The sequence below is a fragment of the Pseudoalteromonas sp. SCSIO 43201 genome (assembly GCF_023716725.1).
In the GTDB taxonomy this organism is placed as follows: Bacteria; Pseudomonadota; Gammaproteobacteria; order Enterobacterales; family Alteromonadaceae; genus Pseudoalteromonas; species Pseudoalteromonas peptidolytica.
Map to the genome: position 1 here is coordinate 115,344 of NZ_CP072684.1, position 57,671 is coordinate 173,014.

The 57,671-nt window shown below is 41.8% G+C and carries 47 protein-coding genes (2 of these 47 cut by a window edge); 18 read left to right on the top strand and 29 right to left on the bottom strand.

What is annotated here, in order from left to right:
* Positions 1-500: the 3' portion of a PqiC family protein gene (locus J8Z24_RS17360; protein WP_128730703.1), read on the top strand. Its footprint begins 85 nt before the window's first position; 500 of the gene's 585 nt are visible here — the last part of the coding sequence; its start codon lies beyond the left edge, outside the window; the stop codon is at positions 498-500.
* Here the strand turns inward: J8Z24_RS17360 and J8Z24_RS17365 are convergent.
* Both J8Z24_RS17365 and J8Z24_RS17370 read right to left on the bottom strand, forming a co-directional pair.
* Positions 495-1,004: a GNAT family N-acetyltransferase gene (locus tag J8Z24_RS17365; protein WP_252095847.1), complete on the bottom strand. Its 510-nt coding sequence runs from the start codon at positions 1,002-1,004 to the stop codon at positions 495-497. The two genes, J8Z24_RS17360 and J8Z24_RS17365, sit on opposite strands and share 6 nt — an antisense overlap.
* Before the next feature lie 297 nt (positions 1,005-1,301).
* Complete coding sequence (locus tag J8Z24_RS17370) at positions 1,302-4,187, bottom strand: insulinase family protein (protein WP_252095848.1); 2,886 nt, start codon at positions 4,185-4,187, stop codon at positions 1,302-1,304.
* Between the two features lie 117 nt (positions 4,188-4,304).
* Between J8Z24_RS17370 and J8Z24_RS17375 the strand changes: the two genes are divergently transcribed.
* From J8Z24_RS17375 to ushA, 3 genes are all read left to right on the top strand, one after another.
* Positions 4,305-4,727: an MAPEG family protein gene (locus J8Z24_RS17375; protein WP_147390605.1), complete on the top strand. Its 423-nt coding sequence runs from the start codon at positions 4,305-4,307 to the stop codon at positions 4,725-4,727.
* A gap of 102 nt (positions 4,728-4,829) precedes the next feature.
* Complete coding sequence (locus J8Z24_RS17380; RefSeq protein WP_125253479.1) at positions 4,830-5,021, top strand: hypothetical protein; 192 nt, start codon at positions 4,830-4,832, stop codon at positions 5,019-5,021.
* Positions 5,022-5,082: 61 nt separating this feature from the next.
* Complete coding sequence (ushA, locus tag J8Z24_RS17385; protein ID WP_252095849.1) at positions 5,083-6,669, top strand: bifunctional UDP-sugar hydrolase/5'-nucleotidase UshA; 1,587 nt, start codon at positions 5,083-5,085, stop codon at positions 6,667-6,669.
* Between the two features lie 278 nt (positions 6,670-6,947).
* Here the strand turns inward: ushA and J8Z24_RS17390 are convergent, their stop codons facing one another.
* Entirely contained in the window at positions 6,948-7,874 is a 927-nt protein-coding gene (locus tag J8Z24_RS17390; RefSeq protein ID WP_128730699.1) for a hypothetical protein, read from the bottom strand.
* Positions 7,861-8,634 carry a PhnD/SsuA/transferrin family substrate-binding protein gene (locus J8Z24_RS17395; protein WP_252095850.1) on the bottom strand — a complete coding sequence of 258 codons (774 nt, stop codon included), beginning with the start codon at positions 8,632-8,634 and terminating at the stop codon, positions 7,861-7,863. The genes J8Z24_RS17390 and J8Z24_RS17395 overlap by 14 nt, the downstream gene beginning before the upstream one ends.
* 344 nt (positions 8,635-8,978) lie before the next feature.
* Between J8Z24_RS17395 and J8Z24_RS17400 the strand changes: the two genes are divergently transcribed.
* The 3 genes from J8Z24_RS17400 (at position 8,979) to J8Z24_RS17410 (ending at position 17,012) form a co-directional block, all read left to right on the top strand.
* Positions 8,979-9,830 carry a S1/P1 nuclease gene (locus J8Z24_RS17400; protein ID WP_147390608.1) on the top strand — a complete coding sequence of 284 codons (852 nt, stop codon included), beginning with the start codon at positions 8,979-8,981 and terminating at the stop codon, positions 9,828-9,830.
* Between the two features lie 40 nt (positions 9,831-9,870).
* Positions 9,871-13,005: a TonB-dependent receptor gene (locus J8Z24_RS17405; RefSeq protein ID WP_252095851.1), complete on the top strand. Its 3,135-nt coding sequence runs from the start codon at positions 9,871-9,873 to the stop codon at positions 13,003-13,005.
* A 728-nt stretch (positions 13,006-13,733) separates the two neighbouring features.
* Positions 13,734-17,012, top strand: coding sequence for a TonB-dependent receptor (locus J8Z24_RS17410; protein ID WP_176033355.1), 3,279 nt, complete (start codon positions 13,734-13,736; stop codon positions 17,010-17,012).
* A gap of 56 nt (positions 17,013-17,068) precedes the next feature.
* Here the strand turns inward: J8Z24_RS17410 and J8Z24_RS17415 are convergent, their stop codons facing one another.
* Positions 17,069-17,539, bottom strand: coding sequence for a MarR family winged helix-turn-helix transcriptional regulator (locus J8Z24_RS17415; protein ID WP_176033354.1), 471 nt, complete (start codon positions 17,537-17,539; stop codon positions 17,069-17,071).
* A gap of 112 nt (positions 17,540-17,651) precedes the next feature.
* Between J8Z24_RS17415 and hmgA the strand changes: the two genes are divergently transcribed.
* Positions 17,652-18,947, top strand: coding sequence for a homogentisate 1,2-dioxygenase (gene hmgA, locus J8Z24_RS17420; RefSeq protein ID WP_125253472.1), 1,296 nt, complete (start codon positions 17,652-17,654; stop codon positions 18,945-18,947).
* An 8-nt stretch (positions 18,948-18,955) separates the two neighbouring features.
* Positions 18,956-19,582, top strand: a complete 627-nt coding sequence (gene maiA, locus J8Z24_RS17425; RefSeq protein WP_176033376.1) for a maleylacetoacetate isomerase — start codon at positions 18,956-18,958, stop codon at positions 19,580-19,582.
* 69 nt (positions 19,583-19,651) lie between these two features.
* Here maiA and J8Z24_RS17430 read toward each other — a convergent pair whose 3' ends face one another.
* Positions 19,652-19,882 carry a TIGR02647 family protein gene (locus tag J8Z24_RS17430; protein ID WP_125253470.1) on the bottom strand — a complete coding sequence of 77 codons (231 nt, stop codon included), beginning with the start codon at positions 19,880-19,882 and terminating at the stop codon, positions 19,652-19,654.
* 60 nt (positions 19,883-19,942) lie between these two features.
* Here J8Z24_RS17430 and J8Z24_RS17435 point away from each other — a divergent pair, with 60 nt between their 5' ends.
* Together J8Z24_RS17435 and J8Z24_RS17440 are read left to right on the top strand one after the other, a co-directional pair.
* Complete coding sequence (locus tag J8Z24_RS17435) at positions 19,943-20,224, top strand: DUF1496 domain-containing protein (RefSeq protein WP_252095852.1); 282 nt, start codon at positions 19,943-19,945, stop codon at positions 20,222-20,224.
* A gap of 33 nt (positions 20,225-20,257) precedes the next feature.
* Positions 20,258-20,500 (top strand): VF530 family protein, encoded by a 243-nt coding sequence (locus J8Z24_RS17440; protein WP_252095853.1) that lies wholly within the window; start codon positions 20,258-20,260, stop codon positions 20,498-20,500.
* 172 nt (positions 20,501-20,672) lie between these two features.
* Here the strand turns inward: J8Z24_RS17440 and J8Z24_RS17445 are convergent, their stop codons facing one another.
* The 3 genes from J8Z24_RS17445 to J8Z24_RS17455 all read right to left on the bottom strand — a co-directional run bounded on the left by J8Z24_RS17445 (position 20,673) and on the right by J8Z24_RS17455 (position 23,946).
* Complete coding sequence (locus tag J8Z24_RS17445) at positions 20,673-21,383, bottom strand: substrate-binding periplasmic protein (protein WP_176033352.1); 711 nt, start codon at positions 21,381-21,383, stop codon at positions 20,673-20,675.
* 373 nt (positions 21,384-21,756) lie between these two features.
* Positions 21,757-22,869 carry an arginase family protein gene (locus J8Z24_RS17450; protein ID WP_125253466.1) on the bottom strand — a complete coding sequence of 371 codons (1,113 nt, stop codon included), beginning with the start codon at positions 22,867-22,869 and terminating at the stop codon, positions 21,757-21,759.
* Positions 22,870-23,166: 297 nt separating this feature from the next.
* Entirely contained in the window at positions 23,167-23,946 is a 780-nt protein-coding gene (locus J8Z24_RS17455; RefSeq protein WP_125253465.1) for a DUF2189 domain-containing protein, read from the bottom strand.
* Between the two features lie 169 nt (positions 23,947-24,115).
* On the opposite strand from J8Z24_RS17455, the gene udp reads away from it, so the two are divergent.
* A complete protein-coding gene (gene udp, locus J8Z24_RS17460; RefSeq protein ID WP_125253464.1) occupies positions 24,116-24,880 on the top strand; it encodes a uridine phosphorylase in 765 nt (254 codons plus the stop codon).
* Positions 24,881-24,966: 86 nt separating this feature from the next.
* On the opposite strand, the gene cdd is transcribed toward udp, so the two are convergent.
* The 3 genes from cdd to ppc all read right to left on the bottom strand — a co-directional run bounded on the left by cdd (position 24,967) and on the right by ppc (position 29,096).
* On the bottom strand, positions 24,967-25,833 hold the full coding sequence (gene cdd, locus J8Z24_RS17465) for a cytidine deaminase (protein ID WP_147391024.1): 867 nt from the start codon (positions 25,831-25,833) through the stop codon (positions 24,967-24,969).
* A 43-nt stretch (positions 25,834-25,876) separates the two neighbouring features.
* Positions 25,877-26,245, bottom strand: coding sequence for a hypothetical protein (locus tag J8Z24_RS17470; RefSeq protein WP_125253462.1), 369 nt, complete (start codon positions 26,243-26,245; stop codon positions 25,877-25,879).
* Positions 26,246-26,462: 217 nt separating this feature from the next.
* On the bottom strand, positions 26,463-29,096 hold the full coding sequence (ppc, locus tag J8Z24_RS17475; RefSeq protein WP_252095854.1) for a phosphoenolpyruvate carboxylase: 2,634 nt from the start codon (positions 29,094-29,096) through the stop codon (positions 26,463-26,465).
* A 125-nt stretch (positions 29,097-29,221) separates the two neighbouring features.
* Here ppc and J8Z24_RS17480 point away from each other — a divergent pair, with 125 nt between their 5' ends.
* The 3 genes from J8Z24_RS17480 to J8Z24_RS17490 are packed head-to-tail and all read left to right on the top strand — an operon-like array spanning position 29,222 to position 30,978.
* A complete protein-coding gene (locus J8Z24_RS17480) occupies positions 29,222-29,614 on the top strand; it encodes a thiol-disulfide oxidoreductase DCC family protein (protein ID WP_252095855.1) in 393 nt (130 codons plus the stop codon).
* Positions 29,604-30,329: an SDR family NAD(P)-dependent oxidoreductase gene (locus tag J8Z24_RS17485; protein ID WP_147391021.1), complete on the top strand. Its 726-nt coding sequence runs from the start codon at positions 29,604-29,606 to the stop codon at positions 30,327-30,329. Before J8Z24_RS17480 ends, J8Z24_RS17485 begins: the two co-directional genes overlap by 11 nt.
* Positions 30,330-30,336: 7 nt before the next feature.
* A complete protein-coding gene (locus J8Z24_RS17490) occupies positions 30,337-30,978 on the top strand; it encodes a flavin reductase family protein (RefSeq protein ID WP_125253458.1) in 642 nt (213 codons plus the stop codon).
* A 4-nt stretch (positions 30,979-30,982) separates the two neighbouring features.
* Here the strand turns inward: J8Z24_RS17490 and J8Z24_RS17495 are convergent, their stop codons facing one another.
* A complete protein-coding gene (locus J8Z24_RS17495) occupies positions 30,983-31,768 on the bottom strand; it encodes a DUF6279 family lipoprotein (RefSeq protein ID WP_176033348.1) in 786 nt (261 codons plus the stop codon).
* A 137-nt stretch (positions 31,769-31,905) separates the two neighbouring features.
* Here J8Z24_RS17495 and J8Z24_RS17500 point away from each other — a divergent pair, with 137 nt between their 5' ends.
* A complete protein-coding gene (locus J8Z24_RS17500) occupies positions 31,906-32,631 on the top strand; it encodes a tetratricopeptide repeat protein (protein WP_147391025.1) in 726 nt (241 codons plus the stop codon).
* Between the two features lie 94 nt (positions 32,632-32,725).
* Here the strand turns inward: J8Z24_RS17500 and J8Z24_RS17505 are convergent, their stop codons facing one another.
* From J8Z24_RS17505 to J8Z24_RS17535, 7 genes are all read right to left on the bottom strand, one after another.
* Positions 32,726-34,126, bottom strand: a complete 1,401-nt coding sequence (locus J8Z24_RS17505) for an aldehyde dehydrogenase family protein (RefSeq protein WP_147391019.1) — start codon at positions 34,124-34,126, stop codon at positions 32,726-32,728.
* A 420-nt stretch (positions 34,127-34,546) separates the two neighbouring features.
* Complete coding sequence (locus tag J8Z24_RS17510) at positions 34,547-35,995, bottom strand: SLC13 family permease (RefSeq protein WP_176033347.1); 1,449 nt, start codon at positions 35,993-35,995, stop codon at positions 34,547-34,549.
* A gap of 12 nt (positions 35,996-36,007) precedes the next feature.
* Positions 36,008-36,952: a porin gene (locus J8Z24_RS17515; protein ID WP_147391200.1), complete on the bottom strand. Its 945-nt coding sequence runs from the start codon at positions 36,950-36,952 to the stop codon at positions 36,008-36,010.
* Positions 36,953-37,482: 530 nt separating this feature from the next.
* Positions 37,483-38,835 (bottom strand): sigma-54-dependent transcriptional regulator, encoded by a 1,353-nt coding sequence (locus tag J8Z24_RS17520; RefSeq protein WP_125253453.1) that lies wholly within the window; start codon positions 38,833-38,835, stop codon positions 37,483-37,485.
* Positions 38,828-40,549, bottom strand: a complete 1,722-nt coding sequence (locus J8Z24_RS17525; RefSeq protein ID WP_176033346.1) for a sensor histidine kinase — start codon at positions 40,547-40,549, stop codon at positions 38,828-38,830. Before J8Z24_RS17525 ends, J8Z24_RS17520 begins: the two co-directional genes overlap by 8 nt.
* A gap of 272 nt (positions 40,550-40,821) precedes the next feature.
* On the bottom strand, positions 40,822-42,651 hold the full coding sequence (locus J8Z24_RS17530) for a M28 family metallopeptidase (protein ID WP_176033345.1): 1,830 nt from the start codon (positions 42,649-42,651) through the stop codon (positions 40,822-40,824).
* Positions 42,652-43,214: 563 nt separating this feature from the next.
* On the bottom strand, positions 43,215-45,398 hold the full coding sequence (locus J8Z24_RS17535; RefSeq protein ID WP_176033344.1) for a M4 family metallopeptidase: 2,184 nt from the start codon (positions 45,396-45,398) through the stop codon (positions 43,215-43,217).
* Between the two features lie 524 nt (positions 45,399-45,922).
* On the opposite strand from J8Z24_RS17535, the gene J8Z24_RS17540 reads away from it, so the two are divergent.
* A complete protein-coding gene (locus tag J8Z24_RS17540; RefSeq protein ID WP_252095856.1) occupies positions 45,923-46,450 on the top strand; it encodes a hypothetical protein in 528 nt (175 codons plus the stop codon).
* An 18-nt stretch (positions 46,451-46,468) separates the two neighbouring features.
* Entirely contained in the window at positions 46,469-46,903 is a 435-nt protein-coding gene (locus J8Z24_RS17545) for a hemerythrin domain-containing protein (protein ID WP_125253448.1), read from the top strand.
* Between the two features lie 251 nt (positions 46,904-47,154).
* Here the strand turns inward: J8Z24_RS17545 and J8Z24_RS17550 are convergent, their stop codons facing one another.
* The 9 genes from J8Z24_RS17550 to arsJ form a co-directional block, all read right to left on the bottom strand.
* On the bottom strand, positions 47,155-47,922 hold the full coding sequence (locus tag J8Z24_RS17550; RefSeq protein ID WP_176033342.1) for a sulfite exporter TauE/SafE family protein: 768 nt from the start codon (positions 47,920-47,922) through the stop codon (positions 47,155-47,157).
* 35 nt (positions 47,923-47,957) lie between these two features.
* A complete protein-coding gene (locus J8Z24_RS17555; protein ID WP_176033341.1) occupies positions 47,958-48,854 on the bottom strand; it encodes a LysR family transcriptional regulator in 897 nt (298 codons plus the stop codon).
* Positions 48,855-48,865: 11 nt separating this feature from the next.
* Positions 48,866-50,719, bottom strand: a complete 1,854-nt coding sequence (locus J8Z24_RS17560; protein ID WP_252095857.1) for a monovalent cation:proton antiporter-2 (CPA2) family protein — start codon at positions 50,717-50,719, stop codon at positions 48,866-48,868.
* Positions 50,720-51,230: 511 nt separating this feature from the next.
* Positions 51,231-51,650 (bottom strand): GNAT family N-acetyltransferase, encoded by a 420-nt coding sequence (locus J8Z24_RS17565; RefSeq protein WP_125253444.1) that lies wholly within the window; start codon positions 51,648-51,650, stop codon positions 51,231-51,233.
* A gap of 354 nt (positions 51,651-52,004) precedes the next feature.
* Positions 52,005-52,163 carry a hypothetical protein gene (locus J8Z24_RS17570; protein WP_161972751.1) on the bottom strand — a complete coding sequence of 53 codons (159 nt, stop codon included), beginning with the start codon at positions 52,161-52,163 and terminating at the stop codon, positions 52,005-52,007.
* A gap of 572 nt (positions 52,164-52,735) precedes the next feature.
* Positions 52,736-54,820, bottom strand: a complete 2,085-nt coding sequence (feoB, locus tag J8Z24_RS17575; RefSeq protein ID WP_147391431.1) for a ferrous iron transport protein B — start codon at positions 54,818-54,820, stop codon at positions 52,736-52,738.
* A gap of 176 nt (positions 54,821-54,996) precedes the next feature.
* Complete coding sequence (locus J8Z24_RS17580) at positions 54,997-55,230, bottom strand: FeoA family protein (protein WP_128731696.1); 234 nt, start codon at positions 55,228-55,230, stop codon at positions 54,997-54,999.
* A gap of 349 nt (positions 55,231-55,579) precedes the next feature.
* Positions 55,580-56,692: a hypothetical protein gene (locus J8Z24_RS17585; RefSeq protein WP_252095858.1), complete on the bottom strand. Its 1,113-nt coding sequence runs from the start codon at positions 56,690-56,692 to the stop codon at positions 55,580-55,582.
* A 92-nt stretch (positions 56,693-56,784) separates the two neighbouring features.
* A protein-coding gene (gene arsJ / locus J8Z24_RS17590) for an organoarsenical effux MFS transporter ArsJ (protein ID WP_176033339.1) crosses the window boundary here: on the bottom strand, positions 56,785-57,671 show its 3' portion. Its footprint extends 307 nt past the window's final position; 887 of the gene's 1,194 nt are visible here — the last part of the coding sequence; the start codon falls outside the window, past its right edge — the gene reads right to left on this strand; it ends in the stop codon at positions 56,785-56,787.

Genomic DNA, 57,671 nt, shown 5'->3' on the forward strand with positions numbered 1-57,671 from the left:
AGTTGAGCACAACGCAGACTCTCAGTGAAGCCTCTGCACTATCACAATCGAGCAATATTATTATCGTTGACAAGGTGCAGTTAATTGAGTTGTTTAATCAACAAGCCCTCGTGCAGCTTCAGCCCAATAATAAAGTGAATATTGCAAACTTCCATTTTTGGGCACAACCCCCCTCTGATATGCTGACTTGGCATTTAATCAACGGACTAAATACCGCTTCGGATAGCACCGCAATAAAGAGCGATAAATTTTATCGTCATGATGAAAAACATCGGCGTCTCGTTGTTGAAGTGGATGAGTTCGCTGGTCATTTTGAAAAAGGTGCCGTAATGAGTGGCACATGGTACTTGTATACCTACAAAGACAAAAGCTACCAACTTAGCCAAGTGCACCCATTTCACTTTGAAACTGAATTAGCACAAGATGGTTTTAACGCGTTAGTGGCCGCGCACCAGAAAAATGTTAAACAATTGAGTTTACATATAAATCAATCATTATAAATTGCGTTCAAACACAACCACAGGCTTGTGGTCTTGATCAATAATAATTGCGCCACAACTTGTAAAACCCGTCCTCTTCAGTACATTTATGCTCGCTGTATTTGATTCTAGCGTTATTGCACTAAGGCATTGATAGCTTTCGTGCAATTTAACATATTCTATGAGTGCCATTACTGCTTCTGCTGCATACCCTTTGCCGGTGAAGCAATCTAAAAAAGCGTAGCCAACATCAGGGTAGCGGAGAAAATTACGCTGATATAAACCGCATACACCAACACTCTCACCGCTACTCGCTTGTGCAACAATGTAAGGTGCTGGTAAGCCAATTTGATACGGAATGAGATACGCATGCTCAATGTGTTCTTGCGCCTCACGATGGGTTTTAATATTTTTATCTCTAATATTATCTATAAAGCTTTTTTGGTTAAGTAACTGGAGCATAAAACCAGTATCATTTAAGTTGGCCTTTCTCAAATAAACACGCTTTCCTTTTGCTATGACCATAATGCTTCCTGTACAGGTTGTTCGTGATGTTATTGATATTATACCAATTAGACTCAATACTTGCTCAATTTGAAGGAGTAAACCTGACGCTAACAGCGTTAAAAATTTCTTATTTAGAATGACTAAATAGCAAAATTTTTGCCTTGCCTACATTCTATAGGCCAGCCGAGTTTACGCCGTTAGCGCTAACACTCGGCTGATAGAAAGGTATTAATTATCCGTAGCTTAGGTTATTTATAAATAAAAAAGCTGGCAGGACTACCCTAACCAGCTTTTACGAAATTGCCTACTTTTATTTTACGGCTGAAATTTAACTTGCTTTTTAGCCTGCTCTAATGAGTCTAGTTTAATTTGCATGGGCAGATCAGCAAACGGTTCAGATTTGAATTTGCTGCCACGAAGTTGAATATTCAGTCGAGCAGCATCTGGATTCATTACCGTCTTCTGGTAGTAATCTTTTACATCCGCCAGTGTTATCGCTTCAACAGCCGCTATCAATTTAGCTTTAGAGTCAAACTCCATATTTTCTTTAAACCAGTCACCTAACAATGGCTGCAACTCTTCAGACAAGTTTTTAGGCGCTTCGGTCAACGACACCAACACCGCATTTTTAAGCTGCGTAAATGTCTCAGACGTTAACTTGTTCAGTTCCTCAGCATATTCTAGCTTATATTCATCAAAGCGAGCTTGCATACTTTTTGCGTCTTTCACTGGAGTCTGAATGTAAAACCCAAGCGCAGAGTACTCATCAATAGCAACACCTGTCGCGCCTACGGCATAAGCCAACTGCTCTTGTGTCCTCAGGCGCTCAAATGCAGCAGTTCTGAGGTGCCCTTGCAGTATCATCGCCGCCGCTTTTTGCGCGTAGCCTGGCACGGGGTGTACTGCAAAATCAATCACAGCCACATCTGCGACATCTATATCTTGCTGCCACACTAAGGTTTGTTTTTTCTCAGGTTTCCAGTAAGCAGCTCGGGCATATTGGGTAATATTTTTGCGTTTTGCCAAAGTATTGTCGAGCGTTGATTTAAGTACTTCTAAATCCGATTTATCATAATTGCCGTAGGCAAATACTCTTACTTGGTTATTACTCAGCACGTGATCTTGCACTGTTTCTAAATCGCCCACTGTGAGCGATTTTGCGGCCGCAATTAATGCAGCATCGTCATAACTACCAGAACGTACTAGCTTTTGGTAGACGCTAAATGCCTGTCTAAATGGGAATTCTTTAGCTTGGTTTTGAATGCCTCTCACGTAGCGGTCTACTGCTTGCTCAAAAGCCCGCTCACTGACACTGATTTGCAGTCCAGATAATGCGTCTTTTAATAGCAGCGATTGCTTGTCAGTAAAACCTGAAATATCCAGCATTAAACCGTTGCTCGGCGTGAGGCCTAAATACATTCCTGCAACACTTGCTTCTGTCATCAATTTCGCTTTATCTAATCGATATAAATCTGACCAAATCGCCAATGCGACTTCAGTTTTAATATCATCCAATGATTCTGGGTTATTGATATAAATTTTTAAGCTGCCCTTTGGCTGAGCATAAAATCGCTCGCTGGCTGCATGCCAGATTGTTACCCCATCAGCATCAATTACTTTTTGTACGCCTTTTTTTGCATCAGCTGGCACAGTTTTTAAAGCAAAGTGCTCCGGTAAGAGCGTATTTACGCTAGGGAGTGATAAGGTAAAGTTTGCAGCTTTTTTCCAGTGTTCAAAGTCGCTTTCTTTTAGATCTACAATTTTATATTCACCGTCATAAAAATGCAGCTTATCTTCGGTAGGTTCATCTTTACTGATGTACCACACTCGCATGTGCTCTGGAGTTAATTGCTCTAATACAGCGTTTACCGCATCAGCATCGAATTGAGCGTAATAATAACTTGCGTTGATGGCATGGTTTACTGGAAAATGCTGCATGCTATCGGCTAAATTACTGACGTAGCCGAATTCATCTCCTTTTTCCAAAAACCTAAATTGATTGTTTAGCGATGTTTGGATCTCTTTAAAATAGCGGCTATCGACACCTTGCTGCTTAATTAACTCAATGTAATCTAGCACAGTGCCTGTGATTAACTCACGCTGCTTAATACCTTGATCAGTTAACTGAATATCAACTTGGAGCGTGCCATAATTACCATAACTATTTGGCGTAGCATAAGCGGTCAATGAAGAGATAAGCCCCTGCTCTTTTAGCACTTGTGCAGGGCTTCCTGCCATTTCATTGCTTAATAGATAAGTGATGAAGTAGTTGGGCTTAACTGCAAACTCTGCCGCATTATTTTCAATCGTAAAATCAAGTTTCAGCGTCTTTACATCTTCGTTGGGCTTATAATGAACAAGCTTTTGCCCTACTTTGTTATAGTTAAGTTCCTGTGTTACTGAAGGTTTTTCAATATGCTTATTTTTAATTGAAGTAAAATGCTTTTTCGCTTTGGCGACCATTTGCTCAATCGGCTCATTTGAAATCATCGCTAATTTCATAATATTCGCCGAATAATATTTGTTGTAGAAATTGACAGTTTCTTGATGAAGGTTGCTCCCTTCCTTATCCCCTAAGGTTTCAAGATTTCCGATCAAGAATCGGTTTGCAGGGTGCTCGCCCATCATGTTTCTCGCAAGCTTAAACTGGCCAAAAAAATCCATTTCTCTTCGCATTGACCATTCAGCATTTACCGCATTTTTCTCTTTTTCGGTATATTCAGGGTACAATTTAGGTGACTTAAAAAAATCTGAAAAGCGGTCTAGCGCTTCATCATAAGCATCATTATTTACCTTAAACATATAATTGGTGATATCTAGCCATGTATAAGCATTATGGGCACCACCGTTATTGGTCATGAACTCTGAATACCCTTTGCTATCGGGGTACTTTTCTGTCCCGAGAAACAGCATGTGCTCCAAATAGTGCGCCATTCCCTGCTGCGACATAGGATCATGAAGTAAGCCAACACCAACACTCAACGCAGCAGCTGACTTGGACACCGAAGGGTCAGATACCAAGATGACATCTATGCCATTTTCTAAAGTCAGTGTTTGATATTGTCTGTCATCGTTTGGACTGACGATAAGTTTAGGTGAGAGTAAATTTGACTTAACAGACGTGCTATTTAACGAAGAAGTTGTACTGCACCCGGTTATAACTGCTACAGTAAGGGCACTAATTGCGAATAGCTTTTTCATAAAACAATCCATTATGATGATAAATGACTACTAATAGTCACACTATCATGGTCATTGCGTTAGCCTTTTGCAACACTCGATATTTTTGTTTTGTAACACTTCGTAAATTGGAAAATGATGACAACTTCTATTTATATACTACTCGTAGCACTATTTTTACAGACGCTGTTAACTTTTAGTGTGATGCTGGTAATGGGAAAGCGACGCTTTGCTGCAGCAAAGAAAAGCCTAATACACATCGATCAGTTCAAGACTATGCAGCTTAACGACGCTCCAGAAGAAGTCATACTCGCTTCACGTAATTTTAGTAATCAGTTTGAGATCCCCATTCTATTCTTTGTTGTCTCCCTCGCAGCACTTTCTTTAAAACTAGTCACATTATGGTTTAGTCTTTTTGCCTTGTTATTTGTATTTAGTCGTATCGCGCATTCATACGTGCATATTGGTAGCAATCACCTGACTTTACGCTTTAGGCTTTATTTAACCGGCTGCGTATTCGTACTAGCCCAATGGCTCACGCTTATATTAACACTTATATAACCAAAAGGACTAAAAAAACCATCTCTTTTAACTAACTATTCTTTAAAGTCTGAACCAATTTGCTAGCATGTCGATGATTAAAAGAACAACAGGGGCAATCAAATGAAACAGGATAATCTTATTTGCGACTTTGGTCTTCATGCTGGTGAACCGTATTCATCACTACCAGCAAGCTTTTTAAATTGGATGGTTGAAACAGGCCATGACAAACGAGAGTACGCCAAAGTGGAACTTAACAGGCGGGTTTGTGCCGCTGAAAATAGTAATAGAAAATTTAGCGATTTTGAGTGTTAGCACTATTAAAATAATTTTATTGTTCTAAAATACGCGCATAATTTACTAACGATACTGAATTATGCGCAATATTTTGATTTTTTCAACGGCATTGCTGTTATCAGCTTGTCAGTATTCTCCCAATGAGCCGCAATCTACACAGTACCTGACTGTGCTACATACCAACGATAACCATGGTCGCTTCTGGCGAAATGATAAGGGTGAGTATGGTATGGCCGCAAGAAAAACCTTAATCGATAAACTAAAGAGCGAAGCCGAAAATTCAGGTCATGCCGTTATCTTGCTTTCGGGTGGAGATATTAATACCGGTGTTCCAGAATCAGATTTGCAATTTGCAGAGCCCGACTTTAAAGGAATGAAAAAGTTAGGTTATGACGCTATGGCGCTCGGTAATCACGAATTTGATAACAGTCGTGATGTCCTCGCGAAACAAATTGAGTGGGCTGGTTTCCCTATTTTGTCAGCTAATATCATCGACAACACCTCTCAATCCCCAGCTTACACTCCATACACTATTATAAAAAAGGAAGGCTTAACGATTGCCGTGCTTGGTCTGACGACCGTTGATACGGTAAAGATAGCAAACCCTAAGCATATTGATGGATTGACATTTATTGAGCCATTGGCTGCGACACAAGACTGGGCACCTAAGATAAAAGCGAAATATAACCCTGATGTGATGATAGCAGTGACTCATATGGGTCATTATCATGATGCTGCACATGGGATCAATGCACCAGGTGATGTGACGCTAGCACGCCAGCTCGCCCCCGGCACACTCGACTTAATTGTAGGCGGGCACTCTCAAGAGCCTGTTTGCGTAGATAAAAGCGGTAAAGAGAATACGCACTTTTCTCCGGGCAAAACATGTAAACCCGACAACCAAAATGGTACTTGGATAATGCAAGCACATGAATGGGGTAAGTATGTGGGTAAAGCCGTGTTTAAAATCAGCGGAGATACTAAAACCTTGGTCAGTTACAACCTGATCCCAGTCAATCTTAAGGATGACAAAGGTGTGGTAATTGGGGAAAGTATCGAAGAAGATTTACAACTTCTTGCGTTCTTGAAGCCCTTTCAAGATAAAGGGCAAGCGCAAATAGCTGGTGCGGTTGGATCTGTAGATAGTTTTCTTGATGGCCGTCGAAGCACGGTTAGATTTAAACAAAGCAAGCTCGCTGATTTGATTATTAATGCTCAGATGGCCGCTGTGGAAGCGGATTTTGGTATTATCAGTGGCGGCGGGATCAGAGACAGTATTGAACAAGGTGATATAAGCTATAAAGATGTATTAAAGGTACACCCTTTTAGAAACCGCATTACTTACGTCGACTGGCAAGGTAAAGATCTAATCAACTACCTGAACACAGTCGCACAATTTCCACCAGATTCTGGTGCGTATATGCAGTATCACCACATTACTTTTGATTTAAAAGATAATAAAGTGGTTAATGTAAAAATTGCAGGGCAGCCTTTGGCGCTTAATCAACGCTACCGTATGAGTATTAACAGCTATAATGCCGCAGGTGGTGATGGCTACCCTAAAGTTAACCAACTTGCAGAATATACCGCTACAGACTTCACTGATGCTCAAGTACTGAAGGATTACCTGCAAAAGCACAGCCCGATCAAAGCAGTCGATCTGTGATACGGAAACTAGCATTAATATTAGATAGCGCTTTTAGGTGTTATCTATATTAATGCTAGCCTAATAAAAGTGGCAGACAGAGCCTAACGTTGTTACTCGATTAGCGCCTGTAGATAGTAGAAGAGTCGCTCGCTTATTCCAATTATCTCAATTAAGCTTGCTATGTTGAGGCAAAAAACTTTGTCGATAACACCACTTCCCCTAAAACTCTGGTTTGACCCAGAGACAAATTAGAGCACTCCTTATCCAAACCTAAGGTTGTTTGAATGATGCTGGTATCACTTACCTATCACTTCTACTTCTGACTTTTTAACTCCATTAAGCCCATAACTATGAAGCTTAGAGCGTGAGCCTTCCCCATGGGCTTTGGGTGGATAAAACAGCGCTTTTTTCTCTGGAAATGCTTCTAGTGCTTCATCTAAAGCAGCTCTAATTTCACTTAGTGTCTTCTCAAGACTATTAGTAAAATTTGGCCGTTTTCTGATAGTGTGACCAAGCTCAACCAGTCGATAAAAGTATTTATCAGCCAATTCTAGCAATGGCTCTGGCATCGCTTTGTTTTGGTTCAAAATAACATCTGGGTGGACATCACAATATTCTATCAATGCCAAATAAAAGCATAATGGCTTATTTGCAAGCTGTACCCTTACCTGTTTATCACGGTTAGTGGTTACTGTTTTTGAGTGTAAATCAATAATCAGCTTAAATTCAGGTAAATTTTCTGCTAGTTCAACTTTATTAACCTTTGCTGCGATATGCTTCTTTCTATTCCAACTATAAAAAGCGACGCCAATTAAAGCCATGATGAAAGGAAATATAAAAGTAAAAACAGGTTTAGAGTTATCGATAGAAATAGCTACATAAAAATTTCTATGTGGGGCGGTTAATGTCAGTATTTCACTATTTTTACTTTCTCCAGCACCTGAGGTATTAATATCTAAAACAGTAAGTCGAGCACCTTTATTTTGCAAAGATAAATTTAAAGCGTTGATATACTCATTTAATTCAACTTCATTCCCCGCGTAGTGTAAAAATGGGTCTGCTACAGGGAGTTTATTTAAATCGATAGCCACTCTCAATGCAACTGCTTCTTTTTGCTGCTTTAACACATCTGTTACTGTGGTAGTTTGAGATAAGTGGAAAATACAACAAAAAAGCAAAGATAAGCCCATAAATAAAAATATATTACGTTTATTTAGCTCCATTTTTTTCTCCAATAAAGCGGTAAGGAGCCTTCTCACACTGCCAATAGGTATCTACTTTATCAAAATAGCTGGATGTTCTTGACTGAGCTATCTGGTGTACAACCCCCTGCAACGCACACACTAAATCGGTGTTATTGTTGTTCATTTTCAAATACCACTTACTACCGCTGACATTATCCGCAATCGGTGTAATATAATTTTTTGAAAACCTCACCTCATCTTCATCAGACCAGTACGAAGCGATAATATCTACTTCTCCGGATGCAAGTCGTTCACGCAGTGCTTGATGCGAACTCAAATACGTAATGTCGAGCGCGTTAATATCTATATCTAGGTCTTTGAGCGCACTTTTTGGCAGAATATGCCCCGAGCGGCTAGTTGGGTAATCTAGCAAACCGATCTTTTTGTCCAAAAAGTAAGACTTGGATAAAGTCGGTTTTTCGGTGTTTGAAATAAAAAATGCAGAATAAGCAGGATACCCAATAACCGGTTTGTAACTATGTGTAGACTCGGCCATTAATACCGACATAATATTGTCTTTGGTCAAGATTACGTCAGCAATACCTTTGGCCAAAAATTCAATTTGCTCTCCTAGGCTGCCACCCCAATATACCTTTACCTCACCATATTGCCTAGTAACAACGTCATTTTCGCAGGCTCTAACAAGCACTTCCAAAGCTAGACTTTTAATAGGTACATGTACTTTTAGCGTGTTGATATTGGAAACAGAGCGCGTTTTACACGAACTTGAATATTGCACAACTGGTTCGATTGACAAAGGTTTAACAGATACCAGCCTACTACCGAGGAACCAACACAATAATGCACCTGTAAAAAACACGGCGAAGATTGCTGCTTTACTAACCAAAACGTTACTATATATCACATTTACACATAACCTACCATTTCTTGTCGTCTATTAGATCAATTTTCTTTACTTATTGCAATAGGTAATTTTACTAAAAAGACATAAACAATTGATTTAAATACTTTATTGATAAGAAATTATGAATCTTATTGAGTCCTTTTATTTTGTTGAAAAATGCGGACAATTGGCCTCACTTTTTATTGGGAAGATTGTTCCCTTTTCCACAAGAGATAAAAATGTTACGTAAAAGCATTTCATTACTTTTTGCAGTAGGAATGACGTTAACCACTTCAGATGCAGCAGCATGGGGCCAAAATGGGCACAGGATCATTGGCGAATTAGCTGAATTACATTTAACTGACCACACCCGCCTTGCTATTAAGCCTTTACTAGAAGGCGATTCTTTAGCTGAAGTATCCACATGGGCTGACGAGATGCGCTCAGATCCAAGCACCTTTTGGCGCAAACAGTCTTCGAAATGGCATTACATTAATATCGAAGATCCTAAAAACATGCACCAACATGTCCATTCAAATCTAGACGACAAAGAAAAAGTAAAAAATATTCTAGATGGCATTTATTACTCTATCAACACGCTCCAATCCGACTCCAAATCGATAGACGAAAAACGTTTTGCGTTACGCTTCCTTGTCCACCTTGTAGGCGATAGTCACCAACCTTTCCACGCCGGCAGGGGTGAGGATCGTGGGGGCAATATGATTAAAGTAAAGTTTTTCGGTAGCGACTCTAATTTACACAGCACGTGGGATACCAAATTAATTGAGAACGAAAATCTCTCGTTTACTGAGTTTACTCGCTTTATTCAAACCACAAACTCTGAAATAATTGCTGAATATTTAAACAGCGCACCAGCTGATTGGCTACTTGAATCAAATAATATTGCCGAAAATGTATATAACAGCAATGAAACTGAAATAAGTTATGGGTACATTTACAAGCATATGCCAACAGTGAAGTTTAGACTGCAACAAGGCGGTATTAGACTTGCTGGTTTATTAAACCAAATTTTTGATAAGGACTCGCAGCCACTAAAAGAAGCACTAAAGACTTCTGTGACTGCGAAATAATATAATTGTAGCTAGTTCTAAAAATACGGGAAACAACATAATGAACACTATTTTACGCAAAACAGCACTTTCTGTAGCGATAGTTGCAGCTGTAGGTGTTAGTGGCGCAGCCAGTGCAAACTCTTTAACATCGACGATTAAAGGAACTATTGTGGGGCCACAAGGTAACCCAGATACTTCTTCTGTCGTAACAATTATTCACGAACCAACAGGTTCAAAGAAAACCCTCTCTCCCAATGAGAGTGGTGTTTTTAATGCGTCTGGCTTACGCGTAGGTGGTCCATACACTGTTGTAATTGACTCTAAGAAACATAAAGATAAAACACTAACAGATCTATTCCTAACGCTTGGCAAAACTTCGGCACTGGATATAGAACTAACTTCTGATATCGAAACAATCACCATCACAGGTGCATCTCGTCACTCAATTATCAATGCCTCAAAAGACACAATGGGAAGTGTTTATGGTGCAGGCGATATTGAGCGTTCACCTTCATTTGACCGTGACATAAAAGATATCGTGCGTCAAAACCCGCTTGTTAATATCTCTGATGACTCTCGCGGTGAGATGTCAGTAGGTGGTGTAAACCCGCGCTTCAATAGTATTTCTATTGACGGCGTTAAACAAAATGATGACTTTGGCTTAAACGATAATGGTTACCCAACGAATGGTTCACCGATTTCATTATTAGCTATAGACCAAGTGTCAGTAGACATCACACCATTTAATGCAAAAGCATCTGGTTTTACCGGTGCTTCTGTAAATGCAGTGACAAAGTCAGGTACCAATGAGTTATCTGGTGAATTCTTCTATGAGTATGAAGATGACTCTATGGCTGGTACGCCAAAACGTGAAGATGGTACTGATGTAGACTTAGAATATGAGCGTAAAACATTTGGTGCTGCGCTTGGTGGTAAGCTTATCGAAGACAAGCTATTCTTTTTTGTTGCTTATGAAGAATCGACTACTCCATTCGTTACTGAGTGGGGAGTAGACGGCTCTGGCGCGGCAAATGAACTAGATTGGTTAACTGGTGCTCAGCTTGAAGAGATCCAAAGCGTTGCGAGTAGCAAGTACAATGTTAATACTGGTAGCACTCCTAAGGGGCTAGATAACGACAGTGAGAAACTACTCGTAAAGCTTGACTGGAATATTAATGACTACCATCGTGCAGCATTTACTTACCAAGACTCTACCGACAACTCGATTACGCCTCAAAACACTAATAGTAGTCGTTTTTCATTATTGAGTAACTGGTATGATAAAAAGGGAGAAATTACCTCTTATGCAGCACAGTTTTACTCAGACTGGACGGATGAGTTTTCAACACAGGTAAAAGTGTCATACAAAGACACCAAAACAAACCAAGCCCCATTCTCTGACACGCTAAACGATGCGAAAGTTGGTCAAGTACGTATTGATTTTGATGATAACCGTGTGTACTTCGGCACAGATCCTTACCGTCACGCTAATAAGTTAGAGAACACTACAACTACTTTTGACGTTGAGGGTGAGTACCTATTTGATTATCACACCCTAAGCTTTGGTGTGGGTGTTGAAGAAATCGATGTGTTTAACCAGTTTGTTCCTTTCTCTCGAGGTGACTGGAGATTTGCCTCACTTGAGGACTTTAAAGCTGGTAAAGCGAAGAGCGTTTCTTATTCAAATGCTTACACAGGTAACCCAAATGATGCTGCAGCTGACTTTAAAGTAAAAAATCTTCATATGTTCGTAGAAGATCGTTGGGATATTCGCGATGATTTATGGATTAATGCAGGTGTTCGTTATGAGAAAATTTCGACTTCAGGCCTAATCCGTGAGAATTCTACATTCACTGACCTATACAGCTTCTCGAATACCAATAGCTTGGATGGAAAAGATATCTTCCTACCACGCGTAGGCTTTAACTGGACAGCAGCGGATAACTTAACCATCAGTGGTGGTGTTGGCCGTTATTACGGTGGTACACCAAACGTTTGGATTTCAAACTCATACTCAAACGACGGCCAAATCAATGTCCGTGCTAATACTGATGATGTTGACCTTAATAGCCCAGACTTTACACAAGCGCCAGCGGGTGCAACCTTATCTCCAGGTAATGGTGACGTTAACCTAATTGACCCAACCTTCGAGTTACCTTCAGAGTGGCGCTATGGCATCACGGCTAACTATTCAGCTGACTTCTCTGATTTCGGCCTAGGTGATAACTGGGATCTAGAAGCGAGCTTTATGTATGTCGACGAAAAAGATGCTGTCCGCTGGAAAGAGTTATACCGTGAAACACAAGAGGTTGTTACAGGCCCTGATGGTCGTAACATTTACGTAGGTACTGGTGAACGTGACCGTGCAGATATCATGCTAACCAATGGTGAAGGCGGTACGCGTAAAACATTTACACTTAGTTTGTCAAAAGCATTTGAGAATGGTTTTTACGTAAACGCTTCATACGCTAACCAAGATGCAACCTCTCTAGTTGGCGGTACTTCGTCAACAGCGAACTCAAACTATGAGAAGTATAATGCAGCTGATAGAAACAACCCAGTTGTTGGCCGCAGCCGCTATGAGATTGAACACAGCTTTAAACTTAATATTTCTTACGCAGCAGAATTGTTTGAAGGTTACAAGTCTACTTTCTCACTACAAGGTGAGCGTAGTTCAGGTAGACCATATAGCTGGATTTATGCTAATGGCTACGACACTTTTGGTGGACAAAACAACTTCGATGATGGTGAGTTCTTAGCCTACATCCCAACTGGTGCAGATGATGCCAAAGTACGCTATGCAGATGGTTATAGCTATGAGCAATTGAAAGCAGTAATTGATCAACACGGTCTTGCGGGCCAAGCCGGCGGCATCGTTGATAGAAACACTGTTAATGGTCCTTGGACTACACGCCTAGACTTCAAATTTACCCAAGAAATCCCTGGGTTTATGGAAGGTCATAAAGGGTCTGTTTACTTCTCAGTGAAAAACTTGCTTAACTTAATTGATAGTAGCGCAGGTAAGGTATACAGAACTGACTTCTTTAACGGTCGCGAATTAGTTGGTGTTGAGTATGACCAAGCTGCAAATCAGTATATCTACAGCGAAGGTTATGAAAGTGATGCACCAACTACGTTTGATGCGGAACGCTCTTCATGGCGTATCAAGCTAGGTGTTAATTATAAATTTTAATATCTAGTTACTACGCATACTTAACAAGTTAGCAGCTTAAGTAAAATGCGTCACCTTTATCTCTAGGTGACGCATTTTTATTAAACCTCTGAAATTGCTCAATATAAAATTCAAAAAATAAAATATAAATATTTGGTGTAAATGAATAGTTGTCTTTGAAGATAACTGAAAGTATTGACAGCCTATATCATCACTACAAAGTACCGGCCGCCGCAAACTCGAAAAAAGGCAAAAACCTTATTTATCAAATGGTTATAACAACACCAGTGTCTCCACCTTTTCACCATTGTTTCAATCAAAAAACCTTAAAAGTAAAGCATAAACTTTTGATAACCGCCCTATTATTACTGTATAATTCGCAAGTATGCAGAATTAAGAATAGTATATTTTTTGCTCTTTTTGATTTAATACCAATCGCACTAAGTAAGCGGCCTTTTTGACATCAAAAGATAGCGTTAACTACGTGGTTTTGGAAGAAAGAGAACCTCTTATGAGGTGCTTACTGTTTAGTCGACACAGACTGAGCTTTGTGTGCGCATACCAGGTCGATAACACAACTTAGATCGACCAAACACTCTCATCAGCACTATTTTGGGACTCTGGCTTCAGAAACCCAAAGCGCAGTTGATAGAAATGTTTATGAACACAACGTCTTTAGGATTGATATAAAAATGTTGTGTTCGCAGTAATTTACATTGAAACAGTCAAAACACACGGGAAATGACACAATGAGAAACGTTCGCTTAACTAAAGTAGCTGGCGCATTAGCTCTGGCACTTGGCGTATCAGTGAGTGCTTACGCTGCTGACACGTCATCTGCAATGCGCGGTAAAATTACAACGCCAACCGGTGAAGCCGCTGCAAACGTTAAAGTTACAGTTATTCACGAACCAACAGGAACAACAAGTACTTTTCTAACTAACGAGTCAGGTACGTTTATCGCAAAAGGCCTTCGTGTAGGTGGTCCTTACCGCGTAATCTTGGATTCTAACAAGTATTCAGATACACAACTTGACAATATTTATCTAGAGCTTGGTGATACTCACCGCCTAACCAACCAGCTTCAACCGTTACAACAAATAGAAAAAATCGAAGTCACTGGATATAAACTAGTGCAACAAGCTGGTGGCTCAAGCAGTGTATTTGGTGCAGATACCATTGAAAATGTACCTAGCTTCAATAATGATATCAAAGACATTGCACGCTTAAACCCACTCGCCAGCATCAATGGTAATGGCGAACTAACAATTGCGGGTAATAACCCAAGAACCAACGGTTTAACCGTTGACGGTATCGGTCAAAATGATGATTTCGGTCTAAACTTTGGCGGTTATCCGACAGCACAACCACCGGTAGCACTTGATGCAATTGAGCAGATTTCTGTAGATACCTCACCTTTCTCAGCTAAAAAAGGCAACTTTGGTGGCGGTACAATCAATGCAGTTACTAAGTCAGGCTCTAATGAATACACCTTTACTGGTTTCTACGAAACTAGCACACCAAGCCTTGCAGGTAAGCTAGATAACATCTCAGAAGTTAAATACAAAGAAGACATAAAAGACGCTGACGGTAAAATAATCCACCGCGCTGGTTCTAACATTCTTGATGAAGATGGCCATAGAACTTATGAAGTGGCACGCACAGATCCTATCGTTACCGAAAAGCGTTTAGGCTTTAGTACCGGTGGTGCGATTATCCAAGACAAACTATTTTACTTTGTAAACTACAACGCTTGGAAGCAAGAGATGGACATGGACTACGGTTTTGATGGTTCAGGTACAGCTCATGAGTTTGACGTTAGTGAAAAGGATTACCTCGATTTTGTTAATGCTTTAAACAGCGTATATGGTATTCAAGATGAGCTTGGTGGTAACCCTGAAGACACCAGCGATAGCATCTTAATCAAGCTAAGCTGGAACATTTCAGATCTTCACCGTGCAGACTTCACTTACCAATGGCAAGATGAAGAAGATGCAAGAGGCTTCGCAACAGGTGGCGACACAGTATCAATGGCGTCAAGTCGTTATACCTATACGACTAAATTCGATAATTTCGCTGCCAAATTATACTCTGATTGGACGGATGATTTCTCGACAGAGGTTGGCCTTGCGTATAAAAACGTAACAAACGATAGCGTTACAAACTCAGATCTAGGCAATATTCGTGTAAACCTTTTTGGTGAGCGCGGTGCTGGCTTCCAGTTTGGACGCGATAGATACCGTCATGTTAACGAGTCTGAAACCGAAACATACGCGTTTACTCTTGATGCAACTTACCTAATGGGTGACCACGAGATTAACTTCGGTGGTCAGTACGAGAGCAAGCGCCTGTACAACTTGTTCGGTGAAGACTCAAGAGGTAGCTGGACGTTTGGTAGCATAAAAGATTTTGAAAACAAAAAGCTGTTCTTAAATAAGTATGATGACTATAAGTTCTCTTATACCAATGCTTATACTAACAATGTCAATGACTTAGCTTATGATGCTACACGTGAACAACTTGCGCTTTATATTGAAGATAAGTTCTATGTGACTGACGACCTTGAAATGACGGCGGGTGTTCGTTACGAGCGCTTATCTTCAAGCGATAAGCCAACGTTAAATACCGCATTCCAAGAAACATACGGCTATACTAACCAAGAAAACTTGGATGGTGCAGATATCATTTTACCACGTATCGGCTTCAAGTATTATGCCACTGAATCACTCACCATTAATGGCGGTGTTGGTCGCTTCCACGGCGGTATCCCAAATGTTTGGTTTAACAACCCATTCCAAAAAGACGGGTTAACGCAGGTTAGCGCAAACCAAGACGCTATCAACGATTACTTCGCTGGCGTTGAGCAAGTTGACTTCACTCGTGTGCCACAACCAATTCAAGATTCTCTACAGCAAGGCGCAGGTAGCACAGCCTATACAGATCCAAACTTCGAGTTACCGTCAAGTATTCGTGCTCAAATTGGCTTTGAATATGACTTTGATTCAGAGCTATTAGGCGATGGCTTTAAGTGGACAGCTGAACTTGCTTATCACAATAAGCAAGATGAAGCGATTTGGAAGAATACTTCTATTACCCCTAAACTTGATGAAAACGGCGATATTGTTCGTTCTGCAACAGGTCGTATCATATATGAAAACAAGTACTCTGGTGAGTTAAGAGATAACTACGACATCATGATGACTAACGCAGATAAAGACGCGCGTTCAGTTATCATTAGCACGGCTATTGCTAAAGAGTGGGATAACGGGCTTTATGTTTCAGCAAGCTATACAAACCAAGATGTTGAAGATGTTTCTCCAGGCAGCGCATCTCAAGCTGATGGAAACTATAAACATGCAACCACGCACAGCCGTAACGTTGAGTTGGTTGGCCGCGGCCACTACGAAGTTGAGCACAGCTTCAAGTTAAATCTACGCTATACAACTGAATTCTTTGACGGTTACGCGTCTAAGTTTAACGTATTCTTTGAGCGTCGCTCTGGTCGTCCATTTAGCTACACAATGGGGTCTTATAATGACTATGACTTTGGTGATACTCGCGACTTTGCTGGTACCTCTGCATACCTAGCTTACATTCCATCGGGCCCTGATGACGCCAATGTAAATTGGGAAGAATCAAGACTATCTTGGAACGAGTTAGAGACCTTACTTAATCGCGCTGGTATCACCGAGCGTGGCCAACTGCTTGACCGTAACACAGGCACTCAACCTTGGGTTACTACTATGGATGTAAGCTTTAAGCAAGAGATCCCAGGTTTCTACAAAGAGCATAAAGGTGAGCTTTACTTTATGATCGAAAACTTTGCTAACCTACTAAACAGTGACTGGGGTATAGAGAAGAAATTAGGTTACTCTGACCAAGCTGTTTATGACTTTGGTGGCTTAGACGACGATGGCAAGCTCATTATCTCTCCTCGTTATAAGGGTGCAGATGTTCGTAACTACTCGACTATCGATAAAGGCGCATCAGCATGGCAAGCTAAAATTGGTATTCGTTACACATTCTAATATCTAACAGATAATTAGATAACCTTCCAAAGGCCAGCAAATGCTGGCCTTTTTCGTTAATCAGCATTGCTGGTATCACTATTCACTAGTCTATTATTAAGCACCGTTAATAATTCAATAAACTTTTCTTTCTGCTCATCGCTAAAACAACTAAGTAGCTCGGCTTCCCATGCTAGAGCAAGTGGCGTTAACGTTTGATAAAGCACTCTTCCTTGCTCTGTCACCGCAATAGTCTTTGCACGCTTGTCACTTGAACTCACTAACATCTCAATCAACTCTCTGTCTTGTAACTGCTTGATCGCCCTCGAAACGGTTGATTTGTCCATGTTTGCCAGTTCACAAATGTGTGCTGCTGTGATCCCATTATGTTGTATCGCATGGGACAGCACCCGCCACTGCGGCTGTGTCAGTTTCCCTTGCTGTTTATACACCTGTGCAAAGTCATTGCTCACTTTTGTTGACAACGAAACTAATTGATATGGTAAAAACTCTTTAATATTCAGTGGCTTTTCATCTTTTTTTGTCATTATCAATTGCTCCTAAGTGTCATAATAACTTTACGGCCTTACTCAACGGTGAAGATTGAAAATACTCTCACATGAGAGTATCTTACTATAAAACAGTAAGGAGTCGAGACAGATGAGCCAAGAACTTCAATATTTAACAGGGTTTGGTAATGAGTTTGAAAGTGAAGCATTGCCAGGCGCTTTACCTATTGGTCAATTTTCACCGCAAAAAGTAAAATACGACCTTTATGCAGAGCAATATAACACTACAGCATTTACAGCGCCTCGGGCTGATAACCGCAGAAATTGGTTTTACCGTATTCGTCCTTCCGTCTTACAAGGAGAATACGAGGCCATTGATAATGGTTTACTACGCACAGCCCCTATTACAGAGGTAGCGACTCCACCTTCTATGTTGCGTTGGGATCCTATCGATATACCACAAGAGAAAACGGATTTTATTGATGGCTTGGTCACTATGGCAGCTAACGGCAGTGCCAACGGACAAAGCGGAATAGGTATTCATGTATATGTTGCTAACGCATCGATGGAGGGACGTTACTTTTATAATGCGGATGGCGAATTGCTATTCGTCCCACAGCAAGGTGAACTCGTTTTACATACCGAGTGCGGAAAACTCGCGATTAAACCAGGTGAGATTGCCGTTATCCCTCGTGGGATTAAATTTAGAGTTGAGCTACTCAGCGATACAGTTCGCGGTTATATTTGTGAAAACTACGGCAATCCCTACATCTTGCCGGAGCGAGGTCCCGTTGGCGCAAATGGTTATACTAACGAGCGTGATTTCCAATACCCAGTGGCTGCCTTTGAAGACATAGAAGGCGATTTTGAACTGGTTGCCAAGTTCAACGGTAACTTATTTCGCTGTGACATTGGCCACTCGCCACTTGATGTGGTTGCATGGACAGGTAATAGCGCTCCATACAAATATGACTTAGCGCGATTTAATGTGATGAATACAGTAAGTTTTGATCACCCCGATCCATCAATATTCACAGTACTGACTTCGCCATCAGGCACACCAGGTGTTGCCAATGTAGACTTTGTGATCTTCCCACCGCGCTGGATGGTGGCAGAAAATACCTTCCGCCCTCCTTATTATCACCGTAATATCATGAGTGAGTTTATGGGGTTAATCGAAGGGGTCTACGACGCTAAAGAGCATGGCTTTGTACCAGGTGGTATGAGCCTGCATAACTGCATGTCTCCACATGGTCCAGAAGCGGATGTATTTGAAAAAGCGAGCAATGCAGAGCTTGCGCCGCAGCGCTATGAAAACACGCTCGCGTTTATGTTTGAGTCACGTTACATTATCTCTCCAACTAAGTATGCTCTTGAAGGCAAAGCACGTCAGCCTAATTATGCTGATTGCTGGAAAGGCATTAAAAAGTACTTTAAAGGAGCATAAAGATTATGTTGAAACTATATACTTATTTTCGTTCCTCAGCCGCCTACCGTGTGCGTATTGCTTTAAACTTAAAGGGTTTGAGCCATGAGTTAGTGCCTGTAAACTTGCTTAAATCTGAGCAAAGCGCAGAGGCATATTTAAGTAAAAATGGTCAAGGCTTACTTCCTGCTTTAGAAACAGAGCACGGCGTCCTTGCGCAATCTTTAGCAATACTGGAGTGGTTGGAAGAAACGCAAAGCGGCCAAGCTTTGTTACCACAAGATCCATGGCAAAAAGCACAAGTAAGAAATTTTTGCTATGCCATTGCTTGTGATATCCACCCTATTGATAATTTACGTGTACTTAAATACTTATCAAACGAGCTAGGCGCATCTGACGACCAGAAAAACGAATGGTATCGTCATTGGGTTATCGAGGGCTTTAAAAAGCTAGAACCTATGATTGGTGATGGTCAATTTTGCTTTGGTACAGAGCCTACACTAGCCGACGTTTGTTTAGTGCCACAAGTATTTAATGCACTGCGTTTTAAAGTGGATATGACTGCATTTCCTAAGATCGCTCGAGTATATGAGCATTGCAATACGCTAAGCGCGTTTTCTGATGCCGCGCCTGAAAATCAATTAGATGCACAGTAACTTAATTACGAGATAGATCTGTTGTATGGGGTTATATGCTGGGCATATCACCCCGTAAATCAAACCTTTTTATTTCAGCGCGCTATAAACGTGATCAAAATGGCCGATAAGGTCATGGCCCAAATCGGTTAAATACCCTCCATCGGGGCTATCAATAACCCCTTTTTCAAATAGACGCATCGCAGCGCCCTGGATCCCTTCTGGTGCATTACTGTGAATTTTAATCCCCTGATGTAAGCTATGCCTAGGAAACCTGGCAAGTAAGGTTAGCTCATCCAATAATTTTTGATCTAATGCCATTGTCATTTTTCCTTATTCTTCTATATTCTTTTTACACTCTAGTTCAAAATTTTAAATTTGATGAAGTTTTTAATAGGTTTAATAACAGCAACTTTGATCTCACCCAGTGTTTTGGCACTAAGCCCCCAAGAGTTAAGACTTTATGGCGAGTTACCCAAACGAGTATGTTGGTACCAAGGACAGTCATATAGCGAAGGCGCACTGTTGCAGCAATTCGATATGCTCTTTGTATGTGCTTCCAAAAAACACAACGAAGACAATGGTCAGCTTATTTGGATTAAAGCAGATACATCAGGTAAACCAATAAGGCCTGAAATTATCAAGAAAATTCAGGTAAACTAACAACAATTACAGTAGTCAATATAGAAGCAATTAATGAGTACCCAAGCAAACAACCCACTACATGGGGTCAAGCTAGAAGAAATAATTATTAAACTAGAGCAACAGCTTGGCTGGAAAGCCATGTCAACCGCTGTGGACATAAACTGTTTTAAGGATAACCCGAGCGTTAAATCCAGTTTAAAATTTTTACGACGAACGCCTTGGGCTCGAGCAAAAGTAGAACAGCTATACCTTGACACCTTTCATGGTTTTCAATGGCCTGAGATAAAAAAATAGTCCGGCTTACCTCCCCTTCTATTTTCAAATTTAAAATCGAGCTCATCGCTCTATACTGGTGAGCTCGAACAAACAGCCTATCCAGGTTAAAAAGTCTTGTTACCAAGCCCTATTTTTGCCCATTCTTAGCATCATAATCGCTACCTGTTTTGAAGCTTTTGAGGTGTTTGAGCTAATGCACTGAATAATGAGATTGATAGGTTTCATGTATTTTATTAAGAATGTATTTGGGCACATTTTTGTTACACGCGAAATATAATGATGTACTGAAGTCATCCAAAGTATACACCGGTTCCAATAAATAAGCCGTTTGCTCTTGTGTTCTTCGAAACCTAAACTGAGCATCACTCAATACCACCAAATCAACAAAGTCTTTTCTTGTATTAAGCAACTCAAACACTTTATCAAAAGAGTTGATGATTAACAGTTGCTTTCCTTCTATAAAACCATGTTCCATTAAAAACTGGTGGCTAAAGTTATCTCTTATTACCGCCGTGCGATAACGTTTGGCATCCTCTAAAGACTCTAATTCAATTTCATTTTCGCGAAGCCCATAAAAAGAGGTCGTAAAGGCATCAATAGGAAACACCCATTCAAACTCATTTTCTCTTACGTTGTTTCGAGCAGTTGAAAAGACACAAGTATCATCTTTTCTTAAAGCGGCATTGTAAGCTGCTGGCCAAGTGAGTACGTTAATGGTGTATTTTATCCCTGCATCGTCAAGCACCGTTTTCACCTTATCGGCCGCTCGCCCTATCAATTCTCCTTTTTCATTCTGATATTGAAAATCCGGAAAATTCTCAGTCACGATATTCAAGGTAAACGCGCCAGCACAGAAACTAATTACTAGTGTGCCCATACAAAACCAAAGTATACCCTTCATGAAACTCTCCCGTAGTAACTTGAATAATATAGTCTTAACTTGGGAGTTGAGCAATTTTTAACACAAAAGGAAAGTTTTGGGAGAAGAGCAGACGTTATACCAATTTGACTTAATACTTGCTCAATTTGAAGGAGTAAATCTGACGCTAACAGCGTTAAAAATTTATTATTTAGAACATATAAATAGCAAAATTTCTGTCTTGCTTATATGGATGTAGGTACCTTAGCGATAGCAGGACGCGGTAGCGGAGTTATCGACAAGATTTTCTCGCCTCAAAATAGACCACTTAATTAAGAAAATTGGTATTAGTTTTTTAACTGGAGATATGGTGGGTAAAAACTAGATCACCCACCACTGACATAAGCAAGGTTTTTTAGCTGTTGTTAATCGCATCGATTAAAAATGCGCTTAACTTGGCACCTTCTCTTAGTGTCGTTTCTGAGCTTGATTGACCGGCTAAAGAACTGTCGGTGAACGGCGCGATTTCCATCATATCTGCACCAGTTATCTTAAACTCTTCATGCAATGCGCTTAAAATCAACATCGCTTCTTCTGGCGTCATGCCTCCAGCTTCAGGTGTCCCTGTCGCTGAAGCAAATGCTTCATCTAACGCGTCAATATCGAAACTAACATACAGCTCTTCAACACCATCAGCTTTTAACTGTGCGATAACTTCGTCAACGATTGCTTGCGCTCCTCGTTCTCTAATTTCATGCGCCCAGTGTTGTTTCACACCAAATGTCGACTCCCAATGCGATTTAGGCTTACCACTTGAGCGGATCCCAAATTGCACGAGGTGAGAAGGTGCAGGCAGAAACTCCAAAATATGTGTACACCAAGAACCGAAGCATAAATCAATACCTAAGCGCTCAACCAGTAAATCCGTATGCGCGTCAAAATGAATAATTGCTGTTTTTATACCGCGAGCACGTTTTGCTTTCAGGTACGATTTGGTAAGCGGATAGCTAATCGAATGGTCGCCACCTATACCAAAGATACCTTTATCAGGGTAATTCTCGTAAAAACCATCACAGACATCTTCTGTAATGGATAAAGGTGACACGTAATATTCGCTCTCAGGGTCTGCATAGAGCGCTTTTTGACAATTACTGATCGTACTCTCATTTAGGTACTTATCATGAAGCAGATGCGGAATAACTCTTACATCACCAAGATCAAAAGCACTTGTGTGCGGCTGTTGCTCTATTAGTGTGGAACGTAAAAATAGAGGTCCCCAATTCGCTCCGCGTAAAATACCGCCACCACAATCTGAACTAATTCCCAAAATGGCTGCTTTTTTTTCACTATCAGTAAGGCTATTCAAAGATGCTTTCCACAGGGTGTCAATACCTTCAGTTTGCCCATATAGCTTTTGTCTCAACGCATCCTTTCTCTCTTTTGCAGTGTTTACGGTGAAAACACCATCCCCCGGTGGACATAAACAGTGCTCCAGTTTTTTGTGGAATTGTTGTTTACTATCAGACATCGCTATCCCCTTTTTTGTGAATAATCATGCGATTCGGAAAATTCCAGCCAACTTATTCACGATATTCGTGTAAGAGTTGCCTTCAAGATCAGCCCAAATCTCAGAAACATTGCCAGAAAACAAGTTAACTTAATAATAATCATGCACTTAGCAAATTATCATACTCGTTTTTCGTTAGCTTGAATCTGCGCGTTAGATATAAGTTGGTGAACGTATAACAGCTTAAATTGGGAAGTCAACCAAAGCGTATTGATGCAAGCAATACACTCTGGTTGATTATTCATAGAGGATGTTTAGTTATTCGTAATGACGCGGTACTTTGGTTTTAATAACAGCGATATACCCATGCCAACTGGCGTATGCAAGCAGTGGCATAATCACGATAAAGCCAGCAGTTCCAGTAGCAAACCCGACCATAACGAGGAATACCAAAATTCCACACCACACAACCATAGCGCCGAAATTCTCTTTCACGGCATGCATAGAGCTTATCACTGCTGTCATAATATCGACGCGACGCTCCATCATGATTTGTGGGGTAAATGCCGAAATTGCAAACACACATACCAGTAAGATCCCTCCCACAATAGAGCCCAAGGCTAAAAATGCTGAGAGTTGCTCAAATGTGGGGTTGGGTACGTTTGGATACAGAGCGTGAATTAGTGCTGCAAGGCGCATCCACACGATCATGATAACCATTAATAGCACTGCAAACCCCCACTCTCCTGCGGGGTTTCTAAACATAGACTTCAGGCTATGTATCAAAGTTGGCTTGTGACCTTTCTCTAATTCCCATGCAACATCATACAACCCCGCGGCAAAAGCAGGGCCAATTAATGCAAAGGCAACAGCTGCAGGCAGGATCACCAAATGGGTGCCAGATTGATACACAAGCCACATGATGGTAGCTGGAATTAAGGTAAAGATCAGTCCGTATAGTAAACTAAGTAAAGGGGCATTAGCCAAATCTTTGCACGCTAGTGCAAGCCAATGAAACGGCGCCATCGCAGGTACTTTATTGCACTCAAAGCAACGCGCAAACTGGTGATTTTTATCTATAGAATGTGTAGCAGGCATAACCATTCCTCGTAGTTGCTCTCATGTTTAGGTTTAGTGGAACATTGACAATCCCGCAAGCTAGAACAAGCTATAATTTAAGAATCGCCGCACCCAAACAGGACATCTGTCCTGTACTTGAAAGGCATTAACTATAAACATTACGCTTTACTAATCACTAAGGTTTACTATGGAAAAGGTATTTCACTTAGGTCTTACCAAAGCCGACCTAAAAGGCGCCTCACTCGCAATTGTTCCGGGTGATCCAGAACGTTCAAAGCGTATCTCTGAATATTTAGACTCTCCGGTGTGCTTAGCACAAACTCGCGAATTTCATATCTACCTTGGCTTTTTAAATGAAAGTCCAGTAGTAATTTGCTCAACAGGTATTGGTGGTCCATCAACTTCCATCGCTGTTGAAGAGCTAGCCCAACTTGGTATCACCACTTTTCTAAGAATTGGTACAACAGGCGCTATTCAGCCACACATCAATGAAGGGGATATCCTAGTTAGTACTGCCTCTGTGCGCTTAGATGGAGCTAGCCAACATTTTGCACCAATTGAATTTCCAGCGGTGTCCGACTTTGGCGCAACTTCAGCAATGGTTCAAGCATGTGAATCGCTAGGTATTACCCATCATGTCGGTATCACAGCATCAAGCGACACTTTTTATCCAGGCCAAGAGCGTTATGACACTTACTCAGGATATGTACGTAAGGCATACCAAGGCTCGTGTGCTGAGTGGCAAAAGTTAAATGTTATGAATTACGAAATGGAGTCTGCAACCTTATTCACTATGTGTGCAGCATTAGGGTTAAAAGCAGCTTGCCTTGCAGGCGTACTCGTGAACAGAACACGTCAAGAGATACCTAATGTCGACCACCATGACGTCGAGAAAAAAGCGGTTACTGCGGTACTAAAAGCGGCGGACATCCTTTTACATCAACACAAGTAAAATTACTTCTGCTTGATCTTAACTGTAATAAGTAGGTTCAAGCCGATCTTCGCTGCTAAGGCTCGAGAATTATAGAGATTGAGTAGTTACTCAATCTCTACATGCCTTAATAGATTTTGCGCGTCATAGGCACTGAGCACAGCTAAACTCACCGCGTGCTGGTTCGCTTTGCCGCGTTTTTCCACAAGTGTAATTGACTCCACATCAGCGTCCAACAACGTTCTTCCTGACATTGCCAACTGACTTAATGCGCTCTGTAGCGGCGACAAACTTGGATTATAAGCTGCATTTTCAGCGTATCGGCCAAAAAAGCGCTCTCCGGTTGCTAACGTTATTTCCACCGCACTGCGATTTTTTGTGTAAGGGCAATAAGAAGCAAGATAGTGTTGATACAACTTGTCACTTATCGTTGCAGGAAGACCCAAAACTGCTTCGCTGTGTGGATGCTGTGCAAACAGTTTTTCTTGGTTGTCTAAGTCGTCTGGACCAAATGAAGTCGGCAGCAGCGCATTGAGCGTTGTTTTGCCCGAAGGCAATAAAATATCAAGTTCTTTAGCTGTGCTTAATTCATTCATGAACTGACGACAAAAGCCACAAGGTGCAGCATTGATTGTCATTCTTGAAATTTCTGCCGCCCCATTTAGCCACGCATTGTTGATTGCAGCTTGCTCAGCATGTACCACCAAAGAGAGAGCTTGATGAGAAAATTCAAGGTTGGCGCCTAAAAACGCTTGGCCGGACTTATCGTCCCAAGCAATAGCACCAACATAAAAATGTGAAATAGGAGGCGTTGCAAATTCTGCTGCAACTTCAAGTAACACCGCTTCCAGTTCAGACTCCAACAATTGAAAGCGTGCTTTGTAGGTAGTTAAAAGGTCATAACTGAATATTCCGCGTTTAGCTATGGCATCTTGCTTCAACGCGTTTTTTAAAGATAGTTCTTGTTTTGCCATATTGTTGTCATGTTTATCTATGGCAGGATAGTTTACGCAAGAGTTAGAGTCGACTCAACCATTCTCTTGCAGATTTAAAGCATTCAAAATTCTCGGCGCTGATATTAAAGCGTTTTACTTTTTGTAAGAATAAGTCGTGCATGTAGCCTTCAAAACCCACTACTCGTGCGATATGCAGATTACCAATATGATGTACAACTTTTGGCATAATATTGACAATATCAATAGCCGCAAAACGGTGCTCTAGCTCGCTCACATCTACTAGGACTTTACTACTATTATGCTTTTTAGCGTACAAATTAGCTTTTTCATACGCGCTGACAACATCATTTGCAGTAGCAACACCTCTGACCTTCATCATGATTAAATCATGACACTCATCGAATGTGACGCTAGTAGAAATTTTGTGCATGTTTCGAAAACCTATCACCAAACTATTCTTGACTAAAACAAATATAATAACTGGTTGAACCAGCCGCGCATTGTATAGCTCAATGAGAATTACTGTCAACAAATATAAGATTAAAAAACTAAACAAAATGAAAAAACCAATCCATTGGGATTGGTTTTTTTTATATGATCAATACAAATGTTAATTACCGTGTGAATGAATTATCCCACATGGCACATCAACCAGTATTTCGCATTCCAGCAGCTATTCCCGTCATCGTTATCATTAAGGCGAGCTCTAGGTCATGATTTGTGTCTTCTCTCACACGTTTAAGAAGCTCCACCTGCAATAGATTCAGCGGATCAGTATAAGGGTTTCTAAGTGCTATTGACTCTTTAATCCAAGGCTGCTGCGATAGTAATGAAGACTCAGGCGCAAGCCCTCTTATAAGCTCGATTGCTTGTTGTAAATTTTCTCTTAGTTCATCACCAAGCCCTTTATATTCAGCGCTGACAAGACTGGTATCGTACATTTCGCTCAACCAAAGATCTGCTTTACAAAATACCATCTCTAGCATCTCAAGGCGTGTTCTAAAAAACGGCCACTTAGCACTCATTTGCTGCAAGGTGTCTTTGCCAAAGGCTTCAATTGCAGCCTCGAGCCCTTCCTTAGCGCCTAACCATGCAGGTAGCATCAGGCGGTTTTGGCTCCAAGCGAAAATCCACGGTATCGCTCTTAAGCTTTCAACCCCGCCTTGTGGGTTACGCTTGGATGGCCTTGAACCGAGCGGTAACTTAGATAGTTCTTGCTCTGGCGTAGCCATTCTAAAGTAAGGAACAAACTCAAGCGTTTCCCGAACTACTTGTCGATACTTATGACAAGAGGCCTCACTGATTGTGCGCATTACTTCAACCCAAGTAGGCTCGGGTTTTGGAGGAGGTAATAAGTTACTTTGAAGAATTGCACAGGTATAGATAGAGAGACTTTGCATCGCCACTTTCGGTAAACCGAATTTAAAGCGGATCATTTCACCCTGCTCGGTGACTCGTAATCCACTTTTTAACGAGCCTGGTGGTTGTGAGCGTAACGCTTGAGCAGCTGGAGCACCGCCGCGACCAATCGTACCACCCCGACCGTGGAATAAAACCAGTTCAATACCTTTTGTATCAGCCAACGTAACCAGCTGCTCCATAGCCTCATACTGTGCCCAGCCAGCAGCCATCATACCCGCATCTTTTGCTGAATCGGAGTAGCCAATCATTACATACTGTTTTGCGCCAATAGTTCCTTTATACCAGGTGTTATCAAACAAACCGGAAATGACTGTTTGTGCGTTATTTAAATCATCTAAGGTTTCAAATAATGGGGCAACAGGTAAATCAAATTGGCAACCGCTTTCTTGTAACAATAGGTACACCGCGAGTATGTCAGATGCACTTTGTGCCATTGATATAATATAAATACCCAAAGCACTGCTATCTTGCTGGGCAATAACTTCAAATGTTTCTATTACTTCTTGGACATTTGCACTCGGTTGCCAGTGACGCGGTAGTAACGGCCGTCTAGAGCTCAGCTCTGTAAGCAAAAAGGCCTGTTTATCTTCCTCTTGCCACTGCGCATAATCGCCCAACCCGAGATAACGCGTGAGCTCAGAAAATACTTCAGTGTGCCTTGCCGAGTCTTGACGTATATCCAATTTACACAAGGACACACCAAAACAGTCTATTCGTCTCAATACATCTAATAGTAATCCATCAGCAATATTACTCATGCGGCAGGCAACCAAAGACTGATAACAGGCTTCAAGTGGCTCTCTGATTTGAACCACTTCTTTTATTTTATCTTGGTACTGAGAAGGCATACCTTTGATCTTATACTCTAGCGCCGCAATAGTTTCTTCTACATCGGCCCGCAGCTGTTTGAGCACATAGCGATAAGGCTCGTGATTACCATTGGCACGTTCACTAAAAGGTGCTGACGCGTGACGCATCGACAGCTCAGCTCCAAGCGTTTGTAAGTCTCGACGGTATAAATCCAATGCCATCCAACGACCATGATCTAGTACAGACTGAGTAACATGCGAGGTAACAAATGGGTTTCCGTCTCTGTCACCTCCCATCCAAGAAGTCAGTTGAATTGGGCTAAAGTGTGCAGGTAATTGTAAATTTAATCGTGTTTTAACTTGCGTATTAAAATAGCGAACAAACTTCGGTACTGCCTCCCACAGGCTATTCTCAATAACCGCAAAACCCCACTTTGCCTCGTCCAGAGGTGTCGGTCGCTTCTCTCGAATATCACTGGTATGCCATGCCTGAGAAATTAACTGTTCAATGCGATCAAGTACTTCATCGTAAACAGGGTCTTCACCTGAAATGTTTTCCAACAGCTTTAAACACTCGCTTAGCTCCACATGTTTGTTGATTATGGTTCGTCGAGTCACTTCTGTCGGGTGCGCTGTTAACACTAAATCAATTTTAAGTTTGCTGATCACGTCAGCGACTTCATTTAAAGTCAACTCACCTGCTTCTACTTTGCTTTGTAACTCGTCGAGTGTGCGGTCTATTTCACCCATCACGCCGTCTGGCGCCCCCGATTTTGAGATGGTGTGAAATTGCTCAGCAACATTTGCAAGGTTTAGAAAGTGATTGAATGAACGGGCAACAGGCAATAAAGCCTCGTCACTTAAACTGCGTAACGTTTCGATTAATACCAGCCTATCTGACTCGTTCCCACTTCTGGAGGATTTTGCCAAATGCCTGATTTCTTCAACTTTGTCTAACGTCTCTTGCCCTTGTGCTTGTTGAATTATCTGTCCTAACATCTGGCCTAGAAGGCTTACGTTACTGCGTAGGCTTGTGTATTGCTCTGTCATACAATCTCCTTGATGAAAAGGTACTCGAACTTCACTATACCGAGAATTTTTTTAATTGCGAACGATCTATTTTCAAGACAATAACGTAAAAAAATGACAAAGAATCACGTTAATACGGTTTGGGAATGATTGTATTTTATGATGGTAACTGTCCACTATGTATGAAAGAAATGGACGCGTTAAAAAGTGCAGACAAGGCAAATAAACTAGATCTAGTAAACATTCATAGCTTGCGCTTTGAGCAGGGCTTCCCCGAAATTAGCAAACAAGCCGCTATGACCAAACTCCATGCTTATGACAATCAAGGCCAGCTTCTTCTCGGGCTAGATGTCACGGTAGGCGTATGGAGGACAGTAGGCAAGCATCGCTGGCTAGGGTTACTTCGCCTGCCTGGCGTAAAGTTTATCGCGGACAAATTTTATCTATTTTTTGCAGCCCATAGAATGAAAATATCGAATTTACTGATGCCAAATCAATGTGGTATTAATCAAAAAGGGAAGTGTGACAGTGACAGATAAGGCGATTGTGGTGATTGGCGCCAGTTCAGAGATTGCCAAAGCTTTTATCACCGAGCAGGCCAATCGCAACCCTGACCTAAAAGTGATTAGCATCTCAAAAAAACCTAGCGGTCATGACCAAAATATAGCGGCTCACTTTCAATGCGATTATTCACCAAGTCAAATTTCTCAAGTCGGTAAATCTATAAAAGAGCTCAACCTCACTATTGTAGGCGTTACTATCTTTAACGGAGTGCTACACAGAGAAGATGGCAAGCTACCAGAAAAAAAGCTGGAGGAAATAGACCTCGATTACAGCATGATGCTGTTTAACATAAATACAATGCTGCCTATGTTGTGGTTGCAAGCCCTGCTCCCAACCTTGAAAGGTAAACATTCATGCGTGGTAACAGCATTATCCGCCCGAGTTGGTAGCATCAGTGACAATCAACTTGGCGGTTGGTATAGCTATCGCAGCTCTAAAGCCGCCTTAAACATGATGTTTAAGTCCGCTGCCGTGGAACTTGCAAGGCGAGCAAAAAACATCAAGCTGGTACTGTTTCACCCGGGCACAACCGATACTCCGCTATCTAAACCTTTTCAAGCCAATGTACCTAGTCAAAAGCTGTTTAGTCCCACATTCGTAGCAGCACAACTCAGCGATATTATTGCGAGACAAAAAGTTGATGGCACCGTAAGTTATGTAGACTGGCAAAATAAACCGATCGATTGGTAGATAAATAATGAAACACTTTTCAAACGAAGACATTAACAAACTTGAACAGCGTTACCGTGCGTTGTTGGTAAACTCTCTCTCTGGTTTTAAAAGCGCAAACCTAATTGGTACAGTGGATAGTGCAGGACAAGAAAACCTCTCTATTGTTAGCTCTGTGTTTCACCTCGGTGCGTGTCCGCCATTAGTTGGGGTTATATTTCGCCCCCATAGTGTTTCAAGGCATACACTTGAAAACATATTAGAAACCAAGACTTATACTATTAACCAAGTAAATGCACAGATTTATACCGCAGCTCATCAAACCTCAGCACGGTATGATAAAACAGAGTCCGAATTCGAGCACACAGGGCTTACTGCTGAATATTTAAACGGTTTCTCTGCTCCCTTCGTAGGAGAAAGCCGTCTAAAGTACGCACTCGAACTACGAGATCACCAACGCATAAAACTCAATGATACCGAGTTGGTCATAGGAGAGATAACCGCTTTGCATGTCGATGAAATTGCGCTACAGCCAGACGGCTATGTTGATATAGAAGCACTAGAGAGCGTTGCAATTTCAAGCTTAGACGGTTATCACACAACCAAACGCTTAAATAGACTTGAGTATGCCAAAGCACACCAGCCGACGCGCATTAAAAAATTAGGTTAAGGCGTTACAAACTCTTTAATAGCTCCAGCAAATCGCGGAGCTCTTCCTCAAAATGCGCCTCTTGTTTATCGCTCATTGTCGCTCTTAGCCGTATTGCTAAAGATGCGGTCGCAGCTATTCTTCTATTTTGTATTTCAACGATGCGTGCAGGCAGCTGCTGTGGTTCAGTAACAATCGCTTTTTGAAATAAGTCCGTAGATAGGTGCTCGTCATTACTGAGCATTAGCGCTTGCTTGAATTGGTTGAAGCGGCGCTGTTGATGAGCACGCCACACTTGCCGTGCAAATTCTCCTTGCTGGTAATGCTCATTTATTATCGCTCTTTGAGCGTTATTCAGCTTACCAAGCCAACGCTCATATCGGCGATACTGATCTCCGTCTTGCCACTCATCCTTTAGCAACTGAGCCTCCAAGTTAGTGATGAGCATCTCCTTTTGTTGCCGATTTAACGTGTTTAAATGATGCACTAACTTTGGAAACACTTGAGTGACAACAGAATACCAGTAGTGACGTGTGGTATCGAACAGTGCCACTACATCCGCTTCTGTCATCTCCTGCCAATTGTTGATAAGTGATTGAACTTGAGACTGATATTTGGGTAATTCTGATTGTCTATGCCAATTGACCAAGGCTTCAACATCAGACTCTAGTTGGTCTTCTTGTTGATCGGTGAGATCCACAAAGTCCGATATATAATAGCTCGCAAGCCACCCAAGGTTGTTGTACGCCAAACGTTGGCTACAACCAACCAAAATGGTGACACAGAAAATCAATAGCACGCCCTTTTTCATTCCACTACCCTGCTCTTTTTTATTATTTTATATTAACGTAAGCAATCGCATTTTAGATTTGAATTTTGTAAATCCTTGTTTCTGGGATTAGAATAACAAACAATACAATAAGCATAGCTACCTAAAGGAGATCTATGATGTTAGGCAAAATTTCCAAGGCATGTGTCATGTTGGCATTACTTAGCCAAGCGCCATTTGCAAACGCAGGATTAGAGGAAGGTATTGATGCGCTTAATGCCGGCAGATTTGAAGAGGCGCTACAAGAATTCAACTATTTAGCAGAAATGAATTATGCCCCAGGTATTTATCAATTAGGTGTAATGTATGAAGGTGGCTATGGCGTTATCAAAAACCAGCGCAAAGCTGCTGAGTTATTTCAACAAGCCGTAAAACTTGGGGAAGCAGATGCAATGTTTGCTCTGGCAGTGATGTATGACGAAGGTCGCGGTGTAAAAAAAGATCGTTCAAAGTACGTTGAATTAATGAAACGAGCGGCAAACAAAAACATGCCCGCAGCACAATTTAACGTTGCACTTATGTATGCTAACGGAGATGGCGTAACGCAAAGCTACCGTCAGGCTCTAAACTGGTACGAAAAAGCTGCAGCAAACAACTATACCTTAGCCATGTTCAATTTAGCTTTGATGTACTTCCAGGGGTTAGGTGTTGAAAAGAGTATTGAGCGCTCCTATGTTTGGAACACCTTAGCAGAGTTCAATGGTTATGCAGAAGCAACAAAAAGTCGCCTCCTTGATGAGAAACAGCTTTCACCTTCACAAATAGAGCAAGCAACGGAGCTTGCCAATAGTATTTACGAGCGTATTCAAGCCGGTAAATATGTAGCTGAAACAAGAACTAAGTAATTTAGCACAGTTGTAGCGGTGAACTGGCTTTAGGAAGCTAGGCCAGTGCATCGCTACTAAGCGGTCTGCGCATTTCAGCGCCCCATATTTATTATTATTTTCGCAAATATAACCACTCTAAGGGCTTGGTTAACAACTTAGAATGACCGAGCAGCATCTTATTGCGCCATTTGGTGTTTTTAGAGTGCAACACCGACTTCTTGTGACTAAAAGTATAAAACCCTTCTTCGCCATGGTACTGCCCCATTCCAGAATGCCCTAACCCACCAAATGGTAATGACTCTACTGCAACGTGAATAATCGTTTCATTAATAGCAAGCGCACCCGCAGCTAACTCCCTAGAGGCCTTATTAATCGCATCTGATGACTGCGTAAATAGGTAGCTTGCAAGCGGGGTTGTATCTTCTCTGATATATGCAATCGCACCTTGTAGGTTGGCTACCTTTAAAATCGGTAAAATGGGCCCAAACAACTCTTCTTGCAGCACCCGCATAGACTTGTCGACCTCAGTGACAATATGTAGTGGTAATTGCCGGTTATCTTGAGACGGCTCTGCCTGCCATACATTAGCCCCCTTGTTTTTAGCATCGCTAATGATGGTGTTTAAGCGCTGAAACTGCCTTTCATTAATGATGGCTGTTTGATTTTTGAGGCCAACTTTGGGCTGATAGGATTTCTTATAGTGGCGCTTTAATGCTGCAACCAGTGCATCAAACTGTTCATGATGAACCAGCACATAATCAGGTGCGACGCAGATCTGTCCGGAATTAGACAGTTTCCCCATTAAGATACTCATTGCAGCTGTATCAATATCGGCATCATCCAAGACAATGACAGGGGATTTTCCACCGAGTTCTAAGGTCACCGGAGTCAGATTTTTCGCTGCTGCTGCCATTACTTTTTTGCCGACCTCAGTTGATCCAGTAAAAAGCAAGTGATCAAATGGCTGTTCAGTGAACATAGCGGCAATATCAGGGCCTCCCTCAATCACACTGACCTCATTATCTAGCCCATCAAATAATGTACGGATCACTTTATTGACTGCTGGCGTAAACTCACTGAGTTTAAGCATTGCTTTATTGCCAGCAGCGAGTGCTGTGATAACAGGAACTATCGCAAGCTGGATCGGGTAATTCCATGGCGCTATCACCCCTATTACTCCCTTGGGCACAATATCAATACCAGCGCGACTGGGTAGCCACTGTATACCTGCAAATCGACGCTTGCTTCTACTCCAGCGGGGCAGGTGTTTACTTATGTAGTCAATTGCATTAACACACGGCATAATATCAGCAATAAGTGTGTCAAACCGACTTCTTTTGCCAAAGTCTTTGTCTGCGGCAGCAACAAACTGCTCTTGAAGTTTTAACATTCTGCTTTTCACATCACGCAGTAAACGCAATCGCTTCTCAATAGCCGGGTAAGGCTCTTGATTAAACTGACTTTTTAGCTGTGTGAAGGTGGCAATTAAATTGCTGGTATTGTCTTCAATCATTGTAAGATCCTACTATCACTCGACTCGAATATAGCAAGGAACAAACCTAGGGTCTATTAATACCAATTAGACTTAATACTTGCTCAATTTGAAGGAGTAAGTCTGACGTGAGCAGCGTTAGAAAATCCTTATTTAGAACAACTAAATAGCAAAATTTTTGCCTTGCCTACACGGAGCTAGGTACCTTGGCTATAGCAGAAAGCGGTAGCGGGGTTATGGGCAAGATTTTCTAGCCTCAAAATAAACCACTTAATTAAGATAATTGGTATAACATTTTGGATAACCCCTAAGAGCGATTCAACAGTAAACGGTGGGTTAACTAGAAAAAATGGGTTAGAAGATTGGTTTTATACTCGTTGAGACAGGCTGCGTATGACCGAGTTGCCCTTCGATGGACACAGCCTGTGGAGAATGGCAACTTTAAAACCCTAGTATGGCGCTCGCTAAAGTCAAGGTTACAAACGTAATTAAACATATCGCCACCAAGTTCAACACGAACCCAGCTCGGATCATATCTTTTATTCTTATCTGCCCTGACCCAAATACGATGGCATTTGGTGGAGTTGCTACAGGCATCATAAATGCGCAGCTTGCAGCAATAGCAGCGGGCACCACCCAAACTAAGGGCGAGCCTGTTATCGACTCTGCGACGGGACCAAGCAAAGGTAAAAACCCGGCCGCTGTCGCAGTATTACTGGTAATTTCCGTTAAAAACGTGATCAACGCCGCAACCACTAACACGCTCAGTACCAGCCCTATTGCATCCGCGCCAGCCAACAGGTTAGCAATGTAGTTAGCAAGGCCTGATGACTTAATTTGCGCAGCCAATGACAGTCCACCACCAAAAAGCAATAAGATTCCCCAAGGTACTTTTGCTGCGCTTTCCCAATCAAGTAGGCGCTCATCACTATTTGATTTTGCCGGTAACACAAAAAGCAGTAATGCAGCTGCAATTGCGATACCAGTGTCAGATAGTTTTAAACCAGTAAAATCACCAATAAGCGGCCTAAAAACCCAACTAAGCGCTGCAAGCACAAATATGGCAAATACACCTTTTTCAGCCCTAGACATGTTACCTAGCGCTGCTAGCTGACTGGTAAATAGAGACTTGGTATCAATACTTACCGCTTCTTGGTCTACCTTATAAGTCACTTTTGTTAGCCAAAACCAAGCAAATGCTAACATCACGATTGATAGCGGCACACCTATCATCATCCATGTGGCAAAACCAATTTCTATTTGATAGCTATCCGACAAATATGCTGCCATTAGAGCGTTTGGCGGTGTGCCAATGAGCGTTGCAATTCCACCGATACTGGCACCATAAGCAATAGATAAAAGTAACGCTTTAGCAAAGCTTTGACTGTCACCACCTTGCTCTCTCACTAGGTGAATAACAGAGAGCGCAATTGGTAACATCATCACTGCCGTTGCTGTGTTAGACATCCACATGGATAAAAAAGCTGTGACGGCCATCATCGCCAAAATTTGAGTGCTAGGTTTGCTGCCCGCGACTAACATGGTGTTGAGTGCAATACGCTTGTGTAGCCCCCACTTTTCCATCGCGATAGAGATAAGAAAACCGCCCAAGAACAAGTAAATTAAAGGGTGTGCAAAAGGAGCTGCAGCACTTTTCATTGAAGTTATTCCGGCCAAGGGAGAAACCACTAAAGGCAACAAAGAAGCCGCAGGGATAGGGACAGCTTCCGTTATCCACCACGACGCTAACCAAAATGTTAGCCCCGCGGTTCGCCACGCTTCAATGGACATACCTGCTGGTGGCTCGGTTAAACACGCTATCAACATAACGATAGGACCTAACCACAAGAATAATTGCGACCTTTTGTTTTTTGTACTTTCAACTGTCATGATCGGATCCCTTTAAAATCTGTACTTCAATCCAAGCGCTATACTCGTATCATCTTCTGTATCAAGGTCGAGCCGTGTTGCCATTGCATACAAGTTAGTTTGCTTATCAAAGAGATAGTCTGTTCCCAAACTCCATTGCGTTGCATCTTCGTTATGGCGTAATCCGCTGGTGTCTCGGGCAAACTGTAATTTAGGACGCCAATGATCGCTTAGCTGATAACTGGCACTCACCACATAGCCCTTGCCTGATTTATCTTTTGCCAGATTTTCACTGTCTTGGATAATGGCACCAAGTTGTAACTTTTGCCACTTGTAAGCCAGAGCAATGCGCGTAGCTAGCAAGTTGCCGATACTGTCTGTATGACTGAGCGCTATATAATACTGTTTATTTTTTAATGCTCGATCGCCATAAATTGCTGTCGCAGCAAACCCTGCTTGTTCATTACTCGCATCATCTTTTGGAGTATAAGTGAGAGAGAACGACATATTATTCCAATTTGGCGAAGTGTATGTAATTGAGTCTCCAACTCTATCTTGTCCAGCAAGGACTTGGGCGATATCACTTTGTGTTTCATTAAACTGATCAACTTTACCTTCACTAAACTTAAAGCGAGTATCATTGCGACCAATTAGCACAGTGCCAAATTGTCCAGCAAGGCCAAGATAGGTGTTTCTAGCAGAAAATGGCTCTGTTGTGTCGTCATGTTCAAAGCCCTTTACCTGCACTTCATATTTATAAACAAGTTTTAGGTCACTTGCTAACGTATGCTCGCCCTTTACCCCAATTCTTGAAAACGGTGCATCAATTTGCGTCCCAGCTTTAGTGTATCGCATGACCCCTTTATCCGTATTTGCGATTTGGACTTCTGCTTTGCCGTAAATACGATAGTCTGCTGCCATCACACTGGCGGTCGCTGATGTGGCTAACACAGCCACGATAAATTTACTTGCTGTCATTGCTTATCTCATTTTTTTGATTGTTGTCACTCGGTGTAACGCAATTCTGAGACCAGCATTATTTTTTAATTTAGAATCATGAAGATATAAAAATTCACTACAACTAATTGATACATAGTGTGCGGTTTTCCACACACGCAACCTTTATGTTTGTCACTAACTTCACCCACACTCGTGCAAGCTCACAGACCTTTTAATTATCCGAAGTTCATATATGGGTCTCCTCCATTTTTGCAAAGTCACCTTACCCCATATCCTTGTCGGGCAACACAATAAAATGCCAATCAAGCGCAGCCATTCGGGTTCATCTGAATGCGTTTTGTTCATTGTTACTCAACGTTTGCTAGGATTATTAGGCGATAAGTCGAGCGTTGCGTTCAAAACACATGCAGAGGAACAAAAATCAAACAGCAAAGGCCAACGACCCCTAATTACTATGAATGTATTGAGCGTAGTGTGAAGTGGTTAACTGAGCAGTGGTTTAAATCTGCCCTTAGTTTACATCAAGAGGGAGTGGCTACACGTAAAAGCTAATCCCCACCAGCAAACATAGTGCGATTTAAGCCATATTTATTCATCTTGTCGTAAAGTGTTTTTCTTGGGATTTGTAGCAAACTCATGGCTTCTTTGATGCTGCCTTGGCTTTGAGCCAAGGCTTCCTCAATCAGAGACTGCTCATAATAACTGACTTTTTCAGCCAAGCTTAGCGTGTCTTCAGACCAAGTTGGGTTGATGCTGCTGTCACTCATCGCTCCACCAAGCAAGATATGTCGTTCAGCATGATTGCGTAGCTCCCTGACGTTACCCGGCCAAGGCTGAGCCAATAGTTGCGATTCAAGCTCTGGACTTATCGGTTGCATTGGCTTGTGAAACCGCGTGGCTGCTATTGAGCTAAAATGCTTATAAAGTAAAGGAATATCTGCTTTCCTCGAGCGCAGCGGTGGGATCTTCACTTTTACAAGATTCAGTCGGTAGTACAGATCTGATCGGAACTTACCTTGCTCGACAAGTTCATGCAACTCTACTTTGGTTGCGGCAACCACTCTAATATCAAGCGCGATAGAAATGTTGCTACCCACTGGCGTTACACTGCGCTCTTCAAGCACTCGCAACAGCTTAACTTGCAGCGCAGCTGACATTGCTTCAATCTCATCTAAAAATAAAGTACCTCCTTGAGCAAAAGAGAACTTTCCCTCGCGTGACTCCTTTGCTCCAGTATATGCACCGCTTTTAGCTCCAAATAATTCACTCTCTATAAGTTCTTCTGGAATTGCACCACAGTTTATGGCCACAAAGTTATGCTTAGAACGCTCACTGTGGTCGTGTAAATAACGTGCAACCAGCTCTTTTCCTGTGCCAGTTTCACCCTCGATTAATACATCTGCTGGCGTATCAATAATTGCATCAAGTAAATGCAGCATTTGTTGCATTTGCTTTGTCTCACCGAGGATCCTAACACCTGGGGCTGATTTCTTCTTCACTTGAGCTTTAAGAGCGCGGTTTTCCATCACCAAGCGGCGCTTATCAAGCGCCCGCTCTATACAGTCTAAAAGAGGTTCAGACACTGGCTTTTCAAAAAAGTCATAAGCGCCCTTCTGAATAGCCTTAACCGCGACCTCTACATCAGCATATCCTGTGAGAAACACCACCGGTAGCTCAGAATCAAATTGAGTTAATTGCTCCAAAAACTCGATGCCATTCATTTCAGGCATATTAATGTCGCACAGCACCACCCCCTGAAATTGGCGCGAGAGTTTTTTTAAGGCAGGAGCGGCATTGGTATAACAATGGACTTCATATCCTTCAATTTCGAATAGCTGCTTGAGCGCATCGAGGATACTTGGTTCATCATCAATAATTAACAACGTCTTGTTTTCAGTCATGCTGCGGGTTCTTCATATATAAACTAATTAAAAATTCTGCACCACCTTGGGGGTGATTGTGGGCACTCAATTGACCCTGAAACGACTCGATAATTTGTTTTGAAATAGACAATCCAAGTCCTAACCCGTTACCACTTTTAGTAGTAAAAAACGGCTCAAATATAGTCGATAAAGCATGTTGCTTAATTCCCTCGCCATTATCAATAATAGACAGCTGTACTTTACTTTCATGGGCTTGGGCACATATTTTTATACGCTTTTGATGCTGCTCAGTCAGTGCTTGACAGGCGTTACTAATGATATTGACCAACACTTGTTCAAATTTAAATGGGTCTACCCAGATATTGCACGCTAAGCCTTCGCATTGCACTTCAACACCTGTGCGCTTTAGCTCTGGGCCAACTATCACCAGAGCGTTATCTACTGAATGCTTGAGGCTAGTCGTCAGCATTTTATTATCATGATGCTGACTAAAAGACTTTAATTGCGCAACAATTTTGTGCACTCTGGTGATCAATGATTGAATCAACACCATGTTTTCGACAACAGGCTGCACCTCGCCTTTTAGTGCAAGACGTTTGGCACTTGCAACATACGCACTCATGGCGCTAAGAGGTTGGTTTATCTCATGGTTGATACTCGCACTCAACTGCCCTATGGTGGCAAGTTTTGCCGCCCGGATCAACGCATCTTGCGCATGCTCTAACTCCTGCCGACGATATGCAACTTCAGCTTCCAACGTGCGCTGACTGTATAGTAGTTGTCGATAGCCTGTAAGCTTACTCAATGTATACTCAGCGACAGCGAATATAATTATCAGGATAAGTGCTGTGATCCCAAGCCGTCCCCACTGCGCTGACTTAATTGCTGCCACCTCGTATAACAAATAAAGCGTGTATTGCGGCAAGAGTACTTGTTGTTGCACTAACACTTCCCCTAGGTGCGTCGCACTCCACGCTCGGTTGTCAGACAATTCGCGCCAGCCAATAGGCTTTAGAGGCTCATTCTCAAACTGTCTTGCAACAGTGATTCGCTCACGTTGAGTTGACGATAATGCCAATAATGTTCCCAGACGCCACTGCTCTACATTCGATGCAAGTACAATATTATTACTGTCTGCGATTAAGAAGTGGCTATTGGTGCCGGTATCTAGTTGAGCTTTGTCTGACTCAAATTTACTGGCATTCACTTTCATGACCACTACACCTAACAGCAAACTGTCCTCATACACAGGGTTAGCAAAGTAAAAGCCTCGTGTCTTAGATCTCAATCCCAGAGCAAACGATACATTGGCATCGCCTTTGATGGTTTGGTAGAAATAAGGACGAAAAGCAAAATTGCTTCCCTTGTAGCTATGTAGTTTGTCCCAGTTGCTGCTGGCGATCACTGTGCCGCTAAGGTCTAGTAAATAGATGTCTGATGCACCACTGGAGATTTGTATATCTTGAAGGTAACGATCGAGTTCGTTGTCATTGTCATCGCTTTTTGGCTGAAGGCCAAGCTTTACCAAAGGACTTTGACTCAATTGAGATTGTATCGCCTGGTAACGGCTAAACTCAGCTTGAACGTACCCCTTGAGCTTTTCCAAATTACTTTTAGTCTGGCTGAGTATTCGCTCTTCATCCTGCTTGACATTAAAAAAATAGCTTATCCAAAGCCCACACAATAATAGTAAAAAGTAAATTAATATCTTAATTGAGAACTTATGCGACACATGTGACTCCTGAGCAGACTCGATGAGTCTAACAGAAGCCACATGTCAATAAAATCACATCTTTATACCCATTAATTAAATGGCCTATGCTAAGGCGAGAAAACCTTGTCACTAACACCGCAGTTGGTTCCTTTTAAGCTGGTAAAAGCTTTACTACTTAGTTGTTCTAAATAGCAAATTTAAACCTATTTAGTGACTGATTTTCTCCTCGCACTGATACATCAATGTATTTTTATCGTTATCAGCTACTTTTTTGATACTGCGAGCTGGCGTCAGTTAGCGCTGATACTCAGTGTGACATTATTCGCAGCTTGGTACCCTTGCAAACCGATATGCCAAGTACCGGCTTGTGGCGTTGAAATAGTACACTGTTCATTGTTGCCGTTTTTGTATGGTCGGCATTGATATGTACCAGTATCGGGTTGTGTACCGAAATTAACATAAAGATCAGCATCACCGGTTCCGCCAGAAGTACTGATTGTTAACGTTTGATATCCAGCACCCAACGCTTGGGTAAAGTATTGCCACTGGCCACTGGCAACTGCTATGTTTTCTACGGTCTTGTCAATAGGAGGGTTTCCACTGGAGGTATCATATTTGCCTAGCAGACTGACGCCTGAAATAGCGTTCCACGCCTCCACCATTATATGGTAAGTACCGGCCTGTGCCGTTGTTATATCACATTGCTCGTTACTAGTAGAATTAGTACTTTTGCAGTCATACGTTTCTAATGTTGGCTTTGCATCAAATCGGACGTAAAGATCAGCATCACCTGAGCCGCCTGAAGTGCTAAAACTTAAGTTAGATGCCCCCTCTGCCACCTCCATGATAAAAAACTGTTGGCTCTTCGCATTGCCTGAAATGCCCGTTTTCGCAACACCATTTTCGAGTTTATTATCAGGTAAAGGAGGAGGTGGGTCTCCTGCATTCTTACCGATTTCAGCAACAAACGCCAACGCCAATTTGGCAAATTTTTGCGCATGAGTTGCATCAAATTCAGTGTCGTTTGTTGTATGAATTTTTCTATTAATATCTGACATTCTAGACTCGAATGGCATTGAAGCTGGAAAACCCTGCTGATACCAAGATGCGTGATCAGAGCAGCCATAGCCACATTGGTCGTAAGCATAAGTTAGGTTGGGTAAATAGGTTTCTATCAACTGACCTAGAAACTGATTTTGAGCGCTATTGGTATAGTCTGTCATCATCACGATGTCTGCACTGCTACCATTTCTGCCTGTCATATCAAACTGCGCCATCCCTACTACATTTTTACCTTGTGAACTGTAAGCCTGAGCAATCGCTTTGGAGCCACGTAAACCCACTTCCTCTGCGGCAAAACCCATAATTTGAATAGTACGTTGTGGTTTATATCCATCAGCAACAATTGCTTTAAGCGCTTGTGTTAATACCGCGATCCCTGACGCATTATCGTCAGCACCGGGTGCCAAGCCGCTACTATTGGACTGATTGATAGAATCAAGGTGTCCACCAATCACCACAATTTCGTCGCTAAGCTCACTCCCAGCGATGGTGACAATTACAGATGACTGTGCCCAGCTGTGAGAGAAGTATTCAACTGTAATATCTGAGCGACTGGCCGCAATGTCAGACCAATTTTGTTTTACCCACTGCGCAGCATCAATCCCTGATTGTGAGGTGTAATAACGATTATAAAAACTAGTCAGTGAGCTAACCGTGGCACTTAAATTAGCAGTATTGACCTTAGATAGCAGACTATTGACTCGCTCGGGGTTATCAATGCTGTAATTGACCAACGTTGCCGCTGGATCTATGGTTTCAAGTTGCGCTAAGTAGCTTTGCGCACTTTCAAGAGAATCATGAGCTACAAATCCACCACAGCGGTGATATTCATCATGCATAAATGCACTTAGCTCGCTGTGATAATGTTCTGGGACTTTGAGCGCTTTAATGTCGCTATTGGCTATCGAAAGTTGTTCAAAGTGGTTGCCTCTTATTGAGTTATGCACCTGAAAATGTTGGCTTGAATCCGCATCCATGGTGATCCATATTTCCTCAGATGCTATGGCTACACAACTTAGGCAAGCCATACTCATTAGTAATGGGGTGGTAACATTCATTGTTGTATCCTCTGCTCACTTGAACCTAATCTTTATCCAAATACATCAATATAAATCAGCGTGTTCAAATGAGAAATATCATGGTTGATAGACTAAGTATCGTTTGGCGCGATATTAATAAACTTGAGCTGCCGATAATTACTGCCTTTCTTGCAGTCAGTCTTAGCGTTAACTGCGTTGTGCTTTAGCAACAATGAATTGGAATATTTCTTATCCAAACCTCAGGTTAATCAACGTATTGTTTTAGGCTTGCTTACCCATAACAGTCGTTGCTGAAGTTATACCAATTTTCTTAATTAAGAGGTCTATTTTGAGGCGAGAAAATCTTGTCGATAACCAGGAAAAAACTTTGCTATTTAGTTGTTCTAAATAAGAAATTTTTAACGCTGTTAGCGTCAGATTTACTCCTTCAAATTGAGCAAGTATTAAGTCAAATTGGTATTAGTTGCAATCAAGTGCTTACAAAGCATGAAGCGAAAAGTATTACTAACCAGTTGCTCACGTTATTAGTCCATCGCCCTAAAAAGTAAGAGGGAGCTTACGCTCCCTATTGAATTGGCAGATTAATTCGCTTTAATATTCAAAGTTACGCCGCTTGCTGCATTGTAACCTCTTAAATCTATGTGCCATGTACCTTGTTGTGGGTTCGCAATTGTACAGCTCTCGTTGTTACCGTTTTTAAACGGACGGCATTGATAGCTTGATGTTGTCGATTGAGAACCAAAGTTGACGTATAGATCAGCATCACCTGAGCCACCAGAAATGTTGACTTCAAGGTTGCTGTAACCCGCAGCTAATTCCTGTGTGAAACGAGCCCAACCACCAGAAGCGACGTCAATATTAGACTCAGTGCGATCAATTGGTTGCGTTCCACCGGCTGCACTATAGGTGCCTGTTAATGTCACCCCAGAGATCTGGTTCCATGCCTCTACCATAACGTGGTATCTACCGGCTTGAATATTGCTAATATCGCAGCTTTCGTTGCTTGTAGACGTGGTACTATTACAGTCATAGCTACTCAGTGTTGGGCGAGAGCCATACTTCACGTAAAGATCCGCATCACCGCTTCCACCGGAAGTTGTGAAATTTAGGCTCGTCGCATCAGCGGGCACATCAAGCGTGAAGAACATTTGAGCTTTTGCTGCACCATCAATATCGGTACGCGGTTGACCATTAACTAACTCTTCATCACCGCCTGGAGGTGGAGGCGGTGTTGTTGAACAGCTGCTTCCTGCACTTAGGTCAGAGTTAACGCCAACCGCAGCTAACGCGGCTTTTACATCATTTGGTTCATAGCCTAGGTCACAAGCTGCATCCATTACCCCATTACCAGCTAAATCCCAATCAGTATTCGCTGTCCAATACATTTGGTTCGCTTTAGCCATCACGATAAAGGCTTTTTTAGTATCCCAGCCAGCTGTGGTTGCAAGGTTATAAAATGCTTTATTGAACACACCTGATGTGTAGTGGACATCCATGCTTGATGTATAATTCGACTGATGGTCAATAGAGCGGCCATCACGGGTAGGGTCATTCATATAACGTAATGCACCGCTACCTTTGAAGATATCCTGTCCTACTAACCAGTCATTGCTGCCTTTCATATAAAATTCAGCCGCTTCACCCGCCATGTCAGAAAAGGCTTCGTTTAGGCCACCAGATTTATAGCGATATACTAGGCCAGAATTTTGTTCGGTGAATCCGTGGCTTACTTCGTGAGCAGAGACATCTAGGCTGACCAAAGGATAAAAAGTATTGGCACCGTCACCAAAGGTCATCGCGCTACCATCCCAAAATGCGTTTTCATAATTGTTACTGTAATGAACGCGCATTTGCAGCTGGAATGAAAGCGGCGCAGTACCAAGCCAATCATTGTACATGTTAAAAACAACGTTACCGAAATAATGCGCATCGTTTAATGGAGAATAAGCGCCATTGATTTCTTTAAAGGTGTTTTCTGGACAAGTAAAGCTGTGTGCTGAAGATCCACCGCTACCATGGTTCAAATTAATGGTCTTAACATTCGCATTAGTCATCGAACACGTATTGCCTGACTGTGCTACATCCAAGTACCCGTAGTCAGTACCATACTCATAGCGGCCAGTTTTTTCGTTACCGCCCGGGCCGGTTGCGTTAGCGTGTTGTAAGTTGTCAAAACTTTCTAATATTTCGCCGGTGTTTGCATCCACAATTAAATATGGGCGTTTCGGTTCATCCCCGTAGGTAACGAAGGTGATCTCATAAACTAATCGTGCTGTCGAGTTGCTATCGAGCCAAATTGCTAAACGAGACTTTTCGTTGTGCTTTTTGTGCTGTTTCTCGCTTTGCAAAGACTGCTTTTCAGCCATTTTTAACGCCTTAGCTGCGTTAAGCGTTGGTTTAACGGCAGCAAGATCCGCTGCAATGTTATATACCGCTGCACCATGTGCTTTTTTTAATGTACCAGCGTCATCGAATGTAAGAATAACGGTGTCGCCGATCACCGGTAAGCCATGATAGGTTTGCTGAAAGCGTGTGGTCGTTTCACCCTTTTTATTGCTAAAGCTTTTTAACTCTTTAAGTTGGCTTGCACTTTCTAACCCAATAAGCACCTTAGGCTGCGTACTGAGTACAGTTTGAGACGCCGACTTTAACATTGTGTTTAGATCTGATTTTTGATTTAAGTATTGTTTTGTTGCAGCCTGAGCGCTCAAGGACGTAAACGCAATTGCACATGCTGTAGCCATAGTTACTGTAGATAATTTCACTTATTACACTCCTAGTATTGTTGTTTTATCGTCACTTTTACTTTCTCGCTTTTTACATCCAGCGATAACAAATGACTTCTTTCTCCTTCAACTTCAGAAGACATGGGAAACACATGTTGGCTTCCCATGTCTTATTAGACTAGGCAGCAATGAAAATAAATAAACCCCAGAGTTAACATTTTAATAATATTTAATTCACCTTAAATATTTATGCAATAATTTCATGCGTTTGCTCAAAATACGTACTAAAAATGGGGAGAGCTTTATATTTCACATCGATATAAATGTAAAAAATTTGATACAGAACGGGGAATATAACAGTCTACCCTTTCTTAAAACATTCAATAAGTTATGTTATATCAAAATGTGTAATTTCTACTCTGTAATCCCTACTCAATCAATGACTCTTAGCCAACTAGAAATCGTATGAAAGATAAAATTACACTTATATTTCATATACTTGAATAATTAGGTATAACGCTTGCAACTCTTTCGCTAAGACATCAATAGTTAAGGGAAATGTTGTGACGAGTGTAGAAATTTTATCCTTTTCAGATCATAGAGTTGGCGCCGTTTTGTCGGAAAAAGCCGCGGTAAGGCAATTACAAGATGATTTGCTCAATGAACGTTTAGTTCAGCAACAACAACTAACATTACTTGGCCCCCAGCAAAGCGACCCTGAAAAGCAATTAATTAGCAAACCTGATCCCGAGCTGGCGAGTAACATGCTCAATTGGCATATCTATTTAGGCGCGATTGGACTCATCTTGGCATTTTTGATAGCAGGATGGTTAGTCAATTATGGGCCAATGTTTACTCAAGCAAACCCCTACTTGACCTTTATTGCACTGCTCAGTCCGGGCTTGTTCTTGGGGTTATTCGCATCAGGCTTAGTATCGCTACGCCCAGACAAAGACCCATTTAATCAGGCAGCGTTATCAAAAGTTGCACAAGGCAAGTGGCTGCTGATCATTTGTGCCAACAATGAGGCTCACAGAGCCAAGTTGATGTCATTTTTCAGGAAAAACAATCAAATTAACCTTTTAAACTAGACAACCCGAGGTACCGGTATGGAAATTTTTAACGCGATTAAACAAGATCATGATCATCAACGTGCGCTTCTAAACATGTTAGCGGAGACTTCCGGTGATTCAAAAGTCCGCGAAAAGTACTATCAAGAGTTGAAAGACGCGCTAGAGGCACATGCTGTCGCAGAAGAACGGTACTTTTACGCTCCATTAATGCACAGCGACATGACGATTGAAGACTCTCGTCACGGTATCGCGGAGCACCATGAAATCGATGAGTTAATTGAGGCACTAGATAATACGGAGTTTTCAGATCCCAGTTGGCTTGGCAAACTAAAAAAGCTCAAAGATAAAGTCGAACATCATTTAGCTGACGAAGAGCAAGCATTTTTCCAGCGTGCGGGTAAGGTACTTGATAAAAGTGAAAAATCGCAACTTGCACAGGAGTATCAAAAAGAGATGGAAGAGCAGCAATAAACACTAAAACTAAACGCCCAAAAACCTACGTCCTGAGCTTGTAAGTGACAGTAAAGTCATCCCAAGCTCAGGTTTATACCAATTATCTTAATTAAGAGGTCTATTTTGAAGCAAGAAAATATTGTCGATAACACCGCTTCCGCGTCCTGCTCACGCCGAGGTACCTACGTCCTGTAGGCAAGGCAAAAGTTTTGCTATTTAGTTGTACTAAATAAGAAATTTTTAACGCTGTTAGCGTCAGATTTACTCCTTCAAATTGAGCAAATATAAAGTCTAATCGGTATTATTACTAGCGCTAATCCTAGTATTAATAAGAGCCAGTTCATGAGTGACAAAAACTGCTGCCTTGGTAATGTTTTGGCTAATATAACACCAAGCCGATTACCAATTAGGGCAATTGGAGTAAAACAAACGGCCAACAAGAAGTGCTCTAGCTGTAACAATCCTGAGGCAGTAAAAGTTACTAGCTTCACGGCATTCATTAAAGCAAATAGTACTGCAACGGTCGCGATATATGCTGCGGGCGCCACTCTGAGCGCGTTAAAATAAATCATCAATGGCGGACCACCAGCGTGAATTAGCGTTGTAGAAATACCAGCCATAGTAGATGTACTTATTGCCAAAACATGCTGAGAGAAAAAGCGTAAGCTTTGCTCTGGCTGTTTATTAGCCACAATACTCTTTAACGCAAACCCGATACTCATCAATGCGATAACTATGGTCAACCAAAACTCACTGACTTCTTGCAAAAATATTGTCGCCAGAGCGATCCCCAGCAGTGTGCCTGGCAACAAACGTTTTAATTCATCGACATTCCACTGTTTCCAGTAGCTTTTTAGGCTAAATACGTCGGCTACTATCAATATCGGTAGCATCAAGGCTACTGCATCCTTTGGTTCTAATACCATCAGCAGCAGCGGTACAGAAAACGCCCCTAGTGCGCCTGCAAAACCGGATTTTGAGATACCACTTAGTAGCACAACAAGCGCAATTACAACAAGTTGTAACGGTTCTGTCATTCACACCTCTTTTAAGTCGGCCAATTTGCGCGTTATCACATTACCTCTTCAAGCTGCATACATTGATATCTTAACTCACCGATAAACGTACGTGCTGCGGGCCCAAGTCTGTCACCATCTTTAAAAATTAGATGAAGCTGTGCTTTTCGTTGGCTTTGTTGCAGCAAAGGGAGGGGTTTTAGACGTCCAGTATCTAACAAAACTTGAATTGCAGGAATTGGCAGCCAAGCGAAGCCCAATCCCTTGGTTATCATATCAATAGAAGTCGTCATATGACTTACTGTCCAGCGCTGATGAGCGCCGAGCCAACCGTCATCTTTTTTGCGGGCTATCGCTGAGTCTCTCACAACAATTTGTCGGTGTGATTTTAAATCCTCAAGAGTGAGGTCACGTTCATAACGGTGAAGAGCGTGATCAGGACTCGCGACAGCAACAAACTCAATGTGGCATAATTCTTCACTGAATCCGTCAGATAAAACAACAGGTGATATTGCAATGTCCACATCTGTATTTTGCAATAACTCCGATCCCCCGGTAAGGACTGACTCCATAAGCTCTATGCGCAATAAAGGGTATTGATTGGACGTTTGCTCTAGCACTTTATACAGTAAATGCTGTGGAAAAATTTCATCAACCGCAATGCGTAATTGACTTTCTATTCCCTCTCCCAATGTCTGCCCTACTGCCTCAACTTTAGCAGCTTCTTCTAACAGGAAATTTGCACGGCGAAGCATCATCTCGCCAGCTTCCGTCAACTGTGTTTTCCTCCCCTGCACTGTAAAGAGCTTGACGCCAAGCCCTTGTTCTATTTTATGTACCGCGGTGTGGATGCTGGATTGGCTTTTGTGTACTTTTTTAGCAGCTTGATTAAATCCACCGTATTCCACAACCGCCTTAAACATTCGCCATTGCTCTAGCGTTACTCTTAGCATACTTACTTAGCCTAGGGTGTTATTTCTTTTGTTTTATCGTCGCAGTGTTCACCATGACAGGTATTAAGATCTTCTTGTGCTTTTTCGTCAGCCTGAAGTACTTGTTTCAGATCAGCCATCCGCTGACGAATTGCAATACCGTAACTTTCATCGTCTCCCCACACGTCAGCGAGTATGTGCATCGACTCAACATCGTGTTGAGTAAATAGATCGCCCGCTCGTTCGACATCTTCATCACTGTGGTCCAATAATTTGAGCGCCTGCTCACCTAACTTCACCGCAGAGACAAACGTTTCACGCTCAAAAGCGGTGACCCCCAGTTTTATTAACTGGTAGGCATGACGACGATCCGTTGCACGAACTACAAGCTTTAGATGAGGAAAGTGTTGCTGTGCCAACCTGACGATTTCAAGGGTCTTATCTGGTTCATCAATCGCTACAACCAGCATTTGTGCATCATGAGCTCCGGCGGCTTCAAGCAAATCTAGTCTTGCACCATCGCCATAAAATACCTGATTGCCAAAGCGACGCAGTAGTTCTATTTGACTCGGACTGTGATCCAAAATCGACAAGTGATAACCCTGTGCATGGAGCAAACGTCCTATCACTTGACCAAAACGACCGTAACCGACCACAATCACATTTTGTGTCGCTTCCATCATCTCTACGCTGTCTTGTTCTTGAGTCGTATTAGCCTGACGCTCTACCACTTTATCGTAAAGAATAAAAATGAGCGGCGAGCCAAGCATAGATACCGCAACCACCAATGTGACTAAGGCGGCCTGATCAGGTGTTAGAATTGCTAAGCTACCAGTCACGGAAAGTAGCACAAAAGCAAATTCACCGCCTTGACAAAGCGCTGCGGTAAATAACCATTTCGCTCGCTTGTGCAGTGAAAATGCTGTTGCCAACAAATATAAAATAGCCGCCTTCAATCCCATTAATAGTGCGACTGAAGCCAAGATAAATAGCCACTTTTCTGCTAATAAAGAAAAGTCGATTGATGCCCCTACAGTCATAAAAAATAACCCTAGGAGTAACCCTTTAAAGGGTTCAATATCGGCTTCCAATTCATGGCGAAATTCGCTTTCCGCGAGGACAACCCCCGCAAGAAATGTCCCAAGCGCAGGAGATAGCCCGATACTTTGCATCAATAGCGCGGTTGCAATAACAATAAATAGCGCAACCACGGTAAATAACTCGCGCATTCGAGTACTGGCGATATATCGAAATAATGGCGCGGCAACATAGTGCCCAGCAGCGATGATAGCTAAAATGACAAAAACAGAAATAATGACTTGAAGGTAAGTAGGAAAAGTATGTAATAAGTTTCCATGTCCATCACTCACGGCTAAATCACTAAATGCTAACAACGGCATAATCGCAAGAATGGGGATCACTGCGATATCTTGAAATAACAATACAGAAAACGCATTTTGACCGCCCGATTGTTTAATCAAACCCTTTTCATTTAACGTCTGAAGTGCAATAGCCGTAGAAGAGAGTGCTAACATTAACGCAATTGCGATTGATTGTTGCCACAAAAAGCCAAGCGCTAAATCAATTGAAACATAAAGAACAGCGGTTGTTATCAGCACTTGTAAACCACCGAGGCCAACTATCGATCGGCGCATCGTCCAGAGCCTTTTGGGTTGCAGCTCTAGTCCGACTAAAAACAGCATCATCACCACACCAAACTCAGCAAAGTGCATAATGTCTGTTTGTTCACCTACAAGGTGCAAAAGGTGGGGCCCAATTAAAATACCAGCTAGTAAATAGCCAAGCACGGAGCCAAGCCCTAAGCGTTTGGCGATTGGCACCGCCAATATTGCTGCAGCAAGGTAGATAGTAGCCAGTAATAGCATAGTCGTTTTATCCCATTTTATTGTTGTCTTTATTATGTTTTGGGGTGCAAGAATAATCCAGTTTTTACACTAAGGTGAATGTACGAAACACATTTTCTCAGTATCACTGGGTGATCATGATGAGCCAATTCGCCGAACGATTGCAACCAACCAAGCAAACAATAAGCGTTTTTAAAAGCCTGATTTTATTGCAGATCCAACGTAGTCATCCAAAAAATGGATTATACCTATTTGCTTAATTAAGTGGTCTATTTTGAGGCGAGAAAACCTTATCGATAACTCCGCTACCGCGTCCTGCTATCGCTAAGGTACCTACATCCATATAGGCAAGGCAAAAATTTTGCTATTTAGTTGTTCTAAATGAGAAATTTTTAACGCTGTTAGCGTCAGATTTACTCCTTCAAATTGAGCAAGTATTAAGTCAAATTGGTATTACGTGTTTGATGTCAGGTTTACTTACTGATGTAATGAGATAATCATTTAAAACCGAGCATTGATAGGTGGTTTCATTTCAATTAGCGTAAAGATTGGGTTGGTTTATTTGCATTAAGATACTTGGGTCCTCAATCGCTTTAAAGCCAAATTTACTGTATAGAGAGTGAGCATCTGCAGTCGCAAGCATAAATCTTCTTAAACCCTGTAACTCTGGGTGTGTCATCACGGCTTGCATGATAGTTTTAGCCACCCCTTTACCCCTTTCTTGCTCTGTAACAATCACATCAGCCAAATATGCAAATGTGGCGTAATCCGTTATCACACGACAAAACCCTTGAAATTGACCCTCATCATCAACAGACATAAAACTCAGGCTATTTCTAATTGACTTTTCCAAAAGAGATTTGGGGATCTGCTTCGCCCAATAAGAGCCAGAGATCAGTGCGTGTATTTTATCAAGATGAGTGAGTATTTGTGTGGTGTCTGTGATTATCATTCAATGCTCCCTTGATAACGAATAGGCTACTAAAGTAAGCGATCAGACGGACAATGAAAAGTAAAATTTTTTGTAGATAATTTTTGCCCAAGGTTCTGTTAAGACGATAAGAACATGCCATTACCACATCAAATTACATAATTTTGTACATAAAGAGGGAATACTTGTATAGAGGATCAGATAGTAGGCTAAAAACTAGCCTACTAAAAATATCAAGCCTAAAACCAAGAAGGAAAGGTTATTTATGCCATAAAAATTTAATATAAAATTAAATAAACCATAAATTTAATATTTAAAAAATATAATGACATGAAAAAATTGATTTTAGGTTGATTTTTAATCGCTGCATTTATTTTACGCACATTGCCATGTTTTAGGACACTGCATTGTTCTTAAACACATAAGCGTGTCAATGCCTGCGCCACCAGCAACTTGTGGTGTTTGTTGAGGGTTTAATTTAGCTGAAGCTGTACTCAGGTTCTTCATTGGTTTTTTGTTTAATTTAAGTAACATATTAATTTCCTTTGGTTAGTCACAAAATTCGGAGCAAAGATAACAGATAAATAAACACAAACAAGAGGAAATAATAAAAAACTTGATCTAGATAAAATTAAAAACAACAATATAAAAATATTTTATAATTTACGATCTTAATTTAACCACTTAATCTACATAAATGCACTATTCTAAAATTATAAACTATAATCACCACTTCAATGCTGCCAACATAGAGTTAAAGCAGTATACCACAGTCGACACACTTAAATTACCTGAAGTTTGGATAGCAAGTGAGCTAATTCCTGATTTTTAAAATTACATTAAATTATTTCTTTATCTCACCATAGCAAGGGCAATACCGCTGCCGCGCACTGCTCTTGCTATGGTGCCTACATCTTGTGAGCAATGTAGGTAAGGCGAATATATGCACCAATAGCTCGCTATGTGAGGTGAATGCACGCGGTTAGCGATAAAACAGGATGTTAGAAAGGCATTAGCTATCCAAAGTCCAGATTAAGTGGCAGATAACTATCGAATAATGAGATACAGATAACTGACGACACACAAAGTGTCGTCAGTTAAACAGGTTAATGCAACTCTATTGGGTATGTCGGGGGCTGATTCAACCTATTCCCGAGCGCGGAAAGCCCTTTCCACCACGCGAACCCAAACAGTAACATAGCAACTATCCATAAAGATGCGCTTAACGTTGATGTCGCTAATTGGCTATACTGATAGACAAGCGTTGCCATAATATACGCAATTGAGGTCGTCCAGCCTATGACCAGCCACATCCATCTACTACCAGATTCACGCTTTATTGCACCGAGCACGGCCACACAAGGCGTGTAGAGTAAAATAAATACCAAGTAGCTAAATGCGCCAATCTGACCGTTGAACTTAGCGGCCATGGCAGTAAGTAGCTCAGCGCCATTGTCTTCCCCGCTATCAAGTTCATTCAATCCCAAGGGATCGCCAAGGTTGGCGATTAGGTCTTTGCTATTATCAACGATGGACATTAACGCTGCTTGCATTGAATCAAGTAATGAAAAAGCGTCATTATTTTCAGCTGAGCCTGTATAAAGTGCGTCCAGCGTGCCAACGATCGCCTCTTTGGCAAACATACCTGTAACCACTCCAACCGTTGCAGGCCAGTTTTCCTCTTTTAACCCAATAGGCTCAAACACTGGCGTGACGATTTGAGCCGTTTTTGCCAGTAATGAATGTTCAGTATTCTCATTACCAAATGAGCCATCAGTCCCAATTGAATTTAACGCACTTAGCAAAATAACTACCATCACAATCGTCTTACCCGCACGTTTTATAAAACCGCTTAAACGCTGCCATGTCGTCATCAATATGTTTCGCCAAATGGGCATATGGTAAGCTGGCATTTCAGTAAAAGAAGGTAACTTTTGGGTTTTAAACACCTGCTTTCTGAACAAAAAGCCAGAGCCGATAGCGACTAAAATACCTAGTAGGTATAACCCAAAGACAACATTGGCACCATTGGTTGGAAAAAAAGCCGCAGCAAATAACGCATAAACAGTTAACCGCGCACCACACGACATGAAAGGCGCCATAACAATTGTCAATAAGCGGTCTGATTCTCGCCCCATGGTTCTAGCAGCCATCACCGCAGGTACATTGCAACCAAAGCCAACAATCAAAGGAACAAACGCATTACCTGGCAGCCCAATGGAGGACATCAATCGGTCAATAACAAATGCGGCACGAGACAAATAACCGCTATCTTCTAATATTGACAAACAAAGGTACAATACGGCTATCACTGGAATAAAAGTAGCGACTAGCTGAACCCCTGCCCCAAATCCGTCAGCAAGTAACACGCCAAGCCATTGAGGTGCACCAACATCTGCAAGTAACACTTTTACACCATCAATGAGAATGGCACCTACGGCGATGTCAAAAAAGTCGATAAAAACAGCACCAACGTTCACAGCTATCGTGAACATCAAGTACATCATGGCTAAAAAAATTGGAACACCTAACCATTTATTCAGCACTACTCTATCAAGGGTTTCTGTTGTATCTGCACGTTTTGGCGTGATAGTGCTTACACCAGCCGCTAGCTTTTTAACCGCTTGATGGCGTGCGATCGCTTTTTCCAATGGATCATGCTCAAGTTTCGGAGGCTCTGCTCCCTCAGGCTTACTAGGAAACCGAGTGATTTCAATAAGCTGCTCCAACAGCTTCTCTTGCCCTGTGCCTTTTGCTCCATGAAATGCCACCACTGGTAAACCTAGTTGTTCAGACAAACGTGGTAAATCAAGTGTCCGACCTCGCTGAGTCGCAACATCAACCATATTCGCCACAACGATGATCGGTTTACCTAACTCTTTAAGTTGTGACGTTAATATCAGATTTCGCTGCAAGTTAGCGGCATCTACAATGTTAATAATGACATCGGCTTCATTTTGCTTTAGGAAGTCACAAGCGATCTGTTCATCTTGACTTGGCTCGATCTGCTCCATGCTATATAGCCCGGGTAAATCAACCAGTTCTACGTTTGTGTTTTCTAAAGCAAAATAGCCAAATTTCTTTTCAACTGTAACACCTGGCCAGTTTCCAACTTTTTGTTTTGAACCTGTTAGGCGGTTAAATATTGTGGTTTTCCCGCAATTTGGGTTACCCACTAACGCAATTTTCATCCGCGATGACCTTCTCAAATTATAACGTTTTAAGCCAATTTTCTTAATTAAGTGGTCTATTTGGAGGCGAGAAAATCTTGTCGATAACCCGGCAAAAATTTTGCTATTTAGTTGTTCTAAATAAGAAATTTTTAACGCGGTTAGCGTCAGATTTGCTCCTTCAAATTGAGCAAGTATTAAGTCAAATTGGTATTAATTTCCACGAACTGTGCGTCGGCCTTACGCACACTCACAAAGGTATCACCCACTTTCACTTGCAACGGGCATCCAAGTGGGGCGACGTTGATCACTTCTATTTGCTCACTAGGAATAATACCAAGTGCCATTATTCGGCTTAGCAGCGCGGTATCAGGGTGGGTTAATGAAGTAATTGTCGCGGTGCTATTTTTGGGGAGTTTATCTAATGTCATTGAGTATGATAACAATTTGCAATAAAAGTGAGGCGCATCATACCTTATTACTAATTCGCTTTAAACGGAGTTGCGATAATAATCTATTATTTCCAGTTATTTAACCTCAGACGAAAGGCGCTAAGGTTCAATAAACCGTAACTCTGGGTAATCATTTGTTCCCTAGCTGCGGTTATCCCTTGCTGCTACACTAAATTTGTTTGCAGTAGGCTGACCTGTTGTTCAGTTCATTTTAGGTGTCTTCACTTTGATGGTGGAGGATTTCAGAACGGGTCTTATCAAAGCAATAAGCAGCCGAAAAGCTAACTATTGCTTTTGGTACAGGGCTAAACCGACCTGTACTCCTGTTTTACTTAGGAAATAACGGGCAACTTCCCATCATTGTAAAAAGTATCTCGCCCCAAGGGTCATAGAATGTCCATGTACAAAACTCTTCACCCGACTCTCCATAACTGCGACCTGGATGTCGGCCAACTGCGGGCGGTAAGTCAATTCCACCACCTGAAGTACCACTACTTTTCACACTCGCTTCTCTATATATATTAAGTGTTTCAAGCATGCAGTTTGAGACTTTATTTCGGCTAGCTGGGTTTTGATGCAGTGAACGCACTGAGACTCCGCCAAATTTCGTCATGTCTTTGTTTAAATCCATGCGAATACCTTTACTAAAGTCTAAGTTATACACCACTCGATGATTACCATTGATGGCATCATGAAATTTTAAGTCAATCATCCTTCTCTTTGGTACGTACTCTGCTTGACCTGAGAATCCAACATTGCCCACACCTACCGTGTAGCCAAACTGAGTCATACGAGTAGTCTCAAATGCCGCCCCTAAGCTACCATACTCCTCAATTAGTGCTTTTTCTGTACGTTCTTGCAGCGTCGTTTTTGTCCTGCCGTCAAAGGCTAGTTTGGCGACTCGGGTAAAAGCTTCATTTTCACAATTATTTTCAGATAACATTTGCTGGAGTATAGTGTTAGTACTGATAGCCAGCGTGGATTGCATACTAGATGAATTGTACTCTTGGGAAACTTTGGTTGCTGCCCGATCCCAAGCATCATAGTACTTAATCAATTCATCCGCTAAATTACTAGCATCACGAGGAACCGTCTGAGCAACCGCCTGCAGGTTATTAGTCAGCTCATGGCGCCATCCACCTTGGTTTAGATGCGATAATTTATACAGCCACTTTTGATTTGTGTTTGCATTAATAATTAATACATCTTTAGGGTTTGAATAACAGCGTTGAGAGTCGTTATGATCAACTGAACCACCGTGCTCATAACACGTTATTTCAGGCTCGTACTTCTTTGCAAAACTCAGGGCATTTCCTGTATCACATGTGTAACATAATTCTGAGTCATACATTTTTCTCGTCGCAGACTCAGCATCGGATACGTACGCCAAGCCAAGAAGACAAATTGACGTAAATATTGCTCTAGCTATATTCTTATTCACTTATATTTTCCTTAATAATTACTATGAATAATCCGGGTACAAGTAGAGCATAAATACATTAAAAGGCCAACAAATATACAAAACGAGTACATTTAGATCCTTTTTGACGTGTAGCCTGCTAATATCAAAAAGAGGCTTGATAACACCAAGCAGGCAACCAATCCGTAGTGCAAAAATACCCAACCGGATAAAACTGTCCCTATTAATCTTCCCATCGCATTGGCCATATAATAAAAGCCGACATCTAGTGATACGCCATCACTATCTGCAAGGCTAACAATTAGATAGCTGTGTATTGAGGAGTTAATCGCAAACACAACACCAAAAAGTAATAGCCCTCCCACAAGCGTAATGTTAGGCCAATGTTCTGTGTAAAGTGATACCGCAATAGCCATAGGTAAAATAGCCAAATAAAACGCCCAAATAGCAACTGCTTGTGGGTTATGGGCGTAGCTATCACGGTTGAGCAAGTTTGGTGTCAAAGACTGAACCAATCCATATCCGATCACCCACGTCGCCATAAATCCACCAACCCACCAATGATCCCATGCAAATTGCTTTGACAGATACACAGGTAATGCAACAACAAACCAAACATCTCTGGCAGCAAACAAAAATAGGCGTGCAGCCGACAAGCGGTTAATTGCTCGGCTTTTTGAGAATACCTCAGTAAATTTTGGCTTATGCTTAGATTTCCCCAGTTCACTTTTCAAACAGATCATACTCAAAAACCACACCGCCATCAAAGCGGCAGCCATCACCCACATGGCCTCCGTAAAGCCGAGTAATGTCAACAGTACGCCACCAAGAAAGAATCCAACCCCCTTGAGCGCATTTTTAGACCCTGTAAGTATTGCCACCCACTTAAATAACGTTCCTTCCTGACCAGATTTTACAATCGCCTTTATGGCACTTTTAGCACTCATTTTATTGAGATCTTTGGCTACCCCAGAGAGCGCCTGCGCCGCCATAACATAAG

Coding starts and splice junctions, on each gene's coding strand:
- J8Z24_RS17365 (WP_252095847.1), bottom strand. CDS start 1,004: ATGGTCATAGCAAAAGGAAAGCGTGTTTATTTGAGAAAGGCCAACTTA.
- J8Z24_RS17370 (WP_252095848.1), bottom strand. CDS start 4,187: ATGAAAAAGCTATTCGCAATTAGTGCCCTTACTGTAGCAGTTATAACC.
- J8Z24_RS17375 (WP_147390605.1), top strand. CDS start 4,305: ATGACAACTTCTATTTATATACTACTCGTAGCACTATTTTTACAGACG.
- J8Z24_RS17380 (WP_125253479.1), top strand. CDS start 4,830: ATGAAACAGGATAATCTTATTTGCGACTTTGGTCTTCATGCTGGTGAA.
- ushA (WP_252095849.1), top strand. CDS start 5,083: ATGCGCAATATTTTGATTTTTTCAACGGCATTGCTGTTATCAGCTTGT.
- J8Z24_RS17390 (WP_128730699.1), bottom strand. CDS start 7,874: ATGGAGCTAAATAAACGTAATATATTTTTATTTATGGGCTTATCTTTG.
- J8Z24_RS17400 (WP_147390608.1), top strand. CDS start 8,979: ATGTTACGTAAAAGCATTTCATTACTTTTTGCAGTAGGAATGACGTTA.
- J8Z24_RS17405 (WP_252095851.1), top strand. CDS start 9,871: ATGAACACTATTTTACGCAAAACAGCACTTTCTGTAGCGATAGTTGCA.
- J8Z24_RS17410 (WP_176033355.1), top strand. CDS start 13,734: ATGAGAAACGTTCGCTTAACTAAAGTAGCTGGCGCATTAGCTCTGGCA.
- J8Z24_RS17415 (WP_176033354.1), bottom strand. CDS start 17,539: ATGACAAAAAAAGATGAAAAGCCACTGAATATTAAAGAGTTTTTACCA.
- hmgA (WP_125253472.1), top strand. CDS start 17,652: ATGAGCCAAGAACTTCAATATTTAACAGGGTTTGGTAATGAGTTTGAA.
- J8Z24_RS17430 (WP_125253470.1), bottom strand. CDS start 19,882: ATGGCATTAGATCAAAAATTATTGGATGAGCTAACCTTACTTGCCAGG.
- J8Z24_RS17435 (WP_252095852.1), top strand. CDS start 19,943: ATGAAGTTTTTAATAGGTTTAATAACAGCAACTTTGATCTCACCCAGT.
- J8Z24_RS17440 (WP_252095853.1), top strand. CDS start 20,258: ATGAGTACCCAAGCAAACAACCCACTACATGGGGTCAAGCTAGAAGAA.
- J8Z24_RS17445 (WP_176033352.1), bottom strand. CDS start 21,383: ATGAAGGGTATACTTTGGTTTTGTATGGGCACACTAGTAATTAGTTTC.
- J8Z24_RS17450 (WP_125253466.1), bottom strand. CDS start 22,869: ATGTCTGATAGTAAACAACAATTCCACAAAAAACTGGAGCACTGTTTA.
- J8Z24_RS17455 (WP_125253465.1), bottom strand. CDS start 23,946: ATGCCTGCTACACATTCTATAGATAAAAATCACCAGTTTGCGCGTTGC.
- udp (WP_125253464.1), top strand. CDS start 24,116: ATGGAAAAGGTATTTCACTTAGGTCTTACCAAAGCCGACCTAAAAGGC.
- cdd (WP_147391024.1), bottom strand. CDS start 25,833: ATGGCAAAACAAGAACTATCTTTAAAAAACGCGTTGAAGCAAGATGCC.
- J8Z24_RS17470 (WP_125253462.1), bottom strand. CDS start 26,245: ATGCACAAAATTTCTACTAGCGTCACATTCGATGAGTGTCATGATTTA.
- ppc (WP_252095854.1), bottom strand. CDS start 29,096: ATGACAGAGCAATACACAAGCCTACGCAGTAACGTAAGCCTTCTAGGC.
- J8Z24_RS17480 (WP_252095855.1), top strand. CDS start 29,222: ATGATTGTATTTTATGATGGTAACTGTCCACTATGTATGAAAGAAATG.
- J8Z24_RS17490 (WP_125253458.1), top strand. CDS start 30,337: ATGAAACACTTTTCAAACGAAGACATTAACAAACTTGAACAGCGTTAC.
- J8Z24_RS17495 (WP_176033348.1), bottom strand. CDS start 31,768: ATGAAAAAGGGCGTGCTATTGATTTTCTGTGTCACCATTTTGGTTGGT.
- J8Z24_RS17500 (WP_147391025.1), top strand. CDS start 31,906: ATGTTAGGCAAAATTTCCAAGGCATGTGTCATGTTGGCATTACTTAGC.
- J8Z24_RS17505 (WP_147391019.1), bottom strand. CDS start 34,126: ATGATTGAAGACAATACCAGCAATTTAATTGCCACCTTCACACAGCTA.
- J8Z24_RS17510 (WP_176033347.1), bottom strand. CDS start 35,995: ATGACAGTTGAAAGTACAAAAAACAAAAGGTCGCAATTATTCTTGTGG.
- J8Z24_RS17515 (WP_147391200.1), bottom strand. CDS start 36,952: ATGACAGCAAGTAAATTTATCGTGGCTGTGTTAGCCACATCAGCGACC.
- J8Z24_RS17520 (WP_125253453.1), bottom strand. CDS start 38,835: ATGACTGAAAACAAGACGTTGTTAATTATTGATGATGAACCAAGTATC.
- J8Z24_RS17530 (WP_176033345.1), bottom strand. CDS start 42,651: ATGAATGTTACCACCCCATTACTAATGAGTATGGCTTGCCTAAGTTGT.
- J8Z24_RS17545 (WP_125253448.1), top strand. CDS start 46,469: ATGGAAATTTTTAACGCGATTAAACAAGATCATGATCATCAACGTGCG.
- J8Z24_RS17550 (WP_176033342.1), bottom strand. CDS start 47,922: ATGACAGAACCGTTACAACTTGTTGTAATTGCGCTTGTTGTGCTACTA.
- J8Z24_RS17555 (WP_176033341.1), bottom strand. CDS start 48,854: ATGCTAAGAGTAACGCTAGAGCAATGGCGAATGTTTAAGGCGGTTGTG.
- J8Z24_RS17560 (WP_252095857.1), bottom strand. CDS start 50,719: ATGCTATTACTGGCTACTATCTACCTTGCTGCAGCAATATTGGCGGTG.
- J8Z24_RS17565 (WP_125253444.1), bottom strand. CDS start 51,650: ATGATAATCACAGACACCACACAAATACTCACTCATCTTGATAAAATA.
- J8Z24_RS17570 (WP_161972751.1), bottom strand. CDS start 52,163: ATGTTACTTAAATTAAACAAAAAACCAATGAAGAACCTGAGTACAGCT.
- feoB (WP_147391431.1), bottom strand. CDS start 54,820: ATGAAAATTGCGTTAGTGGGTAACCCAAATTGCGGGAAAACCACAATA.
- J8Z24_RS17580 (WP_128731696.1), bottom strand. CDS start 55,230: ATGACATTAGATAAACTCCCCAAAAATAGCACCGCGACAATTACTTCA.